The organism is Streptomyces sp. NPDC055254 (assembly GCF_053606025.1).
The window spans coordinates 112757-169730 of the sequence record NZ_JBSGQV010000008.1 but is presented as its reverse complement, the minus strand read 5'-3'; the positions used below and the strand labels follow the sequence as shown (position 1 = coordinate 169730).

Here is a 56974-nt window from a genome sequence, read left to right as displayed (position 1 = left end):
CGCGAGCAGATCGCCGTGGGCGAACGCGTGGGCGCTGCGCAGGCCGCCGCAGCCGGGGCAGAGGATGCCGGTCAGCCTCAGCAGCGGGCACACCGGGTAGTGGCCGGGCTCGTTCGGGTCCACTGCGCCCACGTACGCGAAGGCCGCGACGGCCCCCGCCAGGGTGAGCGCCGGGGCGGCCAGCCGCCGCGCCCGGGAGGCTCGGACGGCGGGCGCGTACGGCGCGGGGGCCGCCGTCGGCCCGGAATCGTACGGCGCCGGGGCCGCCGTCGGCGGCGCGGGATCAGGGGTGTGCGGGGCGTCCACCCGGCGATTGTCTCCGATCATGACAAAAGGCGCAGCCCGGCGGGGCCGCGCCTTTCGGCCGCTCGGACGTCTCAGACCTTGGCCGGGACCTTGGCCGCGGCGATGACCTCGGCGAGGTCCTTGTGGGGGGCCTTGGGCGCGCCCATGCCCGCGGCCCGCATCGCCATGCCGACGACACCGCCGAGAACGACGACGACGAGACCGGCGTAGAAGCCGAGCGGGTTCGCCAGCACCATGAAGGCGCCGGAGATGCAGAAACCGATGAAGGCGATGATGACACCGGTCCAGGCGGCCGGGGTGTGTCCGTGGCTAGTGCCCGCCATGAGTTGCTCCTCGTTTGCTCTGTCGCACGTGCTGTGTCGAACGCTCGGTGTCATTGTCCCGCACCGGGCGGGGTCCCCGCCCAGGGGGGTCGGTGCGCGGGCCGGGGCGACGATCCCGGCCCCGGGCCGTACCGCCGGGGCCCGTACCGGTGGGCTCGCCTCAGCGGGTCGGGTCCTCGCCCCGGTCCAGAGCCTTCCACAGGTCCTCGGGCCGGTCCGGGTCCACCGCCGCCGGCCTGCGCGGTCGGGGGCTGCCGTCCCGCTCGTAGCGGCCGCCCATCGAGGGCCAGCCGCGCCCGAAGCGCAACGCCAGCAGTCCGGCGATCAGGATCAGGGCCGCACCGGCCGCCGTGACGTGCGGCCACGCCGTCTGGGTCAGGCCCGCCACCCGTGCGGCGGTGTCCGCCGTGGTGCGGGCGGCCTCCGCGTCCAGGGCGCTGCGGCCGTCCGCGCCGAGCACGGCGGCGAGCCCGGCGCCCAGGCCGCTGAGCGCGAGCAGCCCGGAGACCAGCAGCCGACCCCTGCCCCGGACGGCGAAAACGGCGACCAGGGCGGCGAGCCCCACGATGGCCAGCGCGGCGGGGAGACCGGTGACGGCCCGCCCGTCCGCGGTCAGCGGCAGCGAACCGCCTCCGACGGCGGCGGTGCCCCGGGCCCAGGTCCGGCCGGAGGCGAGCAGCACGACGGTGGCACCGAGCGTGCCGAGCAGCAGGGCGACGGCCACGCTGCGGCGGCCGCCGGACGCGGGGCTCCCGGCATCGGGCGCCTCGGCCTCGGGGGGCTCCGGGGCGGAATCGTTTCGGGGCGGGGGTACGGCACTCACGTACCCCACTATCCCCTACGCCCTCAGGAGCTGTGGAGGCGGTTCGCCGCACCCACCGCGCGCAGCACCGCGGCGGCCTTGTTCCGGCATTCCGCGTCCTCCAGCTCCGGCACCGAGTCGGCGACGACCCCGGCGCCCGCCTGGACGTACGCCGTCCCGTCGCGCAGCAGCGCGGTGCGGATCGCGATGGCCGTGTCGGAGTCCCCGGCGAAGTCCAGGTAGCCCACGCAGCCCCCGTACAGGCCCCGGCGGGACGGCTCCAGCTCCTCGATGATCTGCATCGCGCGGGGCTTCGGCGCGCCGGAGAGGGTGCCGGCCGGGAAGCAGGCCGTGAGCACGTCGAAGGCCGTCCTGCCCTCGGCGACCCGGCCGGTGACGGTGGACACGATGTGCATGACGTGGGAGTACCGCTCGATGCCCATGAAGTCCACGACCTCCACGGAGCCCGGCTCGCAGACCCGGCCCAGGTCGTTGCGGCCCAGGTCGACGAGCATCAGGTGCTCGGCGCGCTCCTTCGGGTCGGCCAGCAGCTCCTCGGCGAGGTCGTTGTCCTCCTGCGGGGTCGCGCCCCGGTGGCGGGTACCGGCGATCGGGTGGACCATCGCCCGCCCGTCCTCGACCTTCACCAGCGCCTCGGGGCTGGAGCCGACCACGTCGAAGCCGTCCTCGAAGCGGAAGAGGTACATGTACGGGGACGGGTTGGTGGCCCGCAGCACCCGGTAGACGTCCAGCGCCGAGGCGTGGCAGGGGGTCTCGAACCGCTGCGAGGGCACCACCTGGAAGGCCTCGCCGGCCCGGATCCGCTCCTTGATGTCCTCGACGGCGCTGCGGTACTTCTCGCCGCCCCACAGCGCGGAGAACTCCGGCAGCTCGGAGGCCGGCAGCGGGGCCGGCACGTAGGGGGCCGGCCGCGCGAGGTCCGACTCCATGGCGTCGAGGCGGGCGACGGCGTCCGCGTACGCCTCGTCCACGCCCGAGTCGAGGTCGTTGTGGTTGATGGCGTTGGCGATGAGCTGGACGGTGCCGTCCCAGTGGTCCATGACCGCCAGGTCGGAGGTCAGCATCATCGTCAGCTCGGGCAGCCGCAGGTCGTCCGCGCCGTGCTCGCCGATGCGCTCCAGGCGGCGCACGATGTCGTAGCCGAGGTAGCCGACCATGCCCCCGGTGAAGGGCGGCATGCCGCCCGCCAGGTCACGGGGGGTGTGCAGGGCCTCGACGGTGGCGCGCAGGGCTTCGAGCGGGTCGCCGTCGACGGGTACGCCGACGGGCGGGGTGCCGATCCAGTGCGCCCGGCCGTCCCGGACGGTCAGGGTGGAGTCGCTGCGCACGCCCACGAAGGAGTAGCGGGACCAGGAGCGCCCGTTCTCCGCGGACTCCAGCAGGAAGGTGCCCGGGCGTTCGGCGGCCAGCTTGCGGTAGAGGCCGACGGGAGTGTCCCCGTCGGCCAGCAGCTTGCGGCTCACGGGGATGACGCGGCGGTCGAGCGCGAGCTTGCGGAACGTCTCAAGATCCATGGCGTGGGACCCTACCTATTTCGCGTCACTGAGCAGGACATCGGCGTCGAAGCAGGTGCGTGCGCCGGTGTGGCAGGCGGCCCCCACCTGGTCGACCTTGACGAGCACGGTGTCGGCGTCGCAGTCGAGCGCGACGGACTTCACGTGCTGGAAGTGGCCGGAAGTATCACCCTTGACCCAGTACTCCTGGCGGCTGCGGGACCAGTAGGTGCAGCGGCCGGTGGTCAGGGTGCGGTGCAGCGCCTCGTCGTCCATCCAGCCGAGCATCAGCACCTCACCGGTGTCGTACTGCTGGGCGATGGCCGGTACCAGGCCGTCCGGGGAGCGCTTGAGGCGCTCGGCGACGGCGGGGTCGAGACCGCCGGGGCGGGGGGTCGTACTCATGGGGCCATTGTGCCGGTCGGGAATGCCCGGAAAGGATCCCTGTCCGCCTGATGAGCAGCCCTACGACGGGTTCCGGCCGTAGGCTGAGCGGCATGTCTACCCATGCGAAGCGCGAACGCCTGTTGCTGGCGGACCTGTTGGAAGCGGCGGGTCCGGACGCCCCCACGCTGTGCGACGGCTGGACCTGCCGTGAACTGGCCGCGCACGTGGTGGTCCGGGAGCGTCGGCCGGACGCGGCGGGCGGGCTGCTGCTGAACGTGCTGAAGGACCGCCTGGACCGGGCGATGGCGGAGTACGGGGCCAAGCCGTACGACGAGCTCGTACGGCTGATCCGCACCGGGCCGCCGAGGATGTCGGTGTACGCGCTCAAGCAGATCGACGAGGCGGCGAACGCGGTGGAGTTCTACGTCCACGCGGAGGACGTCCGGCGGGCGCAGCCGGACTGGACGCCGAGGGAACTGGACCCGGTGTTCTCGGACGCGCTGTGGTCGCGCCTGGAGAAGCTGTCCCGCCTGACGGGGCGGCGCTCGCCGGTGGGCCTGGTCCTGCGGCGCCCGAACGGCCAGACGGCGGTGGCGCGCAAGGGCACGCCGGTGGTGACGGTGACGGGGGAGCCGGGGGAGCTGACGCTGTTCTGCTTCGGCCGCCAGGACGCTGCCGCTGTGGCCCTGGACGGCGAGAAGACGGCCGTCGCCGAATTGTCGACGGCCGCACTGGGCCTCTGACGACGCCCGAGCCGGACCCCGAGCCGAGCCGCCGGTCGGGCCGCGGGCCGGACCCCGAGCCGAGCCGCGGGTCGGACCCCGACCGGGCGCACCCCAGCCCCGCCGGCGATTGAGGCGCGGGGCCGGGCAGAGCCCGCGGCGGTCGGGGCGGAGGCCGTCAGCGGACCGGGTGGCCCGCTTCCCGCAGCGCGGACTTGACCTCGGAGATCCGCAGGTCACCGAAGTGGAACACCGACGCCGCCAGGACCGCGTCGGCGCCCGCGTCGATCGCCGGCGCGAAGTGCGCCAGCCCGCCGGCGCCGCCGGAGGCGATCACCGGCACGGTGACGTGCTTGCGCACGGCCGCGATCATCTGGGTGTCGTAGCCGTCCTTCGTGCCGTCGGCGTCCATCGAGTTCAGCAGGATCTCCCCGGCGCCCAGCTCGGCCGCCCGGTGCGCCCACTCGACGGCGTCGATGCCGGTGCCCCGGCGCCCGCCGTGCGTGGTGACCTCGAAGGAACCCGACTCGGTGCGGCGCGCGTCCACGGACAGGACGAGGACCTGGCGGCCGAAGCGCTCCGCGATCTCCCGGATGAGATCGGGGCGGGCGATGGCGGCGGTGTTCACGCCCACCTTGTCCGCGCCCGCGCGCAGCAGCTTGTCCACGTCGTCCGCGGCGCGGACGCCGCCGCCCACGGTGAGCGGGATGAAGACCTGCTCCGCGGTCCGCCGCACCACGTCGTAGGTGGTCTCGCGGTTCCCGGAGGACGCGGTGATGTCGAGGAAGGTCAGCTCGTCGGCGCCCTCGGCGTCGTACAGCTTGGCCATCTCGACCGGGTCGCCGGCGTCGCGCAGGTTCTGGAAGTTGACGCCCTTGACGACCCGGCCGTTGTCCACGTCAAGGCAGGGGATCACCCGTACGGCGAGGGTCATGCGGAGGCCTCCTGGACCGGGCCGTACGCCTCGACCTCCACCTCGACGACCATGCTCGGGTCGACGAAGCCGGAGACGATGAGCATCGTCGCGGCGGGGCGGACGGCGTCGAACAGCTCCTTGTGGGCGCGGCCCACGTCGTCCACGTCGCGGGCGTGGGTCAGGTACATGCGGGTGCGGACCACGTGCTCCGGGCCGAGACCGGCCTGGGCGAGGGCCTTGAAGGCGACGCCGAAGGCGGCGATCGCCTGGTCGTACGGGCCGCCGGCGTCGGCGGCGGTGCAGCCGGAGACGAGGACGAGGCCGTTGGGGAGCTGGACGGCCCGGGAGTACGCGATGACGTCCTCGTAGGGGCCGCCGGAGGAGATGCGGCGGATCGCGTCGGAGCTCATGCGGAGACCACCTTCAGTGCTTCTTCCAGGGTGAAGGCCTTCGCGTACAGGGCCTTGCCGACGATGGCGCCCTCGACGCCCAGCGGGACGAGCTCGGACAGCGCCCGCAGGTCGTCCAGGGAGGAGATGCCGCCGGAGGCGACGACGGGCCGGTCGGTGGCGGCGCAGACGTTGCGCAGCAGCTCCAGATTGGGGCCGGTGAGGGTGCCGTCCTTGCCGATGTCGGTGACGACGTACCGGGCGCAGCCCTCGGAGTCCAGGCGCGCGAGGGTCTCGTAGAGGTCGCCGCCCTCGCTGGTCCAGCCGCGGCCCTTGAGGGTGGTGCCGCGCACGTCCAGGCCGACCGCGATCCGGTCGCCGTGCTCGGCGATGGCCCGGGCGGCCCACTCGGGGGTCTCCAGGGCGGCGGTGCCGAGGTTGACGCGGGTGCAGCCGGTGGCGAGGGCCGCGGCGAGCGAGGCGTCGTCGCGGATGCCGCCGGACAGCTCCACCTTGATGTCCATGGCGCCGGTGATCTCCGCGACCAGGGCGCGGTTGTCGCCGGTGCCGAAGGCGGCGTCGAGGTCGACGAGGTGCAGCCATTCGGCGCCGGCGCGCTGCCAGGCGAGAGCCGCCTCCAGCGGGGAGCCGTAGGAGGTCTCGCTGCCGGACACCCCGTGCACGAGGCGGACGGCCTGCCCGTCGCGGACGTCGACCGCGGGGAGGAGCTCAAGCGTGGGTGCGGTCATCACAGGGTCTCGATCCAGTTGGTGAGGAGCTGGGCGCCGGCGTCGCCGGACTTCTCGGGGTGGAACTGGGTGGCCCACAGGGCCCCGTTCTCCACCGCCGCGACGAAGCGCTCGCCGTGGGTGGCCCAGGTGACCTTGGGGGCGCGGATCAGCGGGTTGGTGACTTCCAGGCTCCACTCGCGCGCCGCGTAGGAGTGGACGAAGTAGAACCGGGCGTCTGCGTCGAGGCCCGCGAAGGCCTGGCTGTCGGCGGGGGCGTCGACGGTGTTCCAGCCCATGTGGGGGACGACCGGGGCCCTGAGCGGGCCGACCGTGCCGGGCCACTCGTCGAGGCCCTCGGTCTCGACGCCGTGCTCGATGCCGCGCTCGAAGAGGATCTGCATGCCGACGCAGATGCCCATGACGGGGCGCCCGCCGGAGAGCCGGCGGCCGATGATCCAGTCCCCGCGCGCCTCCTTGAGTCCCTGCATGCAGGCGGAGAAGGCGCCGACGCCGGGGACGAGGAGTCCGTCCGCGTCCATGGCCTTGTCGTAGTCGCGGGTGATCTCGACGTCGGCGCCGACGTGCGCGAGGGCGCGCTCGGCGGAGCGGACGTTGCCGAAGCCGTAGTCGAAGACCACGACCTTCTTGGTGGGTGCGGCAGTGCTCATTCCCAGATTCCTCGGATGCGCAGGACTCCGGCGACGAGGCACATCACGGAGCCGATGGCGAGCAGGACGACGACCGATTTGGGCATCTGCTGCTTCTGGAAGGAGTAGACGCCTCCGGCCAGGAAGAGGCCGAGGACGATCAGGATCGTGTTGAGTCCGTTCACGATCAGAGGGCGCCCTTCGTGGACGGAAGGATGCCGGCCGCGCGCGGGTCGAACTCGGCGGCGTAGCGCAGGGCGCGCGCGAGGGCCTTGAACTGGCACTCCACGATGTGGTGGGCGTTGCGGCCGTACGGGACGTGGATGTGCAGGGCGATCTGGGCCTGCGCGACGAAGGACTCGAAGATGTGCCGGGTCATCGTCGTGTCGTAGGTGCCGATCATCGGCGCCATGTTCTCGGGCTCGGTGTGCACGAGGTACGGGCGGCCGGACAGGTCGACGGTCACCTGGGCGAGGGACTCGTCGAGCGGCACGGTGCAGTTGCCGAAGCGGTAGATGCCCACCTTGTCGCCGAGGGCCTGCCGGAAGGCGGCGCCGAGCGCGAGGGCGGTGTCCTCGATGGTGTGGTGGGTGTCGATGTGCAGGTCGCCGTCGGTCTTGACGGTGAGGTCGAAGAGGCCGTGGCGGCCGAGCTGGTCGAGCATGTGGTCGTAGAAGCCCACGCCCGTCGCGACGTCGACCTTGCCGGTGCCGTCGAGGTTTATCTCGACGACGACGGAGGTCTCCTTCGTGGTCCGTTCGACCCGTCCGATGCGGCTCATGCGTGCTGCTCCTTCTTCAGTGCGCGAACCGCTTCCAGGAACGCGTCGTTCTCGGCCGGGGTGCCCGCGGTGACCCGCAGCCAGCCCGGCACGCCGTTGTCCCGGACCAGGACGCCCTGGTCGAGGATCTTCTGCCAAGCGGTGTGCGAGTCCGTGAACTTCCCGAACTGGATGAAGTTCGCGTCGGACTCGGTGACCTCGTGGCCGAGGGCCCGGAGCTCGTCGACGAGGCGGTCCCGCTCGGCCTTGAGCTGCTCGACGTAGCCGAGCAGGGTGTCGGTGTGCTCCAGGGCGGCCAGGGCGGTCGCCTGGGTGACGGCCGACAGGTGGTACGGCAGGCGCACCAGTTGGACGGCGTCGACCACGGCCGGGTGGGCGGCCAGGTAGCCCAGGCGCAGGCCGGCCGCGCCGAAGGCCTTGGACATGGTCCGGGAGACCACCAGGTTCGGCCGGCCCTCGATGAGGGGCAGCAGCGAGTCCCGGTGGCTGAACTCCACGTAGGCCTCGTCGACGATCACCAGCGAGGGCTTGGCAGCCTGCGCGGCCTCGTACAGCGCGAGGACGGTCTCCGCCTCGACGGCGGTACCGGTGGGGTTGTTGGGCGAGGTGATGAAGACGACGTCGGGGGTGTGCTCGGCGATGGCCCGCTCCGCGGCCTCCACGTCGATGGTGAAGTCCTCGCGGCGCGGGCCGGAGATCCAGCCGGTCCCGGTGCCGCGCGCGATCAGGGCGTGCATCGAGTACGAGGGCTCGAAGCCGATCGCGGTGCGCCCGGGTCCGCCGAAGGCCTGCAGCAGCTGCTGGAGGACCTCGTTGGAGCCGTTGGCGGCCCAGACGTTCTCGCGCGCGACCGGGTGCTTGCCGGTGCGGGTGAGGTAGGCGGCCAGCTGGGTCCGCAGCTCGACCGCGTCCCGGTCCGGATAGCGGTTGAGGGTGCGGGCGGCGTCCGCGACGCGCTCGGCGATGCGCCGGACGAGCGCCTCGGGCAGCTCGTACGGGTTCTCGTTGGTGTTGAGCTGGACGGGTACGTCGAGCTGCGGGGCGCCGTACGGTGTCTTGCCGCGGAGCTCGTCGCGGATGGGGAGGTCGTCGATTCCGATGTCGGCGCTCACTGCTGGGGCACCTTCCATCCGAAGCGCGCCTTGAGCGCGGCGCCGTGCGCGGGCAGGTCCTCGGCCTCGGCGAGGGTCACCACGTGGTGGGTGACCTCGGCCAGCGCGTCGCGCGTGTAGTCGACGATGTGGATGCCGCGCAGGAAGGACTGGACGGACAGGCCGGAGGAGTGGCAGGCGCAGCCGCCGGTGGGCAGGACGTGGTTCGAGCCGGCGCAGTAGTCGCCGAGCGAGACCGGGGCCCAGGGGCCGACGAAGATCGCGCCGGCGTTGCGCACGCGGGCGGCCCAGGCGGCCGCGTCGGCCGTCTGGATCTCCAGGTGCTCGGCGCCGTACGCGTCGACGACCTTGAGGCCGTCCTCCAGGGTGTCGACCAGCACGATCGCGGACTGCTTCCCGGCGAGGGCCGGCTTGATCCGGTCCTCGACGTGCTTGGATGCGGCGACCTGCGGCTCCAGCTCCTTCTCGACGGCGTCGGCGAGCTCCGCGGAGTCGGTGACGAGGACGGCCGCGGCCAGCGGGTCGTGCTCGGCCTGGCTGATCAGGTCGGCGGCGACGTGCACCGGGTCGGCGGTGGAGTCGGCGAGGACCGCGATCTCGGTGGGGCCGGCCTCGGTGTCGATGCCGATCTTCCCGGTGAAGTAGCGCTTGGCGGCGGCGACCCAGATGTTGCCGGGGCCGGTGACCATGTTCACCGGGAGGCACCCGTCCGGTCCGGTGGTTCCGTACGCGAACATCGCGACGGCGACGGCCCCGCCGGCCGCGTACACCTCGTCCACGCCGAGCAGCGCGCACGCGGCCAGGATCGTGGGGTGCGGCAGCCCGCCGAAGTCCTTCTGCGGCGGGGAGGCCAGCGCGATGGAGCCGACGCCCGCCTCCTGCGCCGGGACGACGTTCATGACGACGGAGGAGGGGTACACCGAGCGGCCGCCCGGGGCGTACAGCCCCACGCGCTCCACCGGAACCCACTTCTCGGTCACGGTGCCGCCGGGGACCACCTGGGTGGTGTGCTCGGTGCGGCGCTGGTTGCGGTGCACGATCCGGGCGCGCCGGATCGACTCCTCCAGGGCGGCGCGGACGGCGGGGTCGAGCTGCTCCAGGGCGGCCTTGATGGCCTCCGCGGGTACCCGCACCTGCGCGAGCTCGACCCCGTCGAACTTCCGCGCGTACTCGATCAGCGCCGCCGTGCCGCGATGATGGACGTCCTCGCAGATGGGCCGCACCTTCTCCAGGGCAGCTTCTACGTCGAACTCGGCACGGGGCAGCAGGTCGCGCAGGGCGCCGCCCTCGGGGAGGGCGTCACCGCGCAGGTCGATACGAGAGATCACCCCACAATTCTCTCAGACCGCATCACGCCACCGTTCGCCCGTATCACTGGCTGATACACGCCGTGGATGTCGGGGACGGCCGTTAGCGTTCCCCTACACATAGGTGCGAGCGGAGGGGGACCGCCATGGCCGAGGCACGCGCGGGGGAGGAACCGGCGGATCTCAGCGCCGCCGAACGCCGCATGTGGGAGGCGTTCCGCACCGGCGGCATCTGTGATCTGAGCGTGCGCGCGGCCGAGCAGGACGACCCGCACTCCGAGCGTACGTGGGGGCCCGGGCGCGCCGTCCGGGCCTCGGTGGTGGCCCTGCTGTTGCTCCACGGGCCGCCGCCGGTACCGGGCCGGGTGGCGTCGCTCAAGCTGCGGGGGGCGCGGATCACCGGGCGGCTGGATCTGTCCGGCGGCACCGTCGAGCCGTACGTGGAGCTCCAGTCCTGCCGCTTCGACAGCGAGATCCAGCTGTCCGAGGCGCGCTTCGGCACGCTGCGGCTGGTCAACTGCGTGATCCCGAGGCTGGAGGCCGCGCGCCTGCACACCGAGGGTGATCTGCACCTGCCGCGCTGCCGGATCGCGCGGGGCATCCGGCTGACCGACGCGCAGATCGGCACGGACCTCCTGGTCAGCCAGGTGGTGGTGCAGCAGGACAGCAAGGGCCGGGCGATCGCCGCGGACGGGTTGTCGGTGGCGCAGGACTTCCAGGGCGAGCTGCTGGAGACGTACGGGGAGGTGAGCCTGCGGGGCGCGAAGGTGGGGGTGTCGATGAACCTGCGCGGGGCACGGCTGAGCAACCCGTACGGGCGGTACGCGCTGAACGCCCCGCAGCTGACGGTCGAGCGGACCCTGTACCTGACCTCGATCGCCCTGGCGCCCGCCCCGGGGTCGAACAGCACCACTCCCCCGTACGGGGTGCGGCTGACGCCGGGGCGCGGCGAACGGGCGCGGTTCGAGTGCCGGGGCGGGCTGCGGCTGGACGACGGCCGTTTCGGTGACGCCATCGACTTCTACGGGGCGCGGTTCCTGTTCACCGACGAGCAGGAGATGTCCCTGCGCCGGATCCAGACCCCGGAGTTCCGTTTCGTCGGCGAGCGGCCCGAGCGCGGGCGGGTGGTGGTCTCGGGGGCCAAGGTGGTGAAGCTCGTCGACACCTCCACCAGCTGGCCGGGGCCGGGGCGGGTGTCCATCGAGGGCTTCGTCTACGAGAACCTCGCGCCGCGGGGCCACTTCCCCCTGTCCCGGCGGCTGGCCTGGGTGGAGGCGGCGACTTCGGAGTACTCGCCGGAGCCGTACGAGCGGCTGGCGGCGGTCCTGCGGGCCGGTGGTGAGGACGCGGATGCGCGCGAGGTACTGCTGGCCAAGCAGCGCCGGCGGCGGCCGACCCTGCCGCCCGCGGCCCGGGCGTGGGGCCACCTGCAGGACTGGACGGTGGTCTACGGGTACCGCCCGGGGCGGGCCGCGCTGTGGATGGCGGTGCTGTGGGCGGCGGGCACGCTGCTGTTCTCGCAGCACGATCCGCCGCCGATCAAGGCCGACGAGTCCCCTCAGTGGAGCGCCCCGCTGTACGCGCTGGACCTGCTGCTCCCGGTGATCGATCTGGGGCAGGAGGGGCGGTGGAAGCTGACGGGCAGCTGGCAGTGGGGGGCGGCGTCCCTGGTCATCCTTGGCTGGATCCTGGCGACGACGGTGGCGGCGGGCGCGTCACGGGCGCTGAGGCGGGGGTGACGGGGCCGGCTCCGGGGCCATTACCCTGTGCCTCGTGACCACCGTTCGCCTGCCCCTCTTCCCGCTGAACTCGGTGCTGTTCCCGGGACTCGTCCTCCCGCTGAACATCTTCGAGGAGCGTTATCGCGCCATGATGCGCGAGCTGCTGAAGACGGGTGAGGACGAGCCGAGGCGTTTCGCGGTCGTCGCGATCCGCGACGGCCGGGAGGTGGCCCCGACGGCGCCCGGTCTGCCGGACCAGACGGCCCTGCCGGAACGCGGCCCCGCCGCGGGCTTCGGCGCCGATCCGATCCAGGCCTTCCACCGGATGGGGTGCATCGCGGACGCGGCGACCGTCCGGGAGCGGGAGGACGGCAGCTTCGAGGTCCTGGCGACGGGGACGACCCGGGTCCGGTTGCTGTCGGTGGACTCCTCGGGCCCCTTCCTGACCGCCGAGCTGGAGGAGATCCCCGAGGACTCGGGGGAGGGCGCGGGCGCGCTGGCGGAGGGGGTCCTGCGGGCCTTCCGCAGCTACCAGAAACGGCTGGCCGGGGCGCGCGAGCGGTCGCTGACGGGTGTGGAGCTCCCCGACGAGCCGTCGGTGGTCTCGTACCTGGTGGCCGCGGCGGCGGTGCTGGACATCCCGGCGAAGCAGCGGCTGCTGCAGGCGCCGGACACCGCGACCCGGTTGGCGGAGGAGTTGAAGCTGCTGCGCGCGGAGACGGCGGTGATCCGCCATCTGCCGTCCCTGCCGGCGGTGGACCTGACCCGCGCGCCGACGAGCCCGAACTGAGGGCGCGGCGGTGGCGAAGAAGTCCAAGCGCGCGGCCGGTACTCCGGCGATCGCCGCCCTGACGGCCGCGGGCGTCGCGTTCACCACGCACGCCTACGAGCACGACCCGGCCCATCCCTCCTACGGGGAGGAGGCGGCGCAGGCGCTCGGCGTCTCCCCCGAGCAGGTCTTCAAGACGCTCGTGGCGGACGTGGACGGTGCCCTGACGGTGGCGGTGGTGCCGGTGTCCGGCTCACTGGACCTCAAGGCGCTGGCGACGGCGGTGGGCGGCAAGCGGGCCGCGATGGCGGACCCGGCGCTCGCGGAGCGCACCACGGGCTACGTCCGCGGCGGCATCTCCCCGCTGGGGCAGCGCAAGCGGCTGCGCACCGTGGTGGACGCGTCCGCCTCGGCGCATGCCACGATCTGCTGTTCGGCGGGGCGCCGGGGCCTGGAGGTCGAGCTCGCGCCGGCGGATTTGGCGGCCCTGACGGGGGCCGTTGTGGCCCCCATCGCCCGCCCGTAGCCGCCGGCACGGCCGCCGCGCCCCGGACCCGTACGGCGGATTCCCCGTGCGGGCGGGCAACCGTCCGGGCGGGCCCCGGGCGGGCCCTCGTACAGACGGCCCCCGCACGGCGGCCTCTCGTACGACCGGTGCCGTGCGTCAGGAAGAGGGCTGCGGCCCCGCCGGGTCGGCTTGGAGGTGCGGGGGCGGACAGTCGGCGGCGACCCATTCGGGCAGGGGCTCCGCCTCCCGCGGCGACCACAGGGCCGTCAGCCCCAGGTGCACGGCCACGGCCACCATCGGCCAGGCCAGCAGCACCCCGTGCGCGAGCAATTGGAGCGGCGCGTCGAAGGGCACGCCCTTGCCGGCATCGAGCGCGGAGGCCGCGAGGTCGGGCGAGGGCCCGAGCCGCAGCCCGAGCCGCCACCCCACCAGCGCGGCGAAGACCGATCCGATGCCGAGTCCGAGCACCAGCGGCACACCGCCCTGGCGGCGCCACAGGAACACCGCGACGGCGCTGAGCACCCCCAGCCCCGCCCCGAGCAGGAAGAACGTCCCGTCGGCGCCGATCCGCGCCTCGCTCTCGGTGCTGCGCAGGAAGACGGCCTGCCCGTTGGACACGTACTGCGCGCGGGGGGCCAGCCATGCCCACAGCAGTCCGAGGAGCACGCCGGCCGCACCGACCAGCAGGGCGACGGCGGCCCCGTCCCGGATGTCCCGCGCGGTGACGACCGGGGCGGCGTCACCGGGCTTACCGGGCGGGAGCGACGGCGGGTCGAACGGGGACGGCGGGGTCACGGCTTCGGTCACCCCCACATCGTGCCAGGTGCGACCGGGGCCGGCGTCAGCGGACCGCCGCGCGCCGGTACGCCCAGGTCGCGAGGGCCAGTGAGAGGACTCCGACGCCGGCGCACACGCCGAGGTCGATCGCGACGGCCGCCCAGTCCGGATCGGCGGCGAAGGTGCGCGCGAACGCCTCCACCCCGTACGTCGAGGGCAGCAGGTCCCGCGCCCGCACGATCACCTCCGGCATCCGCTCCGGCGGCAGCACCCCCAGCAGCAGGGCCGCCGACATGCCGAGCTGTCCGGCCAGCGTGGCCAGCTCCTGCCGGGGCGCCAGCAGGCCCAGCGCCGCGCCGAGCCCGGCCAGCGCGGCCCCGGCCAGCGGCACCACGGCGGCGAGGATCCACAGGCCTCCCATCGGGAGTCCGAAGAGCAGGCATCCGAAGACGGCGGTGACCAGCGTTCCGGGGAGGGTGAAGGAGGCGTACGCGGCGGCCGCGCCGAGCACCACCGAGGCGGGCGGCACCGGCAGGGTCGCGTAGTGGTCGAGTCCGCCGCCGGCCCGCAGCTGACCGAAGTACTGCGCGAGCAGGTTCAGCGCCACGAAGGCGACGACGAGCACCGAGGACCCGGCGACCACGGCCCGGGCCTCCGAGCCGCCGTCCACGACCCCGCGCATCAGGATCATGATGCCGACGGACTGGAAGGTGGCCACGAAGAGCAGCGGGATCCGTGCCACCCGGGCCCGGGACAGCTGCGCCCGGTAGACGGCGGCGAGCGCGGGGAAGAACCGCGCCTTCGGTGCGAGTTCGGCGGCGGTGCGGGCGGCGTCCGCGACGGCGGCGGTCGTCACGACTTGACCAGCCCCTTCATCCGCCCGCCGAGCGCCAGGTAGACGTCCTCCAGGCTCGGCGTGGCCAGCGTGAAATCGTCGAGGGCGGCGAAGGCCGGCCCCCCGGTGACCGCGGCGACCGCGGCGCGGGCGTCCTGGGGCGCCAGCCGCAGCACCCAGCGGCGCCCCGACTCGGCGGCCAGCGGTGCGAGCGCCGCGACCTCGGGTACGTCCAGGGGTGCGGCGGAGCGCCACACCAGCTCCAGCCGGACCTCGCCGGAGACCCTGGCCTTCAGTCCGGCCGGGGTGTCGCAGGCGATGACCTTGCCCTGGTCGATGACGGCGACCCGGTCGAGGACCGTCTCGGCCTCGATGACGTTGTGGGTGACGAGCAGGACGGTGGCCCCGTGCCGGGCGCGCCGCCGGTCCACGGCCGACCACACCGCGCGGCGGGCGACGGGATCCATGCCGGTGGTGGGCTCGTCGAGGACCAGGACGGGCCGTTCGCCCACCAGGGTGGCGGCGAAGCAGGCCAGCCGGCGCTGTCCGCCGGAGAGTTTCTTCAGGGGCCGCCCGGCGATCTCGGTCAGCCCGAGTTCCTCCAGTACGTCGTCCCGTTCGGCCCGCGCCTGCCGGGCGGCCAGTCCGCGCAGCCGACCGGTGGTCTCGGCGGCCAGTGCCACCGTGAGCTCGTCCAGGGCGGTGGACTCCTGGCCCAGGTAGGCGAGGAGCCGCGCCGCGCGTTCGGGGTGGCGTACGAGGTCGTGGCCGAGGAGGGTCACGGAGCCGGCGTCGGGGCGCAGCAGCCCGGTGAGCTGGCGGACCAGGGTGGACTTGCCCGCGCCGTTGGGGCCGAGCAGGCCGAAGATCTCGCCGCGCCGGACGTCCAGGCAGATCCCGTCGGTGGCGCGGGTCTCGGGCAGGGCGGGGGCACCGCGCCGTCCGCGTACCGCCGGATAGGTCTTGACCAGGTCACGTACCGCGCAGACCACGTCGGAGGCGGCGTCGGAGGAGGCCGCGTCGCAGGAGGCCGCCTCGGAGGCCGCTCCCGCGGTCGTTGCCGCGGTGTGCTGCCCTCGCGGCGGTCCCGCCTGTGCTGTGCCCGTACTCACGAGGGAGCAGCCTACGGGGTTCCCGCCCCCACCCGGCCCCCGGGGTCGCCGGGGTCGGCCGGGTGCCCGGCGGGGGTTCCCGGCGCCGGGGCCGGTACGGCGCCCACGTGCTCGGCGGCGGCGCGGACGTCGATCTCGCGCCAGAAACCGGCCCGGATGGCGTACCGGTCGTGCTCGTCGATCTGGTCGTCCTTGTGCGCGAGCAGCCCGAAGCGGGCGGCGTAGCGCAGCAGCTCGCCGTCGATCCGGTGCGGGATGCGGGGGTACATCGTGGCGAGCTTCTGCAGGTGCGTGGTCTCGGGGAGCCGCTCCATCCAGCGCCGGGCGAACACCTGTCCCACCTCGAACGGGTCCCCGCCGACGGTGGTGATGTCCTCCTCCCGGTCCGCCCAGCGCTGCTCGGCGGAGGTGAGCTGGGCGAGGGTGGGCAGTGAGGCGGTCTCCGCGGGTTCGCCGAGCGGTCCGGCGCGGTCGATCCAGCCCTTGTCGGAGGACCAGCGCAGGGCGCTGCCGGCCGGGGGCTGGCCGGCGGCTCCCTGCGCGCCCGGCGGCGGGGGCTGGTGCCCGGGGGCGCGCAGGGAGCCGGCGAGGTCCTTGGGCGTGGGTACGGCCCGGCCCGCGCCGGCGGGCGGCGCGGGTACGGGGGGATGTTCCCGGTCGTCCTCCCCGGCGGCGGAGCCGTTGCGGGCGGCCTCGGCGAGCGCCGCCTCGGGCAGGGGGGCGGAGAGGATGGCGGCGATGTCGGGGCGCGGCGCGGGCGGCGGGGAGCAGAGTCCGGTGAGGTCCTTGGCGCGGACGGCGCGGGTGATCCAGGTCCGGTCCAGGACGCGGCGTTCGTCGGCCTCCGCGACGAGGTCCTCGGACTGGTTGTAGTCCCCGTCGGCGGCCTGTACGGCCCACAGGTGGACGGCGACCCCGTGTTCCTTGGCGGACATCAGTCCGGGCAGGAGGTCGCCGTCGCCGGTCACCAGGACCACGTCGGAGCAGGCGCGGTTGCGGGCCAGCTCGGTGAGCTCGGCGTGCATGGCGGCGTCGACGCCCTTCTGCGCCCAGCGGCCGTCGCTGCGGGTCAGGGCGCCGAGCCGGACGGTGACGCGGGGCATGACGCGCAGCCGCCGGTGTTCGGGCTGCGGGACCCGGTCGGGTGCGCCGTCGAACCAGTAGATGCGCAGCAGGGGCTGTTCGGTGTCCGCCTCCGCCCGCTCGCGCAGATTCTGGATGAGGGCGGCGTGGTCGACGGTGATGCGGGAGCGCGAGGGCTCCCCTGCGAGAAGGCTCGCGGCGGCGCCCAGCAGGTAGCCGGCGTCCACCAGGACGACGCAGCGGTCCACGCGTTCCACCCTCTTCCGTGGGGGTCCATGGGATGTTCCCCGAGTCTGCCCGACCGCACGGGTGTTGAGGTCCGGAACTCGATCATCGGCGTGGCGGATCTCACGGAGGGCGGGAAGACGCCGTCGACTACGCGCGGTAATGATCCAAAATGCGCGGTTTCTGGCGTTGTGTGAGTGTGAAGGCGGTCCTGGCCCCTAGACCCTCACGGAGGCTCCACCATGGCCAAGAACAAGAACCAGAAGCAGCCCTCGAAGCAGCAGGGCTCGTCCGCGCAGGACACCTCGCGCAGCTCCTCGGAGTCCTCGTTCGAACAGACCTCGCAGGCGCCGAGTCCGATGGACATGGCCCACAAGCGCAAGGAAAAGAAGTTCGGCCACAACTGACGCCCCGCGATCGCGGTGGAACGAACGGAAGGGACCGCCCGGGCGTACCGGGCGGTCCCTTCCGTTCGGGCGGCGGGAGCGGTGTCAGCCGGCCAGGCAGGCGGGTCCGAGCAGCACCTTGAGGTCACCGAAGAGCGCCGGGTCGGGCTGCACCCGGTGCTTGTCGAGGCGCAGCACGGTGGTGGTGCGGGGTCCCTGGAGCTTGATTCGCACCTCGGTGTTGCCCCGGTGGTGGCGCAGGATCTCCCCCAACCGGGTCACCATCGGCGGGGTGACCTTGACGGTGGGGATGGTGAGGACCACCGGGGCGTTGGTGCCTGCCGAGGAGAGGTCGGGGACCATCATCTCCATCGCGACCAGGCGGGGGACGTCCTCGCGCTTGTCGAGGCGGCCCTTGACGAAGACGACGGTGTCCTCGACCAACTGGGTGGAGACGAGCTGGTAGGTCGCGGGAAAGAACATGCACTCGATGGATCCGGCCAGGTCCTCGACGGTGGCGATGGCCCAGGCGTTGCCCTGCTTGGTCATCTTGCGCTGGAGGCCGGAGATGATGCCGCCGATGGTGACGACGGCGCCGTCGGCGTGCTCGCCGCCGGTGAGCTGGGAGATCCCGGCGTCCGTCTTGTCGGACAGGACGTGCTCCAGGCCGAAGAGCGGGTGGTCGGAGACGTAGAGGCCGAGCATCTCGCGCTCCTGCGCCAGCAGGTACGACTTCTCCCACTCGACGTCGGAGAACTCCACGTCGAGGCCGAAGCCGGGCTCGTCGCTCGCGCTCTCGTCGCCCATGCCGCCGAAGAGGTCGAACTGCCCCTCGGCCTCCTTGCGCTTGACCGCGACCACGTTGTCGATCATCGGCTCGTGGTGCGCGACCAGTCCCTTGCGGGTGTGGCCCATCTCGTCGAAGGCGCCGGCCTTGATCAGCGACTCGACGGTCCGCTTGTTGCAGACGACCGCCTCGACCTTGTCCAGGAAGTCGGGGAAGGAGGAGTACTTCCCCTTGGCCTTCCGGGTCTTGATGATCGATTCCACGACGTTCTGGCCGACGTTGCGCACGGCGGTGAGGCCGAAGAGGATCACGTCGTCGCCCTGGGCGGCGAAGTTCGGCTCCGACTCGTTCACGTTCGGCGGGAGGACCTTGATGCCCATCCGGCGGCACTCGTTCAGGTAGATCGCGGACTTGTCCTTGTCGTCCTTGACCGAGGTGAGCAGGCCGGCCATGTACTCGGCCGGGAAGTTCGCCTTGAGGTAGGCGGTCCAGTAGGAGACCAGGCCGTACGCGGCCGAGTGCGCCTTGTTGAAGGCGTAGCCGGCGAAGGGGACCAGGACGTCCCACAGGGCCTTGATCGCCTGGTCGCTGAAGCCCTTCTTCTTGGCGCCCTCCTCGAAGATGACGAAGTTCTTCGCCAGCTCCTCGGGCTTCTTCTTGCCCATCACGCGGCGCAGGATGTCGGCCTCGCCGAGCGAGTACCCGGCGATGATCTGGGCGGCCTTCTGGACCTGCTCCTGGTAGACGATCAGGCCGTAGGTGACCGCGAGCACCTCTTCGAGGGGCCCCTCCAGCTCCGGGTGGATCGGGGTGATCTCCTGCTGCTTGTTCTTGCGCAGGGCGTAGTTCGTGTGCGAGTTCATGCCCATCGGGCCCGGCCGGTACAGGGCCGAGACGGCGGAGATGTCCTCGAAGTTGTCGGGCTTCATCAGCCGCAGCAGGGACCGCATGGGGCCGCCGTCGAACTGGAAGACGCCGAGGGTGTCGCCCCGGCCGAGCAGTTCGAAGGTCTTGGGGTCGTCGAGCGGCAGGGCCAGGAGATCGATGTCGATCCCCTTGTTGGCCTTCACCATCTTGACGGCGTCGTCCATGATCGTCAGGTTGCGCAGGCCGAGGAAGTCCATCTTCAGCAGGCCGAGCGACTCGCAGCTCGGGTAGTCCCACTGGGTGATGGTGACCTGGTCCGTGTGCCGGACCCAGACCGGCACGTGGTCGGTGATCGTCTCGCTGGACATGATCACGCCGGCCGCGTGCACGCCCATCTGGCGGACCAGGCCCTCCACGCCGCGCGCGGTGTCGATGACCTTCTTGACGTCCGGCTCGTTCTCGTACATCGAGCGGATCTCGCCGGCCTCGCTGTAGCGGGGGTGCGTGGGGTCGAGGATGCCGGAGAGCGGGATGCCCTTGCCGAGGACGTCGGCGGGCATGGCCTTGGTGAGGCGGTCGCCCATGGCGTAGGGGTAGCCCAGGACGCGCGCCGAGTCCTTGATCGCGTTCTTGGCCTTGATGGTGCCGTAGGTGCCGATCATGGCCACCTTGTCCTGGCCGTACTTCTCTGTGACGTATCGGATCACCTCGACGCGCCTGCGCTCGTCGAAGTCGATGTCGACGTCGGGCATGGAGACGCGCTCGGGGTTCAGGAAGCGCTCGAAGATCAGGCCGTGGGTGATCGGGTCGAGGTCGGTGATGCCCATGGCGTACGCCACGATCGAGCCGGCCGCGGAGCCTCGGCCCGGGCCCACCGCGATGCCCTGGTTCTTGGCCCACATGATGAAGTCGGCGACCACGAGGAAGTAGCCCGGGAAGCCCATCGAGATGATCGTGTCCATCTCGTACTCGGCCTGCTTCATCCGGTCCTCCGGGATGCCCCCGGGGTAGCGGCGGTGCATGCCGCGCATGGTCTCCTCGCGGAACCAGCTGACCTCGGTGTGGCCGTCCGGGATGTCGAACTTCGGCATCAGGTTCCGGAACTGGAACATGCCCTCGGTCTCGATCTGCTCCGCGACCAGCTTCGTGTTGGCGCAGCCCTCCTGCCAGGCGTCCGAGGAGTCGATGGCGTACATCTCGTCCGTGGACTTCAGGTAGTAGCCGGTGCCGTCGAAGCGGAAGCGGTCCGGGTCGGAGAGGTTCTTGCCGGTCTGGATGCACAGCAGGGCGTCGTGGGCGCCGGCCTCGCTCGCGTACGTGTAGTGCGAGTCGTTCGTCACCAGCGGCGGGATGCCGAGCTTCTTGCCGATCTCCAGCAGCCCGTCGCGGACCCGGCGCTCGATCTCGATGCCGTGGTCCATCAGCTCCAGGAAGTATCGCTCCTTGCCGAAGATGTCCTGGTACTCGGAGGCGGCCTTGAGGGCCTCGTCGAACTGGCCGAGGCGCAGCCGGGTCTGGAGCTCGCCGGAGGGGCAGCCGGTGGAGGCGATCAGGCCCTCCGACCACTTGCTGATGGTCTCCTTGTCCATGCGCGGCCACTTGGTGAGCCAGCCCTCGGCGTAGGCGTCGGAGGACAGCCGGAAGAGGTTGTGCAGGCCGGTGGCGTTCGCCGCCCAGATCGTCTTGTGGGTGTAGCCGCCGGAACCGGAGACGTCGTCGCGCTTCTGGTGGGGCTGGCCCCACTGGATGCGCCGCTTGTTGCGCCGGGACTCGGGGGCGACGTAGGCCTCGATGCCGATGATCGGCGTGATCCCGGCCTTCTGTGCGGTGTGGAAGAAGTCGTAGGCCCCGTGCAGGTTGCCGTGGTCGGACATGGCGATGTGCGTCATGCCCATCTCGTTGCACGCGTTGAACATGTCCTTCAGCCGCGCGGCACCGTCCAGCAGCGAGTACTGGGTGTGGACGTGCAGGTGCGTGAACGGCGGCTTGGTCACGGTGGCAGACCTCCGGCGGGGAGAGAGGGGGGCGGCCTCGAAGTCTACGTCGAGCGGGTGACAGATCACGGGCACCCACGGGTACGGTCATGCGTTGCACGACCAAGGACACCGTCCGGCCCCGCACGATCGAAAAGCCGACCCACCCCGCACCCCCGCACCACCAGGAGGCACCCGCCATGGCGGTTCCCGAGACGACCGACGAGCAGCGCGCAGAGCAGATACTCGACGTGTTCGACATCGCGTTCGGCGAGCTCCTCGCCGCCGACCCCGCCGCGTTCCAGGTCAAGTTCCGGAAGATGGCGGCCTCCGCCTTCGCCTTCTACCGGGGCACCGCCTGCCTCTTCTACGCGGACCTGGAGCGGGAGCGGCACGGCGGCCCGTACCTGGACGAGCGGACGGGCCGGGTGTGGATCCACGGCGATCTGCACGCCGAGAACTTCGGCACGTACATGGACTCCCACGGCCGGCTGATCTTCAATGTGAACGACTTCGACGAGGCCTACGTCGGCCCCTTCACCTGGGACCTCAAGCGCTTCGCCGCCTCCGTCGCCCTGATCGGCTACACCAAGGCGCTCAGCGACGACCAGATAAGCGAGCTGGTCCGGATCTACGCGGACGCCTACCGCGAGCGGATCCACCGCCTGGCCGCCGGGGCCAGGTACGAGGACGTGCCCTCCTTCACCCTGGACACCGCCGAGGGCCCGCTGCTGGCGGCGCTGCGCTCGGCCCGCGCCCGCACCCGCTTCGCCCTGCTGGACTCGATGACGGAGATACGGGACTTCGAGCGCCGCTTCTCGCCCGGCGCGGGCACCGTCGAGCTCGACGCCGCCACCCGCTACAAGGTGCTGGCCGCCTTCGACGGATACCTGGAGACCCTGCCCGACGAGTCGCTGGTGCGGCCGGACTCCTACCGGGTCAAGGACGTGGTGGGCCGCCGGGGCGTCGGGATCGGCTCGGCGGGCCTTCCCTCGTACAACATCCTGCTGGAGGGGCACAGCGACGCCCTGGAGAACGATGTCGTGATCTACCTCAAGCAGGCGCAGACCCCGGCGGTCTCCCGGCACGTGACGGACCGGGCCGTGCGGGAGTACTTCCACCACGAGGGGCACCGCACGGTGATCTCCCAGCGCGCGCTCCAGGCCCACGCCGACCCCTGGCTGGGCTGGACCGAGCTGGACGGGGCGGGGCAGCTGGTGGCGGAGGTCTCCCCGTACGCCGTGGACCTGGACTGGTCCGACCTGGACGACCCGGAGGAGATCGCGGCGGTCGTCGCGGACCTGGGCCGGGCGACGGCGACGATGCACGGGGCCGCCGACGCCGACGAGAGCGGGCAGACGCTGGTCCCCTTCTCCACCGAGCGGGCCATCGACGCGGCGATCGCCGCCGACGAGAAGGGCTTCGCCGAGCTCCTGGTGGACTTCGCGCACGCGTACGGGGCCCGGGCCCGGGCGGACCACCAGATCTTCGTGGACCTGTTCCGCAACGGCCGCCTGACCCGGTAGCCCGCGTCCACAGCCAGTCGTGGCAGACTCGCGGCGATGGACATATCAGGGGTACGGCTCCGGGGGCTGCGGGCGGCGCTGTTCAGCGCGCTCGTCGTGCTGCTCTCGGCCGGCTCGCACGTCCTGATGTCCCGGGTGCCGCTGCCGCCCGCGATGATCGCCGGGGCCTTCGCCGGCGTGTTCGTGATCGCCTACGCGCTGGCGGGCCGCGAGCGGGGCTTCGGCCCCATCGCGGGGCTGCTGGTGCCGCTGGAACTGGCGGCGGACACGGTCTTCACCGCCGGTCAGCACCTGTGCTACGGACCCGCGGGCGGCCCCGTCTCGGGGCCGCTGCGCGCGATCGGCCTGGACGCGCTGTGCGGCGGCACTCCGGTCGGCGGGCCGCTCGCCGAGGTGGCCGGACCGGCCCCCGATCCGGCCGCGCTGCTGGCGGCGCCCGGTGCCTGGACGCCCTGGCTGCTGCTGGCCGCGCACGTCTCGGTCGGGCTGCTGGCGGCGGGGTGGCTGCGCCACGGCGAGCGGGCCCTGGGCCGGCTGCTGCGCGCGGTGGCCGGCTTCGCGTTCCGGCCGCTGCGGCTGGCGGCGGCCTCGACCGCCCCGGCTCCGGGGCCCGCGCGCCGGCCGCTGCGGCCGCGCGTTCCGGGCGCGGGGGCCCGTACCCGATTCCCCGCACACTCCGTGGGACGGCGGGGACCGCCCGTGCACGGCGCGCTCGCGCGCGCCTGAGGCACGTACGGCATCCCCTTTCCTTCCGCTCACCTTCCACGGAGATCGACATGAGTTCACGCAACAGCCAGGCCAACAAGGCAGCGGCCCGCGAGCGGCTGCGCGCCGAGCGCGAGGCGCAGGCCAAGAAGGCCCGCGCGCGCCGCCAGGTGCTGGTGGCGGCCGCGGTCGTCGGCGTCCTGGCCTTGGCCGGCGGCGTCGGCTACCTGGTCGTGCAGGCCAACCAGCCCGACCAGTGGGACAAGGCCGCCACGGCCGAGCTGGTCAAGCCGAAGAACACCGAGGGCGAGAACGGCACCACGGTCGTGATCGGCAAGGCCGAGGCGTCCAAGACCCTGGAGCTCTACGAGGACTCGCGCTGCCCGGCCTGCGCCTCCTTCGAGCAGGCGGTCGGCGAGCAGATCAAGAAGGACGTCGACGCCGGCAAGTTCAAGCTCCAGTACTTCGGTGCCACCTTCATCGACAACGCCGTCAAGGGCGAGGGCTCGAAGAACGCGCTGAGCGCCCTGGGCGCGGCGCTGAACGTCGGTCCGGACGCCTTCCTCGACTTCAAGGCCGCCCTGTACTCCAAGGAGCTGCACCCCGAGGAGACCGTCGACAGCTTCGCGAAGGACGACTACCTGCTGAAGGTCGCGGACACGGTCCCGGCGCTCAAGGGCAACGCCGAGTTCAAGAAGGCGGTCGAGGACGGCACCTACGACCGGTGGGCGCTGGAGATGTCGAAGGCCTTCAACAAGTCCGGGGTGACGGGTACTCCGACCCTGAAGCTGGACGGCAAGAAGATCGAGACCCCGGCGACGCCGCAGGCGTTCACCGAGGCCGTGGACAAGGCCCTCAAGGGCTGATCCCCGGCCAATCCGGGAGCTGATTTCCGGACACGGCGCGTCAACGGGCGGGCGAACTCCCAGAGTTCGCCCGCCCGTTGTGTTCCGACGACTGTTCGGGTGACCATACCCGCCAGTAATATGATCATCCGTGACCAGTCATCTCTCCTCCTCTTCGACCCAGGCGACTCCCCGTCGCCGTACGGTCGTCCTCGCCGCGGCGGCCACGGCCGCACTGGCCCCGCTCACCGCGCTGGGCGCCCCGGCGGCCCACGCGGCAACCGCCGCGCCCGCCTTCCTGCACGGCGTCGCCTCCGGCGACCCGCTGCCCGACGGAGTCCTGCTGTGGACCCGCGTCACCCCGACCGCCGACGCCCTGCCGGGCTCCGGGGCCGGACCCGCCCTCCAGGTGACCTGGGAGGTGGCCGGGGACAAGGCCTTCTCCCGGATCGTCGCCACCGGCGCCGTCACGGCGAGCGCCGCCACCGACCACACGGTCAAGGTGGACGTCCGCGGCCTGAGCCCGCAGACGCCCTACTGGTACCGGTTCACCGCCGGCGCCACCGTCTCCCCCGTCGGCCGCACCCGGACCACCCCGGCGCACGAGGCCGCCACCCCCGGCGTCCGGTTCGGCGTGGTCTCCTGCGCCAACTGGGAGTCCGGCTACTTCTCCGCCTACCGCCACCTGGCCGCCCGTACCGACCTGGACGCGGTCCTGCACCTGGGCGACTACATCTACGAGTACCAGACGGGAGGTTACCCGGAGGCCAAGTACACCGTGCGCCGGCACGAGCCGGCGCACGAGATCGTCTCGCTGGCGGACTACCGCACCCGGCACGGCACGTACAAGACCGACGCCGACCTCCAGGCGCTGCACGCGGCCCACCCGGTCATCGCCATCTGGGACGACCACGAGTTCGCCGACGACACCTGGTCCGGCGGCGCCGACAACCACACCCCCGCGTCAGAGGGCGACTGGGCGGCCCGCGCGGCCGCCGCCAAGCAGGCGTACTTCGAGTGGATGCCCGTACGCGCCTCCATCGCGGGCACCGTCTACCGGCGGCTGCGCTTCGGCACCCTCGCCGACCTGCACCTGCTCGACCTGCGCTCCTTCCGCTCGCAGCAGGTCAAGGCCGGCAGCGGCTCGGTCGACGACCCCGAGCGCACGCTCACCGGGCGGGCCCAACTGGACTGGCTCAAGTCCGGGCTGGCCGGCTCGAACGCGACCTGGAAGCTGGTCGGCACCTCGGTGATGATCTCGCCGGTGGCCTTCGGCTCGCTGCCCGCGCACCTGATGAAGCCGCTGGCCAAGCTGCTCGGCCTGCCCGAGGGCGGCATCGCGGTCAACGTGGACCAGTGGGACGGGTACACGGACGACCGCAAGGAACTGCTGGGCCACCTGAAGGACCGGGGCATCAAGAACACGGTGTTCCTCACCGGGGACATCCACATGGCCTGGGCGAACGAGGTCCCGGTGAACATGGCGACGTACCCGGGATCGGGCACGGCGGCCACCGAGTTCGTGGTGACCTCGGTGAGCTCGGACAACCTCGACGACATCCTGCACGTACCCGCCGACACGGCCTCGCTGGTCGCCGAGACGGCCGTCAAGAGCGCCAACTGGCACGTGAAGTGGCTGGACATGGACGCCCACGGGTACGGCGTCCTGGACGTGACCGCCGAGCGTTCGCAGATGGACTACTACGTCGTCTCCGACAAGGCCCGGCAGGACGCCACGGCGGCGTGGGCGCGCTCGTACCGGACCCTGAACGGGACCCAGAAGGTGGAGCGGGCCAACCAGCCGGTTCGCTGACAAACCGTCAAATCTACTGTTTCAAGGGGCGTCTGGTTCAGACCAGGCGCCCCTTCGGCATCAGAAGCAACAAATCTTTTACGTAGAGATCTTGACCTGAATATGTCATGCACACATAAGCTTCGCGCCAGCCGGAGAGATCCTTCGGCCACAACCCCCCACCGCGAGGAGCACCCGTGCGCGCCTATGCCCGCATATCCCCCCTTCTCCGCCGCCGCCTGATGGGTACGGCGGTCCTGGCCGGAACTCTCGCCTTCACCCCGCTCGCCGCCCCCGCCACCCTCGCCGCCGCCAAGACCCCCGCCGAGGTGTGCGTCGAGGAAGGCACGGCCACGGCCGCCGCGAACGCCCGCGTCGCCCGCCCCCACGACGAGCACGCGGCCGAGCCCAACGAGGTCACCGACGCCCAGGCGAAGGCCATGGACGCCGATCTCAAGGCGAAGCTGGACAAGGCCCTCAAGAACCAGCCGCAGCGCAGCCTGCGCGCCGCCGAGGCCGTCACGAACATCCCCGTGTACTTCCACGTCATCCACTCCGGCACCGCCGGAAAGCTGACGTCCACCGACATCGGCAAGCAGCTGGCGGTCCTGAACGCGGCCTACGGCGGCCAGGGCACCGGCAACGTGAACTCCAACTTCCAGTTCACCCTCGCCTCGACGGACTACACGGACAACGCCTCCTGGTACAACCTGGCCTCCGGCTCCCAGGCCGAGACGAACATGAAGAACACCCTGCGCAAGGGCGGCCCGGGCGCGCTGAACTTCTACACCGCCAAGCTCTCCGGCGGCCTGCTCGGCTGGGCGACCTTCCCGACCTCCTACGCCTCCAACCCCGCGATGGACGGCGTGGTCGTGCTCGACAGCTCGCTGCCCGGCGGCTCCTCGGCCAACTACAACGAGGGCGACACCGCGACCCACGAGGTCGGCCACTGGCTCGGCCTCTACCACACCTTCCAGGGCGGCTGCAACGGCAACGGCGACTACGTCTCCGACACGCCGGCCGAGAAGAGCGCCGCGTACGAGTGCCCGACCGGCCGCGACAGCTGCGCGAGCAAGCCGGGCGCGGACCCGATCCGCAACTTCATGGACTACACGTACGACACCTGCATGTACCAGTTCACCGCGGGTCAGGTGGCCCGGATGACGAGCAACTGGACCGCCTACCGGGCGGGCTGAACCACGGCTCCCCCGCCATGAGCAGGCGCGGGGTACGGTCCGGAGAGCGCCGGACCGTGCCCCGCGCCGACGCGTCGGCGACCCGCGGCGCCCCGGCCGCGGGCGTTCTCGCGCCTACAGGCCGTCGAGGAAGCCGATCGCGGTCTTCCAGGCCTGCTCGGCCGCCTCGGCGTCGTAGTCCTCCAGTCCCGGATCGGTGAACAGGTGGCCGGCGCCCGGGTAGCTGTGCACCTCCACGTCCGCCCCGGCCCGCTGCATCCGCAAGTACCAGGCGGTCAGCCAGTCGTGCGGCTCGAAGGGGTCCGGGTCCGCGATGTGCAGCTGCACCGGCAGCTCGTCCACCGCCGCGGTGTCCTCCAAATCGGCCGTCCCGTGCAGGAGCAGCAGCCCGCGCGCCTTCGCGTCGGCCAGCGCCAGGTGCTGGGCCAGGGAGCCGCCGAAGGAGAAGCCCGCGTAGACCAGACCCTGGTCGGAGTGGGGCGCGGAGGCCAGCACCGCGCGCTTGAGCAGCTCGTCACGGCCGATCCCGTCCCGGTGGGCCATGCCCTCCTCGACGGTGGCGAAGGTGCGCCCCTCGAAGAGGTCCGGCACCTGGACCTGGTGACCGGCCGCGCGCAGCCGGTCGGCCGCCGCGTGCACCGCGGGCCGCAGCCCGTACGTCGAATGGAAGAGCATGATGTTCATGCCTTCCATCGTGCCAGTTTCCCGGGACGGCATCCGGTTACGTTCATACCCATGGATATGGAGAACGTCCTGCGCCCCGTCGTGGTCGTCGGCGCCTGCCTGGCCGTCACCCTGCTCATCGGGTGGCTGCTCGACCTGCTGCTGTGCCGGATCGACGCCCGGCACCCCGAGACCCCCCTGTGGGGACTGGTACGCCGCTGCCGCCTGCCCTTCCAGCTCGTGCTCTGCGCGGGCCTGCTCAGAGGCTCCTACCGGCAGGCCCGCGTCCTGCCCGACCACGCGGTGGGGGTGGGGCGGGCCCTGACCCTCGTCCTGATCGCCGGGGCGGCCTGGCTGCTGGTGGGGTTCGTGACGGCGATCGTCGACTCCACGTACGCGCGCTACGCCGCAGGCGCCCAGGACGCCGCCCGGGTCCGCCGCGTCCGCACCCAGGTGACCCTGATCCAGCGGGTGGTGACGACGGTGGTGGTGATCGTCGCTCTGGCCGCGATGCTGCTGACCTTCCCGCCGATGCGCACGGTCGGTGCCTCGATGCTCGCCTCCGCCGGTGTGCTGGGCATCGTGGCCGGCATCGCGGCCCAGTCCTCGCTGTCCAACCTCTTCGCCGGGCTCCAGATCGCCTTCGGCGACACCGTCCGCATAGGCGACACGGTCGTCGTCGACAAGGAGTGGGGCACGGTGGAGGAGATCACCCTGACCTTCCTCACGGTCCGCACCTGGGACGAACGCCGGATCACGATGCCGGTCTCGTACTTCACGAGCAAGCCGTACGAGAACTGGTCGCGCGGCGGTGCGCAGATGACCGGGACGGTCTTCTGGCACCTGGACCACAGCGCGCCGGTGGACCTGATGCGCGAGCAGCTCCACCGGGTCCTCAAGGACATACCGGAATGGGACGGCCGCGGCGCCGACCTGGCGGTGACGGACACCACTGCGCACACGGTCCAGGTCCGCGCGGTGGTCACGGCGAAGGACGCGGACGACGTCTGGACGGTCCGCTGCGCGGTCCGCGAACGCCTGATCGCCTGGCTCGTCGCCCACCACCCCTACGCCCTCCCCCGCATCACCACCTCCCCGGCCCTTCCGGCCCCCCGCTCCGACTGCTCCGCATCCGATCCCGCCGCATCCAGCCCCGCCCCCTCCAGCCCCGCCAACGTGTGAAAGGCCCCCTCGGCCCCGCCGACCCGCGCGGCGGCGGGGTCCGGGGGGCGTTCAGCCGTCGCCCGCGAACGTCAGCCGGAACACCGCGCCCCCGCCCGCCGCGCCCCCGGCGACGAGCTCGGACGCGCCCTACGGGCTGCGCAGGCTGCGCACGTCCAAGTGCCGCAGCACCCGGTCCACGATCTCCGGATCGGAGCCGGGCTCGCTGCGTGCGGCCAGTACCTCGTGGCGAGCCGCCGACATCATCTCCCGCTGGATCCGCTGGATGTCACGGATGCGCTCGACCCGCTTCGCGTACGCCTCGCGACGCTCCTCGTCCACCATGTCGGGGCTGATCCGCGCCCCCACGTCGTACGCACGCCGGTAGAGCGTCTCCACCAGGTCCTCCGGCAGTTCCTCCACCTCCTGGATCTCCTTGAGCCTGCGCTTCGCCGCCTTGGCCGCGCGGATCGCCAGCTTCCGCTCGGTCTCCCTCTCCGCGCCGGGGTCGGCCTCCACCCCCAGCCGCCGCACGAGCCACGGCAGCGTGAGCCCCTGGAGCACCAGGGTCGCCATGATCACGGAGAAGGCGACGAAGACGATCTCGTCGCGCGCGGGGAAGGCCTCGCCGCTGTCCGTCCGGAAGGGGAGGGCGAGCGCCAGGGCGACCGAGGCCACGCCCCGCATCCCGGCCCACCACATCACCACGCTCTCCCGCCAGCTCAGCGGGATCTCCTCGTCGTAGTCGCGCCGCCGGTGCAGCTTCTTCGCGAGCCAACCGGCCGGCAGCAGCCACGCCAGCCGTACGCCGACGACCACCACGATCACGGCCGCCGCCGCACCGGCCAGCTCCCAGTCGCGGCCCTTCGCCGTGCCGAACACGTTGTGCAGCTCCAGCCCGATGAGGCCGAACGCCACTCCGGTCACCAGCATGTCGACGACCTCCCAGAAGGTGTGCCCGGCGAGCCGGCCCAGCACGTCGTCCGCGTCGGACGCGTACTCGGAGAGGAACAGGGCCGTCGTCAGCACGGCCAGCACCCCCGACCCCTGGAGTTCCTCGGCCATCACGTACGACACGAAGGGCACCAGGAGCGTCAGCCCGATCTGCAGGGTGGCGTCGCCGAGCCGCCCCATGAGCCGGTGGGCGAGCCAGCCCAGGGCCAGCCCGACGGCCACGGCGACGACGGCGGACAGCACGAACTCCCCGAGCGCGGCGGGCCAGGAGAAGCTCCCGCTGACGGCCGCGGCGACGGCGACGTGGTAGAGCACGATGGCCGTGACGTCGTTGAAGAGCCCCTCGCCCTCCAGGATCGACACCATGCGCCGGGGCAGGCCGAGCGATCCGGCGACCGCGGTGGCGGCGACCGGGTCGGGCGGGGCGACGAGCGCGCCGAGCGCGACGGCGGCGGCGATCGGCAGCCCGGGCACCACCGCGTGCGCGACGGCCGCGACGGCGGCGGTGGTGACGAACACCAGGGCCACGGCCAGCAGCAGGATCGGCCGTACGTTGGCGGCGAACTGCCGCCAGGAGGTGCGCTGCACCGAGGCGTACAGCAGCGGCGGCAGCACCAGCGGCAGGATGTACTCGGGCGGGACGTCGACATCGGGCACAGCGGGCACCAGCGCGAGGGCGACGCCGGCGACGGTCATCAGTACGGGCGCGGGCAGTCCGAGGCGGTCTCCGAACGGGACGCTGACCACGGCCCCGAGCAGCAGCACGAACAGGAGAGCAAGCTGATCCACTCCCCCACCCTGCCAGTCCGCCGCGCCCGGCTGTGCCGGGTGGAACCCGGCCGCCCCGTGTCGGACCCCCGGGTCAGTTCGGCGGGCTCGGGAGGGGGCGGCGCATGGAGCGGTGCGCGATGCCCGCGTCCTCGAACTCCGGGCCGTACGCCACGTACCCCAGCCGCTCGTAGAAGCCGAGCGCATGCGTCTGCGCGCCGAGGTCGACGGCCGTCAGGCCCAACCGGGCCGCCTCCGCCTCGATCGCGCGGACCAGCGCCACGCCCACGCCCAGTCCGCGCGCGGACTTGGCGACGGCCAGCCGGCCCAGCGAGCCGACCCCCCGGGAGCCGGTCTTGCCGAGCGCGGCGGTCCCGTGCAGCAGCCGTCCCGTACCCAGCGGCGCCCCGTCCGGCCCCACGGCCAGCACGTGCACCGCGTCCGCGTCGTACGCGTCGTACTCGATCGATTCCGGCACGGACTGCTCGACGACGAACACCTCGGTCCGCACCGCGAAGCAGGCCCGCAGGTCGTCCTCGGAGGCGGCGACCCGGATCTCGACCGGCGCCGGGGTCACTCGCTCTCCGCCCGGATCACGTCCAGCGCGTGTTGCAGGTCGGCCGGGTAGGTGCTCTCGAACTCGACCCACTGCCCGTCCGACGGGTGCTCGAAGCCCAGCCGCACGGCGTGCAGCCACTGGCGGGTCAGCCCCAGCCGCTTCGCGACGGTCGGGTCGGCGCCGTAGGTCAGGTCGCCGACACAGGGGTGCCGGTGCGCGGACATGTGCACGCGGATCTGGTGGGTACGCCCCGTCTCCAGCTTGATGTCCAGCAGCGAGGCCGCGCGGAAGGCCTCGATCAGGTCGTAGTGGGTGACCGAGGGCTTGCCCTCCTGGGTCACGGCCCACTTGTAGTCGGCGCTGGGGTGGCGGCCGATCGGCGCGTCGATGGTGCCGCTCATCGGGTCCGGGTGGCCCTGCACCAGCGCGTGGTAGCGCTTGTCCACGACCCGCTCGCGGAACTGGTTCTTGAGGGAGGTGTACGCGCGCTCGGACTTGGCGACGGCCATCAGGCCGGAGGTGCCGACGTCGAGGCGGTGCACGATGCCCTGGCGCTCGGCGGCGCCGGAGGTGGAGATGCGGTAGCCGGCCGCGGCGAGGCCGCCGATGACGGTGGTGCCGGTCCAACCGGGGCTCGGGTGGGCGGCGACGCCCACCGGCTTCATGATGACGACGATGTCGTCGTCGTCGTGGACGATCTCCATGCCGGGAACGGGCTCGGCCACGAGCTCGACCGGCCGCGGCGGCGCGGGCATCTCGACTTCGAGCCAGGCGCCGCCGTGCACCCGCTCGGACTTCCCGACGATGCTGCCGTCGACCGACACCTTCCCCGCGGCCGCGAGTTCGGCCGCCTTCGTCCGGGAAAACCCGAACATACGGGCGATGGCGGCGTCGACGCGCTCGCCCTCAAGGCCATCGGGAACGGGCAGGGTGCGGATCTCGGGAATCGTACTCACCCGTCGAGTATGCAGGACTCGGCAGACGGCCGGTCCCGCGCTCGTCCCGGCGATCAGTCCTTGTGGACGGTGCCGTCCGGGTCCAGGCCCTTGAAGGACAGCAGCACGATCAGGATGCCGCCGCACACGATCGCCGAGTCGGCGAGGTTGAAGACGGCGAAATGGGCCGGCGCGATGAAGTCGACGACGGCGCCCCTGAACACCCCCGGCGAACGGAAGATCCGGTCGGTCAGGTTGCCCAGCGCACCGCCCAGCAGCAGGCCGAGCGCGATCGCCCAGGGCAGGCTGTAGAGCTTGCGGGCCAGCCGGACGATCACCACGATCACGGTGGCCGCGATACAGGTGAAGATGATCGTGAACGCCTCGCCGAAACCGAACGCGGCACCCGGGTTGCGGACCGCCTCGAACCGCAGCAGGTCACCGATGATCTCGATCGGCGGCTGGTGCTCCAGTTTCGCCACGACCAGCATCTTGGTACCGAGGTCGAGCACGTAGGCGAGCATCGCCACGACGAGCAGCGCGACGATCCGCCGATGCCCCTTGGGCTCGGCGGACTCCGGCTGGGCGTCGTCCCCGACCTCCGGCGTACCGATGATGCGCTCCGCCTCTGCCACGTGAGTCCCTCGAACTAGCTCGTACCCGGTTGCCGACCACAGACGTGCCAGGCTCCTGGACCCTGACGAGACACGAGAGTACGTCAGGGCACGCGTACGCGCCTGTGCGGTACCTCACCGCCCGCCGGAGCCCGCCGCGCGCGCCTCGCCGCCGGGCTCCCCCTAGTGCCGCCGCTCCTGCTTCTGCTTGCAGTCCACGCACAGCGTCGCCCGGGGGAAGGCCTGCATCCTGGCCTTGCCGATGGGCTGCCCGCAGTTCTCGCAGAGCCCGTAGGTGCCCGCCTCCAGCCGTTCCAGGGCCCGCTCGGTCTGCTCCAGCATCGAGCTGGCGTTCGCGGCGAGGGCCAGCTCGGACTCCCGGGTGATGTTCTTGGTGCCCGTGTCGGCCTGGTCGTCGCCCGCGCCGTCGCCGGAGTCCCGCATCAGGCCCGAGATCGCCGCCTCGGAGGCGTCCAGCTCGTCGCGCAGCCGCACCACCTCGGCCGCCAGCTCCGTACGGGCCTCCTCGACCTCCTCCGGGGTCCAGGGGTCCTCCCCGGGCCGGACGGCGAGCTCGCCGGGCGCGGAGGCCGCCGCGGCGCGCGTCTTGGGCAGCCCGCTGGTGGCGGCCACCGTCTTCCTCGTCGCACCCGTGCTCTTCTTGGCAACCACTTTCCGCACTCCCGTCTTCTTCGCGGCCTGCGCCGCCCCCTCGGCGGCGGCCGGTTCGGCCGTCGCCTTCCTCGCGGTCGTCGTCTTCACGACGGTGGTCGCCTTCTTCACGGCGGCCGTCTTCCTGACGGCCGTCGTCTTCTCGGCGGCGGTCGTCGTCTTCACGGCGCTCGCCCTGCCGGCGGTGGTCGCCTTCCCGGCCGGAGCCGCGTCCTCGTCCGCCGCCGCCGCCTTCCCGGTGGCCCGTCCGACGGCCTTCCTCGCAGTACTCCCGGCGGTCTTCTTCGCCACCATGGTCGCGGCCCCTTCACAAACTGTGATCATTGCTCGCGAATCGTGCCGGAACGATAAATCGACTCCGACCCCGCGGCAACGGGACGCGCATCCGAAGAGGCGGACCTGCATCCGTTGTGCCCAGCGGGAAGCCCCGTAATCCGCCCCACGCGCCCCACCCGAACCCGTCCCGGCACGCGAGACCGTTCGGGTCCCGGCGGGGGCCCCCGCCGGGCCGTTCCCGCGCCCCCGCCACGCCGGGCCGGCGGTCCCGCCACGGCCCCCCGTAATCCGGTCTGCCGGGCGGCCCCCGGGCCCGTACACTGGGCCCAGCGAGAGGCATGGATGGGGACGAGTAGCGTCGGACGCAGCCAGGAGCGACCCGGGGACGGTGAGAGCCCGGGGGCGAGCGCGACGTGAAGGATCACCCCGGAGCCGCCGGAAGAAAGCGCGCACGGATCCCGCCCGGGTCCGTACACGCGAGTAGAACCGGCTTCGCACCCCAATGAGGGGGCCACCGGACCCGTCCGGAGGCCAAGGAGGGTGGTACCGCGGGAGCAGCACGTCCCTGATCCACAGGACGGCTCTCGTCCCTCCGACGGAAGTGACATCCCGCCGGAGGAAGAGTTCAGCCTCATGACCACACCGCCGCAGTACCGCCCGGTACCCGCCCAGGTCGACCTGCCCGCCCTTGAGCACGCAGTCCTCGACTTCTGGCGCGAGAGCAAGACCTTCGCCAAGACCCTGGAGCAGTCCGAGGGCCGCCCCGAGTGGGTCTTCTACGAGGGCCCGCCCACCGCGAACGGCATGCCCGGCGCGCACCACATCGAGGCCCGCGTCTTCAAGGACGTCTTCCCCCGCTTCCGCACCATGCGCGGCTACCACGTGGCCCGCAAGGCCGGCTGGGACTGCCACGGCCTGCCCGTCGAGCTCGCCGTCGAGAAGGAGCTCGGTTTCAACGGCAAGCAGGACATCGAGGCCTACGGCATCGCCGAGTTCAACGCCAAGTGCCGCGAGTCCGTGACCCGCCACACGGACGCGTTCGCCGACCTCACGACCCGGATGGGCTACTGGGTCGACCTGGACGACGCGTACCGGACGATGGACCCCGAGTACGTCGAGTCCGTGTGGTGGTCGCTGAAGGAGATCTTCAACAAGGGCCTGCTCACCCAGGACCACCGCGTGGCCCCCTGGTGTCCGCGCTGCGGCACCGGCCTCTCCGACCACGAGCTGGCGCAGGGCTACGAGACGGTCGTGGACCCGTCCGTGTACGTCCGCTTCCCGCTGACCTCCGGTCCGCTGGCCGGGCAGGCCGCCCTGCTCGTCTGGACGACCACCCCGTGGACCCTGGTCTCCAACACCGCCGTCGCCGCGCACCCGGACGTCACGTACGTGGTGGCGACCAACGGCGAGGAGAAGCTGGTCGTCGCCCGGCCGCTGCTGGAGAAGTCCCTGGGCGAGGGCTGGGAGGCCACCGGCGAGTCCTTCACGGGCAAGGAGATGGAGCGCTGGACCTACCAGCGCCCCTTCGAGCTCGTCGAGTTCCCGAGCGTCGGCGAGGGACCCGGCGCGGGAAGCCCGCAGCCGGCCCACTACGTCGTGAACGCCGAGTACGTCACAACCGAGGACGGCACCGGTCTCGTCCACCAGTCGCCCGCCTTCGGCGCCGACGACCTCGCGGTCTGCCGCGCGTACGGTCTGCCCGTCGTGAACCCGGTCCGCCCCGACGGCACCTTCGAGGAGGAGGTCCCGCTGGTCGGCGGCGTCTTCTTCAAGAAGGCCGACGAGAAGCTGACCGCCGACCTCGACGCGCGCGGCCTGCTGTTCAAGCACATCGCCTACGAGCACAGCTACCCGCACTGCTGGCGCTGCCACACCGCGCTGCTGTACTACGCGCAGCCGTCCTGGTACATCCGCACCACCGCCGTCAAGGACGCGATGCTGCGGGAGAACGAGAAGACCAACTGGTTCCCGGACTCGGTCAAGCAGGGCCGCTTCGGCGACTGGTTGAACAACAACATCGACTGGGCGCTGTCCCGCAACCGCTACTGGGGCACCCCGCTGCCGATCTGGCGCTGCGAGGAGAACCACCTCACCTGCGTCGGCTCGCGCGCCGAGCTGAGCGAGCTGTCGGGCCGCGACCACAGTGCGCTGGACCCGCACCGCCCGTACATCGACGAGGTCACCTTCCCCTGCACGCACGAGGGCTGCACCCTGACCGCCGTCCGCGTGCCCGAGGTCATCGACGCCTGGTACGACTCGGGTTCGATGCCGTTCGCGCAGTGGGGCTACCCGTACAAGAACAAGGAGATCTTCGAGAAGCGCTACCCGGCGCAGTTCATCTCGGAGGCGATCGACCAGACCCGCGGCTGGTTCTACACGCTGATGGCGGTCGGGACGCTGGTCTTCGACAAGTCCTCGTACGAGAACGTGGTCTGCCTGGGCCACATCCTCGCCGAGGACGGCCGCAAGATGTCCAAGCACCTGGGCAACATCCTCCAGCCGATCCCGCTGATGGACCAGCACGGCGCGGACGCGGTCCGCTGGTTCATGGCGGCCGGCGGCTCCCCGTGGGCGGCCCGCCGCGTCGGCCACGGCACGATCCAGGAGGTCGTGCGCAAGACTCTGCTGACCTACTGGAACACGGTCGCCTTCCAGGCGCTGTACGCCCGTACCGCGAACTGGGCGCCGTCCGCCTCGGATCCGGCCCCGGCCGACCGGACCGTCCTCGACAGGTGGCTGCTCTCCGAGCTGCACGCCCTCGTCACGGAGGTCACCGAGGCAATGGAGGCGTACGACACCCAGCGCGCCGGCAAGCTGCTGTCCGCGTTCGTGGACGACCTGTCCAACTGGTACGTCCGCCGCTCGCGCCGCCGCTTCTGGCAGGGCGACGCCGCCGCGCTGCGCACCCTGCACGACGTGGTGGAGACGGTCACCCGGCTGATGGCGCCGCTGACCCCCTTCATCACGGAGCGGGTCTGGCAGGACATGATCGTCCCGGTCACCCCGGACGCCCCCGAGTCGGTCCACCTGTCGGCCTGGCCGGTCGCGGACCCCTCGGCGATCGACCCCGCCCTCTCGCAGCAGATGCAGCTGGTCCGCCGCCTGGTGGAGCTGGGCCGGGCCACGCGCGCCGAGTCGGGAGTCAAGACCCGCCAGCCGCTGTCGCGCGCGCTGGTCGGCGCGGTGGGCTTCGACGCGCTCTCCCCGGAGCTCCAGGCGCAGATCACCGAGGAGCTGAACGTCTCCTCCCTCGCCTCCCTCTCCGAGGTCGGGGGGTCCCTGGTGGACACCACGGCGAAGGCGAACTTCCGGGCCCTGGGCAAGCGCTTCGGCAAGGGCGTGCAGGACGTGGCGAAGGCGGTGGCCGCGGCCGACGCGGCGGCCCTGTCCCTGGCCCTGCGCGCCGGCGCCGCCGAGGTCGAGGTGAACGGCGAGTCCGTGTCCCTCTCCCCGGAGGAGGTCATCATCACGGAGACCCCGCGCGAGGGCTGGTCGGTGGCCTCGGACTCCGGTGCGACGGTCGCCCTGGACCTGGAGATCACCCCGGAGCTGCGGCTGGCGGGCCTGGCGCGTGACGCGATCCGCCTGATCCAGGAGGCCCGCAAGAACTCGGGCCTGGACGTCGCGGACCGGATCGCACTGCGGTGGTCCTCCGACGAGCCGGAGGTCGTGGCGGCCCTGACCGACCACGCGTCGCTGATCGCGGACGAGGTCCTCGCGACCGACTTCGCCGTGTCCGCGTCGGCCTCCGGCGAGGTGGACGGGGCGTACGGCGAGCCGTTCACGGACGAGTCCCTGGCCCTGACGTTCCGCCTCCGCAAGGCGTAGCCCCTACCGGCCCCGAGCGGCCCGCGCTCCCTCTTTCCGGGGGCGCGGGCCGCGTCTTTTTGCCCGGCGAGCGCGGGCCGCCACCTTTCCCGGGGGACGCGGGCCGCCTCTCTTCCGGGTGCGCGATCCGCCTCCTCTTCCCGGCTCCGCCCGCACCCGCGGCGCGACCCCGGCGCGTCCCCGGCGAGGGGGGCGGGAACGGGAACGGGCCGGGCCCGGTGCCCCCGAAGGGGAACCGGGCCCGGCCCGTGGAGCGAGCGCCTGGCGCTACGCCTAGTTGTCGTCCTCGTCGATCAGGAAGCCTCGCATCGGCGACGGCGCCTGCATCGGCTGCGGAGCAGCCGGCCGGACCGGAGCCATCGGCTGGGTCATCGCCGGGGACATCTGCTGCTGGTTGCCGCCGTAGGACGGGGCTCCCATCGAGGAGGGACCGCCCATGGGGGACGGGCCGCCCATCGAGGGACCACCCATGGAGTGGCCCATGGCACCGGCCGGGGCCATGGAGGGCGACGGCGGCAGAGAAGGCGCACCCGGGTTCCGCGGCGGCGCCAGCGAGTCGTCGGCCTGGGTCTCCAACTGACGCAGCTGGGACTCCAGGTACGACTTCAGGCGCGTGCGGTACTCGCGCTCGAAGCCCCGCAGGTCCTCGACCTTGCGCTCCAGCGTGGCGCGGGCGGACTCCAGGGAGCCCATCGCGACGCGGTGCTTCTCCTGCGCGTCCCGCTCCAGCGCGTCGGCCTTGGCACGGGCGTCCCGCTCCAGGCCCTCGGCGCGCGACCGGGCCTCGCCAACGATCTTGTTGGCCTCGGAGCGGGCCTCCGCGATCGCCTGGTCGGCGGTCTGCTGTGCCAGCGACAGGACACGGGCGGCGCTGTCGCCGCCGGGACCCTGCTGGGGGAGCTGCGGCTGCTGCTGGTGCTGGTGCATCTGCTGACCCATGGGCTGCATCTGCTGACCCATCGGCTGCATCTGCTGACCCATGGGCTGGCCGAGCGGGTTCTGGCCGCCCATCGACTGCTGCTGGCCCATGCCCTGCTGGCCCATCTGCTGCTGGCCCATCTGCTGCTGGCCCATGCCCTGCTGGCCCATGCCCTGCTGGCCCATGCCCTGGGGTCCGCCCATGGGGTGCTGCTGCATGGGACCGCCCATGGGGCCCGGACCCTGCGGCCCGTGCCCACCGGGACCGGCCGGCAGCTGCGGCTGGCCGCCGGGCAGCTGCGGCGGGCCCATCTGCTGCTGCTGCTGCGGCGGGCCGGATATGGCCGCGGGCACGGGGGCGCCGGGGCCTCGCTGGTCCTGGGGTTCCGGCTTGCGCATGCCCTGCTGCTGCTGGTTCTGCGCGGCGGCACGCGTGGCGGCCGCCAGCTTGGCGCGCAGGTCCTCGTTCTCGCGCAGCAGGCGCGTCAGCTCGGACTCGACCTCGTCGAGGAACGCGTCGACCTCGTCCTCGTCATAGCCTTCTCGCAGGCGGACGGTCGTGAACTGCTTGTTCCGCACGTCCTCGGGAGTCAGCGGCATGTCTTCTTCACCTCTACGTAGTCGTCGGCAGTCGGCAAGCCCGTATCGGGACTGTCCCCGCGCCTGCGGGGAAGCTCATCGTTCACACGCTTCTCGCAGCGGTGCTCACGAAACTGATGAGGATGTAAACGATGATCATCAGAACGAAAAAGGACAGGTCGAGTGCCACGCCCCCGAGACGCAACGGCGGGATGAAGCGCCGGAGAAGCTTGAGCGGTGGATCGGTGACAGTGTAGGTGGCCTCCAGAACGACCACCATCGCCTTGCCGGGTTGCCATGAACGTGCGAACTGGAACACGTAGTCCATGACCAGTCGGAAGATCAGCACGATGAGGAAGCACATCAGCGCGATGTAGACCACTTGCAGTGCGACGCCCATCCCGCGCTTCCCTCTCCCCTGCTCCCGCTCTGTTCCCGGTCCCGTATCTGACGGATCGGTCTAGCTTTGGTTGAAGAACCCGCCCTCCGCGATGCGGGCCTTGTCCTCCGCCGTGACATCGACGTTAGCAGGCGACAGCAGGAACACCTTCTGTGTCACCCGTTCAATGCTGCCGTGCAGACCGAAGACGAGGCCGGCAGCGAAGTCCACGAGACGCTTCGCGTCCGTGTCGTCCATCTCCGTGAGATTCATGATCACCGGAGTGCCCTCACGGAAGTGTTCCCCGATGGTACGGGCCTCGTTGTAGGTCCGGGGGTGCAGCGTCGTGATGCGGTACGGCTCCCGCTCGGAGACGACCTTGGGCATGATCACGGGGGCGTTCTTCTCCAGGTTGGTGCGGTCAGGTGTGATGGATGCCACGGGGGCAATTCGCGCAGGACGTCCGTTTTCAACCGGAATTGGGATAGCTTCCCGCTGTGTCGGAGGCTGTGCGATTCGTACTGGTTCGTCCGTTACGGGCGCTTGGTGCACGGACTGCGGGCGACGGTCCCGGTCGCGGGTCCGCTCCGGCTCCGGCTCGGGCTCGAACTCGTCGTCGGGGTCGTACCCCGGGTTGTCGTACCGGTCGTCCTCCACGAGGCCGAGGTAGACCGCCATCTTGCGCATCGCGCCGGCCATTCTCTGAGTCCTCCGCTCTGTGGTGGATCGCCCTGTCGCAGGTGCCGCCGTGTCACGAATGTCACCAACTGCCCGCGATCCACGTGGTCTGTCCGCTCATCAGCGAAATGACCATATTTTCTGCTGTGGTCCGACTTTCTTCGCGACGTTACCCGAGCCGGGGTCTCGCGCCGAGTACCGCAGTGCCGACGCGTACATGTGTCGCACCGGCCGCCACGGCCTGTTCCAGGTCTGCGCTCATCCCGGCCGAGACCATCGTGGCAGCAGGATGGTCCGCGCGCAGGCGGGATGACAATTCCATCAGCTGCTCGAACGCCGCTTGTTCGCGTCCCGCGTAGGGACCGGACAGCGGGGCGACGGTCATCAGACCGTCGATCCGCAGTCCGGGCGCCGCGGCGACGAGGTCCGCCAACTCCGCGAGCTGCTCCGGCGCGGCACCGCCGCGGGCACCCCGCTCCCCCGACTCGGCGTCGAGGGCGATCTGCACGAGGCAGCCGAGCTCGCGCCCGGCGTTCGAAGCGGCCGCCGAGAGGGCGGTGACGAGCCGGGGCCGGTCGACCGACTGCACCACGTGCGCGTATCCCGCCACGGAACGGACTTTGTTCGTCTGCAACTGGCCCACGAAATGCCAGCCGAGCGGCAGATCCGCGCAGGCCGCGGCCTTGGGGGCGGCGTCCTGGTCCCGATTCTCCGCAACATGGCGGACACCCAGGTCCGCCAGCAGTCGTACGTCGCTCGCCGGGTAGGTCTTGGTGACCACGATCAGGGTCACCTCCTCCCGCTCGCGTCCCGCCGCCGCACAGGCGGACGAGATACGTTCCTCCAGCCGTGCCAGGTTCTCGGCGAGTTCCGACTTACGGTCCGTCATTTTTCAAACCAACCAGACATATCCGGCAAGCCGCCCGGTCACCCGGTCGCGGCGGTACGAGAAGTGGTCCCGCGACTCCAGTGTGCAGACCCCGGACCGGCGGGCGTCCACCACCCCCGCCGCCGCGAGCTGGGCGTGCACCCCGGCGACCACGTCGACGGCCGGTGTGCCCCAGCTGGTCTCGGCCCGCGCGGCCGGCACCGCTTCGGCGACCGCGTCCCGCATCGCGGCGGGCACCTCGTAACAACGCCCGCAGATCGCGGGGCCGGTCCGGGCGACGATCCGTCCGGGCTCGGCCCCGAGGGCGACCATCGCCTCGACCGCGGCGGGCACCACGCCGGCGACCAGTCCGGGCCGTCCGGCGTGGGCGGCGCCCGCGACCCCGGCGACCGGGTCGGCCAGCAGGACCGGCGTGCAGTCGGCGGTGAGCACCGCGAGGGCGAGCCCCCGACGGGCGGTCACCACGGCGTCCACGGCGGGCACGTCCGCGCTTCCATCGGCGCCGGCGCCCCACGGGCCGTCGACCACGGCGACGTCCCGCCCGTGCACCTGGTTCATCCAGACCACCCGCGCCGGGTCCAGACCCAGGGACCGCGCCGCGAGCGCCCGGTTCGCGGAAACGGCGGCCGGGTCGTCTCCGACCGCGCCGCCGAGGTTGAGCTCTTCGTACGGAACGGCGCTCACTCCGCCCCACCGGTCGGTGAAGGCGAAGTGGGCGCCGCCCACGTGGTGCTGCTCCGGTGTCACTTCAAGAAGTCCGGGACATCCAGTTCCTCGGCCGGGCTGTCCTGGTACGGACGGGCCGTCGGGACCTGCGGCGCGGGGGCCTGGGCCTCGACCGGGGCCGGCTCGACCGGGGCCGGGGGGTCCTCGCGCGGGGTGACCGAGCCGAGGCCGCCGAAGGCCGGGCGGACCGGCTCGACCGCACGGACCGGGGTCGGGGCCGGCTCCTCGCGCTTCGTGGACGCCGCGCCGATGACGTTGTCCCGGCGGGCCGGGGGCTGTCCGCCGTCGAAGCCGGCCGCGATGACGGTGACCCGGACCTCGTCGCCGAGCGCGTCGTCGATGACGGCGCCGAAGATGATGTTCGCCTCCGGGTGGGCCGCCTCGCTCACCAGCTGCGCGGCCTCGTTGATCTCGAAGAGACCGAGGTCCGAGCCGCCGGAGATGGAGAGCAGGACGCCCCGGGCGCCGTCGATGGACGCCTCCAGCAGCGGCGAGGAGATGGCCATCTCCGCCGCGGCCACCGCGCGGTCGTCGCCGCGGGCCGAGCCGATGCCCATCAGGGCCGAGCCGGCTTCGGACATGACGGACTTGACGTCGGCGAAGTCGAGGTTGATCAGACCCGGGGTGGTGATGAGATCGGTGATGCCCTGGACGCCCGAGAGCAGGACCTGGTCGGCCGACTTGAACGCGTCGAGCACGCTGACCTGGCGGTCCGAGATGGACAGCAGCCGGTCGTTGGGGATGACGATGAGGGTGTCGACCTCTTCGCGGAGCTCGGCGATGCCGTCCTCCGCCTGGTTCGCGCGGCGCCGGCCCTCGAAGGTGAACGGCCGGGTGACCACACCGATCGTCAGGGCTCCCAGCGAGCGCGCGATGTTGGCGACGACGGGTGCGCCGCCGGTGCCGGTGCCGCCGCCCTCGCCGGCGGTGACGAAGACCATGTCGGCCCCCTTGAGGACCTCCTCGATCTCCTCGCGGTGGTCCTCTGCCGCCTTGCGACCGACGGCCGGATTGGCGCCGGCGCCGAGGCCCCGGGTGAGTTCGCGGCCGACGTCGAGCTTGACGTCGGCGTCGCTCATCAACAGCGCCTGGGCGTCCGTGTTGATGGCGATGAACTCGACGCCCTTGAGACCGACCTCGATCATTCGGTTGATGGCATTGACACCACCGCCGCCGACACCGATGACCTTGATGACTGCGAGGTAGTTCTGCGGTGCTGCCACGTCGAAGGCCTCTCGCCTCGAGTTACGTGTCGCCGCCTCGCGGGCCTGCGTTGCGACGACTGATGCCGAAATAGGGACGGTCCGAACGCGCCGACCCGAACCCTCACCCTGAAGTTTAGGGTTAGGGGTATGTCTGTTCTTTGGACTCTTCCGAACAGGACACTAAGTCGACAAGTAGCGCGTGTTCAACGAACACGCCGAACCTCCCGTTTTTCTTTTCACCCTATGTGATCACCCGTATCGCTGGCCAACCAGGGTGCGCCGCTGTTCGACCCGACGTCAACTCCCGGACACGGCAGGGGCGGTGGGGACGCTCACGTCGAAGTGGTCGGCCCCTGGCGCGGCTTTCAGGAGCGCCGTCAGCGCGCGGCCCTTCGCCTCGCTCTGTTCGCCGCTCCCCCAGGCCACCGTCCGGCCGCCGGAGAGCTCCAGCACCACCGAATCGTAGGACCCCACCTTGACCTGCAAGGTCTCCGCCGCGATCGGGTCCGGAAGGGTCCCGGCGACGCGCACGGCCTCCCGCAGCAGCCGCTCCTCGTCGAAGCGGCGGGCGCTCGGCGACCGTTCCGCGTTCAATTCGAGGACCGGAACACCGGCGGGTGCTTTCGGAACCGTGTCGAATCGCACACCCGAAGCGTCCACTTCGACGAAGTCGGCGCCCTTTTTGATGAGCAGGACGGGTTTGCGTTCCGTCACCTTCACCCCGATTCCGCGCGGCCAGGCCCGCACCACATCGACCGAATCGACACGGGGCAGCTTGTCTCGGACGCGGTTCTCGATCTCGTCCGTGTCGACGCCCACCAGGGGTGCGCCGACCGGGACGGCCGCGGCGGCGAGGACCTGCTCGACCGTGAGCACCTCGGTGCCGGTGGCGGCGACCTTCTCCACGCGGAGCCAGGAGGAGCCGTAGAGCGCCCAGGCGGCGCCCCCGGCGAGGAGCGCCGAAGCGGCGAGAACGGCCAGTGCGCGCCCCCGGCGCAGCCGGCCCCCGGAGGCCTGCTGACCGGGCCTCTTGGGCGGCCCCGGGGGCTTGGGAGAGCCGGAGCCCTTGCGGGCAGGCCGGTCAGAGCCTGGTGTGCCGCGCTGTGCGGTCGTCGCTCCGGCCACTCCGGTGCCTCCTGCGTCTGTGCTTTCCCGCCTCAGCGGGCCCGATGGGCCGCGATCGCCTCGTACACCATGCCGACCAGCAGCTCGTCGGCGTCCCGGCGGCCGAACTCGCCGGCGGCGCGGGACATCTCGTACAGCCGGTGCGGATCGGACAGCACCGGAAGGACCTGGCCGAGCACCCAGTCGGGCGTCAGTTCCGCGTCGTCCACGAGCAGGCCGCCCCCGGCCTTGACCACCGGCTGGGCGTTGAGCCGCTGTTCGCCGTTGCCGATCGGCAACGGGACGTAGGCGGCCGGGAGCCCGACGGCGGACAGTTCGGCGACGGTCATGGCGCCCGCGCGGCACAGCATCATGTCCGCGGCGGCGTACGCGAGATCCATCCGGTCCACGTACGGTACCGGCACATAGGGTGGCATCCCGGGCATGTTGTCGACACGCGGCAGTTCGTTCTTCGGACCGACCGCGTGCAGGATCTGGATCCCGGAGCGCTGGAGGGTCGCGGCGACCGCCTGGATCGTCTCGTTGAGGCGGCGGGCGCCCTGCGAGCCGCCCGAGACCAGCAGGGTCGGAAGGTTGGGGTCGAGCCCGAAGGCGGCGCGCGCCTCGGGGCGTACGGCGGCCCGGTCGAGGGTGGAGATCGAGCGCCGCAGCGGGATGCCCACGTAGCGGGCGCCGCGCAGCTTGCTGTCGGGGGTGGAGACCGCGACGGCGTGCGCGTACCGGGAGCCGATCTTGTTGGCCAGTCCGGGGCGCGCGTTGGCCTCGTGGACGATGATCGGCACCCCGAGCCGCTTGGCCGCGAGATAGCCGGGCAGGGCCACGTAGCCGCCGAAGCCGACGACGCAGTCGGCCTTGGTGCGCAGCAGGATCTCCTCCGCGGCCTTGATCGTGCCGCGCAGCCGCCCGGGGACGGTGATCAGCTCCGGGGTGGGCTTGCGGGGCAGCGGTACGGCGGGGATCAGCCCGAGTTCGTAGCCGCGCTCCGGCACCAGGCGGGTCTCAAGTCCGCGCTCCGTGCCGAGGGCGGTGATGCCCACTGAAGGGTCCTGCCTGCGCAGGGCGTCCGCGAGGGCGAGCGCCGGCTCGATGTGGCCGGCGGTCCCCCCACCGGCGAGTACGACATGCACCGAAATTCACCGCTCTCCGGACGGACGCTTCTTGACGCGCCGTCTCATCGATTTCCATCTCACCCCGGTCCGCCTCCAGCCGGTCTTCGGCTGTCGCATCGCGAGGGCCGCGCGCGCCGCCGGCTCCTCCCGCGCGAAGGCGATGAGCAGTCCGACCGCGAACATGGTCGGCAGCAGGGCCGACCCCCCGTAGGAGAACAGCGGGAGCGGGACTCCGGCGATCGGCAGCAGGCCGAGCACCGCACCGATGTTGATCACGGCCTGGGCCGTGATCCAGGTGGTCACGCCTCCCGCGGCAAACCGTACGAAGGAGTCCTCCGTGCGTCCGGCCACGCGGATACCCGCATAGCCTAGGGCCGCGAACAGGGCGAGCACCGACAGCGTCCCCGCCAGGCCGAGTTCCTCCCCGGTAATGGCAAAGATGAAGTCGGTGTGGGCTTCGGGTAGTTGCCCCCATTTTTCCACACTCGCACCCAGGCCGGAACCGAACCATCCGCCCGATGCGAGGGCGTAGATTCCGTGCACGGCCTGCCAGCAGAGGTCGTTCTTGCCCGGTTCCGTCGCGCCGAGGCACTCCAGCCGGTCCATGCGGTGCGGGCTGGTCTTGATGAGCAGTGCGACGATCACACCCGCGAAGGCCAGGACGCCCACGAACAGGCGCGTCGGGGCGCCCGCCAGCCAGAGCAGGCCGAACAGGATCGCCCCGAGGATCATCGCGGTGCCCATGTCCCCGCCCAGCATGATCAGGCCGAGCAGCAGGAACGCCACCGGGACCAGCGGCACCAGCAGGTGCTTCCACTGGCTCAGCAGCCCTTTGTCGCCCTTGCGCGCCAGCAGGTCGGCGCCCCACAGGATCAGCGCCAGCTTGCCGAACTCACTTGGCTGGAGCATGAACGGACCGCCAAGGGAGATCCAATTCTGGTTGCCGTTGATCGAGACCCCTATCCCGGGGACCTGGACCAGGGCCATCAGGAAGAGCGTGCCCGCGAGGACCGGGTACGACAGCGCCCGGTGCAGTTTGACCGGCATCCGGGAGGCGACCAGCAGGAGCACGGCGCCGATCAGGGCCGCCAGGAACTGCTTCTTGAAGAAGTAGGCGTCACCGAGGCCCAGCTGGAGCGCCTTGATCATGGAGGCCGAGTACACCATCACGAGGCCGAGCACCGTGATGAGCATCGAGCTGCCGAAGATCAGGTAGTACGCGGTGAGCGGACGGTCCCAGGCCTTGCGCAACTGCTGGTGCGTACGCCGCAGCCGGGCCAGCGGCCCGCGCCCGGCGGGCCGCCTCACACGCACCACCGGGCGCCTGCGGCCCTGCGCCTTCACGGCGGACGGCCGCCGCCCCGGCAGCATTTGCTTGGCTGGCATCTGTGATCTTCCCCTCCACTCGTACGGGGCGAGTCGCCGGCCGGAGGGATCCTCTCCCGGAGCCTTCGGCCTAGGCGTCCTCGGCGGCCAGTTCGCGCACCGCCTCGGCGAACGCGTCCCCACGCTTGTTGTAGTTCGCGAACATGTCCATCGAGGCACAGGCAGGCGCCAGCAGGACCGTGTCGCCGGGCCGGGCGAGCCGGGCCGCTTCCCGGACCGCCGCGAGCATCGCCCCAGTGTCGGTCCGGTCGAGGTCGACGACCGGGACCTCGGGGGCGTGTCGCGCCAGCGCCTCGGCGATCAGCGCCCGGTCGGCGCCCATGAGCACCGCGCCGCGCAGCCGCTTCGCCGACTTCTGGACCAGCTCGTCGAAGGTCGCGCCCTTGGCGAGGCCGCCGGCGATCCAGACGACCGGCTCGAAGGCCGCCAGGGAGGCCTCGGCCGCGTGGGTGTTGGTGGCCTTGGAGTCGTCGACGTAACTGACCGAGGCGACGACGTCCACGTGGGCTACCCGGTGGGCGTCCGGACGGAAGTCGCGCAGCCCGTCGCGAACGGCGCGCGGCTCCACGCCGAAGGCGCGGGCCAGGGCCGCGGCGGCGAGGGCGTTGGCGATGTTGTGCGGGGCGGGCGGGTTGACGTCCTCGACCTGCGCGAGTTCCTGGGCGTTCTTCTGCCGGTTCTCCACGAAGGCGCGGTCGACGAGGATGCCGTCGACGACGCCGAGCATGGACGGGCCCGGGGCGCCGAGGGTGAAGCCGATCGCCCGGCAGCCCTCCTCGACATCGGCCGCCACGACCAGGTCCTCGGTGGCCCGGTCGGACGCGTTGTAGACGCAGGCCACGGTGTTGCCCTCGTAGATCCGGCCCTTGTCGGCGGCGTACGCCTCCATCGAGCCGTGCCAGTCGAGGTGGTCCGGGGCCAGGTTGAGCACGGCGGCCGAGTGGGCGCGTACCGAGGGCGCCCAGTGCAGCTGGTAGCTGGAGAGCTCGACGGCGAGTACGTCGTACTCCTGCTCGCCGAGCACCACGTCGATGATGGGGGTGCCGATGTTGCCGACGGCGGCGGTCCGCAGTCCGGCGGCCTTCAGGATCGAGGCCAGCATCTGGGTGGTGGTGGTCTTGCCGTTGGTCCCGGTGATGGCCAGCCACGGCGCCGGCTCCCGGCGGGGCGCGCCGGCGGGCTCGCCGGACCGCTCCGCGCGCAGCTCCTGGCCGGTCTCGCGCAGCAGCCAGGCGATCTCCACGTCGCCGACGACCTCGACCCCGGCCGCGGCGGCCGCGGCGAACAGCGGGCTGTCGGGCTTCCAGCCCGGGGAGGTGACGACGAGCTCGGTGCCCTCGGGCAGGACGTCGCCCGCGCGGGCTCCGCCGTCCCGCGTGCCGAGGCGGACCTCGATGCCCTGTGCGGCGAGCTCGGCGGCCCGCGCGCGCTGCGCGTCGCCGTCGCCGTTGTCGACGACGGTCACGACGGCGCCGAGGCCGGCCAGGGCGCGGGCGGCGCTGACGCCGCTCACGCCCAGACCGGCGACGGTGATGTTCTTGCCGTGCCAGGGGGTCACTTGGCGGCTGCCCATCCCGCGTAGAAGAGGCCGAGGCCCACGATCACGCACATGCCCTGGATGATCCAGAAGCGGACCACGACAAGGACTTCGGACCACCCCTTGAGTTCGAAGTGGTGTTGTAGCGGGGCCATCCGGAAGACGCGCTTCCCGGTCATCTTGAAGGAGCCGACCTGGATGACGACCGACATGGTGATGAGGACGAAGAGGCCGCCGAGGAGTGCCATCAGGAACTCCGTGCGGGAGCAGATCGCGAGGCCGGCGAGCGCGCCGCCGAGGGCCAGCGAACCGGTGTCGCCCATGAAGATCTTGGCGGGCGAGGTGTTCCACCACAGGAAGCCGAAGCAGGCGCCCATGAGGGCGGAGGCGACGACGGCCAGGTCGAGCGGGTCGCGCACCTCGAAGCAGGCGTTCGGGTAGGGCAGGGTCTGCGCGTTGGCGCAGGACTCCTGGTACTGCCAGACGCCGATGAAGGTGTACGCGCCGAAGACCATCACCGCGGCGCCGGTGGCCAGGCCGTCCAGGCCGTCGGTCAGGTTCACGCCGTTGGACATCGCCAGGATCATGAACAGGGCCCAGACCACGAACAGCACCGGTCCGATGGACCAGCCGAAGTCCGTGACGAACGACAGCTTGTCGGAGGCCGGGGTGAGCCCGCGGGCGTCCTTGAACTGGAGCGCGAGCACCGCGAAGGCGATGCCGACGATCAGCTGGCCGGACATCTTGGCCTTGGCCCGCAGACCGAGCGAGCGGCGCTTGACGATCTTGATGTAGTCGTCCAGGTAGCCGACCACGCCCATGCCCGCCATCAGGAACAGCACGAGCAGACCCGAGAAGGTCGGTTCGCTGCCGGTGATGACCTTCGTCAGGGCGTACGCGATGAGCGTGGCCAGGATGAAGGAGATACCGCCCATGGTGGGCGTGCCCTTCTTCCCGGCGTGGCCGCGCGGGCCGTCGTCGCGGATGAACTGGCCGTAGCCCTTGCGGGCCAGGAGCTTGATCAGCAGCGGGGTGCCGATGAGCGTCAGGAACAGGCCGATGACTCCGGCGAACAGGATCTGCCTCATCGGTCGGCGTCCCCGCCCTCGCGCTCCAGCAATGCCAGCGCGACCCGCTCCAGACCGACAGACCGAGATGCCTTCACCAGCACGACGTCACCCGGGCGCAGCTCACTGCGCAACAGGTCGACCGCCGCTTGCGCGTCGGACACGACCACCGACTCCTCACCCCACGAACCCTCGTTATATGCGCCCAGTTGCAGCCAGGACGCTTCCCTGCCCCCGACTGCGACGAGCTTGCTCACGTTGAGCCGGACGGCGAGCCGTCCCACCGCGTCGTGCTCTGCCAGCGATGCGTCACCGAGTTCGGCCATGGGACCGAGCACCGCCCACGTGCGTCCCCCGTTCGCCCTGGCCGTGCCGCCCATCGCGGCGAGCGCGCGCAGAGCGGCCCGCATGGACTCCGGGTTCGCGTTGTAGGCGTCGTTGACGATCGTCACGCCGTCGGCCCGCTCGGTGACCTCCATCCGCCACCGGGACAAGGTGCCCGCTCCGGAGAGCGCGGTGGCGATCTCCTCGACGGACATGCCCAGTACATGGGCCACGGCGGCCGCGGCGAGCGCGTTCGACACGTGGTGCTCACCGTACAGCCGCAAGGTCACATCACTGCACCCGGTCGGTGTGTGGAGTGTGAAGGAGGGCTGTCCCGCGGGCGTCAGCCGGACCTCGGTGGCGCGGACCTCGGCGTCCTCGGCCTCGCCGAACAGGACCGTACGGGCCTTCGTGCGGGCGGACATGGCGCGCACCAGCGGGTCGTCGGCGTTGAGGACGGCGATGCCGCCCTCCGCCTCGGCCGGCAGGGCCTCGACCAACTCGCCCTTGGCCCGGGCGATCTGCTCCCGGCCGCCGAACTCGCCGATGTGGGCCGTACCGACGTTGAGGACGACTCCGATGCGCGGCGGGGTCAGGCCGGTGAGGTAGGCGATGTGGCCGACGCCGCGGGCCCCCATCTCCAGGACCAGGTGGCGGGTCTCCGCGGTGGCCCTGAGGGCGGTGAGCGGCAGGCCGATCTCGTTGTTGAGGGAGCCCGGGGTCCACACGGTCGGGGCGTGGGTCTGGAGCACCTGCGCGATGAGGTCCTTGGTGGAGGTCTTCCCGGCCGAGCCGGTCAGGGCCACCACGTCGGTGCCGAGCCGGCCGACGACGGCCCGTGCGAGGGCGCCGAGCGCCTTCTCGACGTCCGGGACGACGATGGCGGGCACGCCGACGGGCCGGGCCGCGAGGACGGCCGCCGCTCCGGCGGCGACCGCGCGTCCGGCGTAGTCGTGGCCGTCGACGTGTTCCCCGTCGAAGGCGGCGAACAGGCTGCCGGCCTCCACCTGGCGGGAATCGATCACGACGGGGCCGCTGATCCGCACCGACGGATCCGGTATGTCGTGGGGCCGCCCGCCGGTGATGTCGGCGATCTCGGCGAGGGAGAGGGCGATCACTGGTTCACCTCGGCCTGTCGGGCATTGCGCTGCTGGGTCTCGATGGCCTCGCGGAGCACCGAGCGGTCGTCGAAGGGCCGTACGGTGCCGGCGGTGTCCTGGCCCTGCTCGTGGCCCTTGCCCGCGACGAGCACGGTGTCGCCGGGCCGGGCGCGGGCGACGGCGGCCGCGATGGCCGCCGCCCGGTCCGCGTCGACGAGGACGCTGCCCCGTTCGGCGGGCGGGACGGACACGGCGCCCTCGAACATCGCGGCGAGGATCGCGAGCGGGTCCTCCGAGCGCGGGTTGTCGGAGGTCAGGACGGCCACGTCGGCGTACCGGGCGGCCGCGGCCCCCATGGGGGCGCGCTTGGTGGTGTCGCGGTCGCCGCCGCAGCCGAGCACGATGTGCAGCCGGCCCTCGGTGACCTCGCGCAGCGCGCGCAGCACCGATTCGACGGCGTCCGTCTTGTGCGCGTAGTCGACGACGGCGAGGTACGGCTGGCCCGCGTCCACCCGCTCCAGTCGGCCCGGGACCCCGGGGACCGCGGCGACGCCGTCGGCGGCGGTCTGCGGGTCGAGGCCCGCGGCGGCGAGGGTGACGATCGCGGCGACGGTGTTGGCGACGTTGAACGGTCCGGGCAGCGGGGCGGCGGCCCGTACGCGCTGCCCCTGGGGGCCGAGCAGGGTCAGGGTGGAACCGGTCGGCCCGAAGACCACGTCCGCGGCGCGCCAGTCGGCGGCGGGGTCGCCCGCGGCGGAGAAGGTGACGACCGGGACGGTGGCCTCCTTGGTCAGCCGGCGGCCGTACTCGTCGTCGAGGTTGACCACGCCGAGGCGGGCGCGGCGTCCGGTGAAGAGCTGCGCCTTGGCCTGGAAGTAGTCCTCCATGCCGGAGTGGAACTCCATGTGCTCGGGGCTCAGGTTGTTGAAGACGGCGACGTCGAAGACGCAGCCGTCGACCCGACCGAGCACCAGGGCGTGGCTGGAGACCTCCATGGCGACGGCCTCGACCCCGCGTTCGCGCATGACGGCGAACAGGGCCTGGAGGTCGGTGGCCTCGGGGGTGGTCCGCTCGGACTTGATGCGCTCGTCGCCGATGCGCATCTCGACCGTGCCGACGAGTCCGGTGGCGCGGTCCGCCGCGCGCAGTCCGCCCTCCACGAGGTACGCCGTGGTGGTCTTGCCGGAGGTGCCGGTGATGCCGATCTGGAGCAGGCCCTCGCCGGGCCGGCCGTAGATCGTGGCGGCGAGCTCGCCCATCCGGCCGCGCGGGTCGGCGACGGTGAGGACGGGCAGGCCGGTCGCGGCGGCGCGCTCCGCCCCGGCGGGGTCGGTCAGTACGGCGGCGGCGCCGAGGCCGGCCGCCTGCGCGGCGAAGTCGGCGCCGTGCGTCCGGGCTCCGGGCAGGGCCGCGTACAGGTCACCGGGGCGCACCGCACGGGAGTCGTGCGTGATGCCGGTGATCCGGGCCTCGCCCGGTACTCGGATGCCCAGCAGGGTGGCCAGCTCGCCCAGCGGGGTCGGGCGGACGGACACGGGCCTGGGCGCTCCCGGCGGCACTGCCGGGGCGTCTTTCTGGGCGGTTCTGGGCTGATCAGCGTGGGACACGGCGGTGAGCGTACCGGGCGCGGCGGGGCGCCCGCGAAGCGAGGGCCCGGGCCCGGTGCCGGCGGCCGACTGGTTCCCGGGTTTCGGGGTGATCGTTGTCACTGGTGGTGCCTCACGCTTTTCTGGCGGGCCGGTCGGGCGGGGGGTCACTGACCGGGCTGCGGGCTGGGCTGCGGGGCGGGCTGCGGGCCGGGTTCGAAGGTGACCGGAAGCCCGGCGGGGGCGGTTCCGGTGGGGGCGACCTGAAGTGTCTTGAGGGCGAACTCCATGACCTTCTTGTAGATCGGGCCGCAGATCTGCCCGCCGAAGTAACTGCCCTTCGTCGGGTTCTGGATGGCGCAGTAGACGGTGATGCGGGGGTTGTCGGCGGGCGCGAACCCGGCGAAGGATGCGGTGTAGCCCTTGTAGCGGCCGGTGGCCGGATCCACCCGGTTGGACGTGCCGGTCTTGCCGCCGACCCGGTAGCCGGGGATGCGGGCCTTGGTGCCCGTGCCCTCCTGGTCGTCGACCACGGATTCGAGCATCTCCGCGAGGGTCTTGGCCGTTTCGGGGCTGACCACGCGGGTCTGCTCCGGGGCCGGGGCCGGGGTGAAGCGGCCGTCGGGTCCCTTGCTGCCGCGGACCAGGGTCGGCTCGATCCGGACCCCGCCGTTGGCGATGGTCGAGTACACGGAGGCCGCCTGCATGGCGTTGAGGGACATGCCCTGGCCGAAGGGGATCGTGTACTGCTGAGAGGTCGACCAGTCCTGGGGTTCGGCGAGGAGGCCGCGGGATTCGCCCGGGTAGTCGAGGCCGGTGGGCTGCCCCATGCCGAACTTGGTCAGGTAGGAGTGCAGCACCTTGTTGGCCTCGGGCTGGGTGGGTCCGAGCTGGCCGGTGGCCAGGATGGTGCCGATGTTGGAGGACTTGGCGAGCACCCCGTTGAGGGTCAGGTACCAGGTCGGGTGGTCGACGTCGTCCTTGAACAGCCGGTCGCCGCGGTGCAGCCGGTTGGGTACCTCGACCCGGGTGTCGGGGGTGGCCTTCTTCTCCTCCAGCACGGCGGCCATGGACATCACCTTGGCGGTGGAGCCGGGCTCGTAGACGTCCTGGAGGGCGGCGTTGCCCATGGCGGCCGAGCGGGCCCGGGTGAGGTCGTTGGGGTCGAAGCCCGGCGCGTTGGCCATCGCCAGCACCTCGCCGGTGCGGGTGTCCTGGACGATCACGTAGCCCCGGTCGGCCTCGGACTTCTGGACCTGCTCTGCGATGGCGCTCTGGGCCGCCCACTGGATGTCGCGGTCGATGGTCAGCTCGATGTCCTCGCCGGGCACGGCGGGCTTCCCGCTGGATCCGGCCGTGGGGACCCGGCGGCCGCCGGACTGGGCGTAGGTGACCTCGCCGTCCTTGCCGGACAGCTTCTTGTCGAGGGAGGACTCCAGCCCGCCGCCGCCCTTGCCATCGGCATTGACGTAGCCCAGTATCCCGGCGGCCAGGTCGCCGCCCGGGTACACGCGCTTGCTGCTGTCGGCGTTGAACACGCCGGCGAGGACGTTGGCGCCGGGGCCGTTGTTCTTCTTGTCGGCCGCCGCCTTGTCCGCGAAGACCCGCTTGAGGTCCTTGATCTGGTTCCAGACCTGGGGGGTCTGGCGGTGGGCGAGGACGACGTAGCGGGTGTTCTTCGTCCGCAGGCGCTCGGTGAGCTCCTTGGCGTCCTTGCCGAGGATGGGCGCGAGGAGGGCTGCGGCCTGCTCGGGGGCGTCGGGTGCCTTGCTGTCCTGCGGGGTGAACATCTTCGGGTCGGCGGTGATGTCGTACGCGTCGACGCTCGTGGCGAGGGCGACGCCCTTGCGGTCGGTGATCTCCCCGCGCTCGGCGGCCAGTTTCACGCTGGTGTAGCGGTTCTTGGAGGCCTCGGCGGAGAACGCCTTGGCGTCGACGGCCTGGACCTGGAGCAGCCGGACCACGAAGGCGAGCATGACGAGGGTCAGGCCGAAGCCGACGAGCCGCAGCCGGGGTCGGGGGCTGCCGAGCCGGATGGTGTGCGTGCGCCGGGCCGGGGCCGGGCGGCGGGTCGCGGGGCGGGACGCCGGCCGGGCGGTGCCCGCGGCCCGGGCGCGCTCGCCGGGCCGGGGCCGGCCGGGGCCGGGCACCCGCTTGCGCGGCTCCTGCGGGCTCACCGGGCCACCGCCGCGCGGTGGGCTCCGCCCCGCACCGGCGCGGGTCCGGGCCTGGCCCGCTCACGGTCACGGGAGGGGCCGGGGGCGGGGTGGGGGAAGGGCTCCCCAGGGCTGCGCCCCGGCACCGCGGAACCGTCTGCCGTCAGGGTCACGACGTCACCTGCCTGGGTTGGGGGTGGGCTGCTGCGCCGGCGAGGACGCGGGTGGGGAGGCCGCGCCCCCCGGCGGGGCCTGGCCCGGCGGGACGGCGGCGGACGGCGCGGCCGCGGGGGCGGCGGGCTGTACGGCGTCGGACGGCTGCGCGCCCGTGGACGGCTGCGCGGCGGCGGACGGCGGCGGGGACGGCGGCGGCGGGGGCTCGGCCACCGACGCGGAGCCGGCCACCTTGCCGTCCGGGCCGATGAAGACCGGGCTGCCGCCGGGGACGAGGCCCAGTTCGTGCGCCCGCCGCTGGAGCGCGTCGGGGGCCGAGTAGGCGTCCACATCGCGCTGCAGCGCCTGCTCCTCGTCCGTGAGGGCGGTGGTCTCCTTCTTCAGCTCGCTCAGCTTGAAGGAGCCCTCGTTCAACGCCGAGTTCAGCAGCAGGAGGCTGATCAGGCCGCCACCGAGCAGGGCCACCACCAGCAGGACGAACGGCATCCGCGCCGCCTGCCCGGCCGAGGCGCGGCCGCTGCCGCCGCCGCCCGATCCCGCGGGGCGGCCCGGGCGGCCGCCGATCGCCCGGCCGAGGCGGGCCGCCCGCCCGCGCGTCAGGGTGGCGACCTTTCCGGCCCGGCCCGCACCGCCGCCCGCCGCCGGGGTCACAGCCGCGCCTCCCGGATGCGTTCGACGCCGCGGAACCGGGCCGGGGCGGCCCTGCGGTTCTCGGCGATCTCCTCCTCGGTGGGCAGCTCCGCGCCGCGCGTCAGCAGCTTGAGCTTCGGCTGGTACTTCTCCGGGACCACGGGCAGGCCGGGCGGGGCCGTGGAGGTCGCGCCCGCCGCGAAGACCTGCTTGACCAGCCGGTCCTCCAGCGAGTGGTACGAGAGCACGGCGATCCGGCCGCCGACCGCGATCCGGTCGACCGCCGCCGGAATGGCCCGCTCCAGCCCGGACAGCTCGCCGTTGACCTCGATGCGCAGCGCCTGGAAGGTCCGCTTGGCCGGGTTGCCCCCGGTCCGCTTGGCCGCCTGCGGCAGGGCGTCGCGGATCAGCTCCACCAGCCGGGCGCTGTTGCTGAAGGGTTCCTTCTCCCGCTCTTTGACGACCGCGGACACGATCCGCTTGGCCTGCTTCTCCTCGCCGTACTGGCGCAGGATCCGCACCAGCTCGCCCGGCGCGTAGGTGTTCAGGACCTCGGCGGCGCTGATGCCCGTCGTCTGGTCCATCCGCATGTCCAGCGGCGCGTCCTGGGCGTACGCGAACCCGCGCTCGGCCTCGTCGAGCTGCATGGAGGAGACGCCGAGGTCGAAGAGGACGCCCTGGACGGCGGGGATGCGCAGCCCGTCCAGTACCTCGGCCAGGTCGGCGTAGATGGCGTGGACCAAGGTGGCCCGGTCACCGAACGGAGCAAGCCGCTCGCCGGAGAGCCGCAGGGCCTCCTTGTCGCGGTCGAGGCCGATCAGGCGCACCTCGGGGAACCGGGTCAGCAGGGCCTCGCTGTGGCCGCCGAGGCCGAGGGTGCAGTCGACGACGACGGCCCCGGGCCTCTCCAGCGCCGGGGCCAACAGGTCCAGGCACCGCTGGAGCATCACCGGGACATGTCGGGACTCGCTAGTCAAAGCGCCCTCTCAGATAACGGCGCGGCAGGCGTACGCACCGCCGGGTCCCCGCCCTCACCGGCTGAGCCGTGAGGCGCCCCGGGAAGGGGACCTGACCGCCGGCGCCGGGGAAGCCGGCGCCGGCCGGCCGGTGAGCGGAAGGGGCCGGGCCGTACGTACGCGCCGCGCACGCGGAGTGTTCGTCGGGGGCCGGGCGGCCGGTCAGGGCCGGGCTCCGGCCGGTTCGCGTCACTTTAGTGCAACGGTCGCCGGGGTCAACGAACCGCCTCGCGCGCCGTGCGCCCTCCTCGCCCCGAACCCGCGAATGCCGCGAATCACCCGCTCGGTCGCCTCCGCCTCACCCCTGTGGGTTAGCTCACAACCGCACTGGTTGGCCTTCTTTGTCCCCCCTCACCCGCTGCCTCCCCCGGCGGTGACCATTACCGTCGTACCCATGACGACTTCCGCATCCCTGCCTGCCGAGTCCGCACCAGAGGCATCCGGCGGCGGCTCCGTCACCGATCGTCTGGTCTCGGCGAACCGCGTCTACGCGTCGAAGTTCAGCGATCCCGGCATGGACGCCCGTCCCGTCCTGCGCGTGGCCGTGGTGGCCTGCATGGACGCCCGCCTCGACCTGCACGCCGCCCTGGGCCTGGAGCTCGGCGACTGTCACACGATCCGCAACGCCGGCGGCGTGGTCACGGACGACACCATCCGCTCCCTCACCATCAGCCAGCGGGCCCTCGGCACGCGCTCGGTGATACTCATCCACCACACCGGCTGCGGTCTCGAAAGCCTGACCGAGGACTTCCGGCACGAGCTGGAGGACGAGGTCGGCCAGCGTCCCGCCTGGGCCGTCGAGGCCTTCCGGGACGTGGACCAGGACGTCCGCCAGTCGATGCAGCGGGTCCGCACCAACCCCTTCCTGCCCCACACGGACGATGTGCGAGGCTTCGTCTTCGACGTGCACACCGGA

General features: G+C 72.1%; 53 protein-coding genes (2 of these 53 cut by a window edge). 13 read left to right on the top strand and 40 right to left on the bottom strand.

The window, feature by feature from the left end; translation table 11 throughout:
• From ACWFQ8_RS11660 to hisI, 5 genes are all read right to left on the bottom strand, one after another.
• Positions 1 to 327, bottom strand: partial view of a DUF2752 domain-containing protein gene (locus tag ACWFQ8_RS11660; RefSeq protein WP_453785998.1) — the 5' portion only. The gene continues 201 nt to the left of window position 1, outside the view; 327 of the gene's 528 nt are visible here — the first part of the coding sequence; the start codon lies at positions 325 to 327; its stop codon lies off the left edge, out of view.
• 50 nt (positions 328 to 377) lie between these two features.
• Positions 378 to 629, bottom strand: coding sequence for an HGxxPAAW family protein (locus ACWFQ8_RS11655; RefSeq protein WP_453785997.1), 252 nt, complete (start codon positions 627 to 629; stop codon positions 378 to 380).
• Positions 630 to 789: 160 nt separating this feature from the next.
• Positions 790 to 1461, bottom strand: a complete 672-nt coding sequence (locus ACWFQ8_RS11650; protein ID WP_453785996.1) for a TIGR02234 family membrane protein — start codon at positions 1459 to 1461, stop codon at positions 790 to 792.
• Positions 1462 to 1475: 14 nt separating this feature from the next.
• Positions 1476 to 2966, bottom strand: a complete 1491-nt coding sequence (locus ACWFQ8_RS11645; protein ID WP_453785995.1) for an anthranilate synthase component I — start codon at positions 2964 to 2966, stop codon at positions 1476 to 1478.
• Positions 2967 to 2981: 15 nt separating this feature from the next.
• Positions 2982 to 3350 carry a phosphoribosyl-AMP cyclohydrolase gene (hisI, locus tag ACWFQ8_RS11640; protein ID WP_453785994.1) on the bottom strand — a complete coding sequence of 123 codons (369 nt, stop codon included), beginning with the start codon at positions 3348 to 3350 and terminating at the stop codon, positions 2982 to 2984.
• A 92-nt stretch (positions 3351 to 3442) separates the two neighbouring features.
• Here hisI and ACWFQ8_RS11635 point away from each other — a divergent pair, with 92 nt between their 5' ends.
• Positions 3443 to 4075, top strand: coding sequence for a TIGR03085 family metal-binding protein (locus tag ACWFQ8_RS11635; RefSeq protein WP_453785993.1), 633 nt, complete (start codon positions 3443 to 3445; stop codon positions 4073 to 4075).
• Between the two features lie 157 nt (positions 4076 to 4232).
• Here the strand turns inward: ACWFQ8_RS11635 and hisF are convergent, their stop codons facing one another.
• From hisF to hisD, 8 genes are read right to left on the bottom strand one after another with little or no spacing between them, the layout of a single operon-like run.
• The gene (hisF, locus tag ACWFQ8_RS11630; RefSeq protein WP_453785992.1) at positions 4233 to 4988 is read right to left on the bottom strand and encodes an imidazole glycerol phosphate synthase subunit HisF; all 756 of its coding nucleotides are present in this window, start codon (positions 4986 to 4988) and stop codon (positions 4233 to 4235) included.
• On the bottom strand, positions 4985 to 5380 hold the full coding sequence (locus ACWFQ8_RS11625) for a RidA family protein (protein WP_453785991.1): 396 nt from the start codon (positions 5378 to 5380) through the stop codon (positions 4985 to 4987). The genes hisF and ACWFQ8_RS11625 overlap by 4 nt, the downstream gene beginning before the upstream one ends.
• A complete protein-coding gene (priA, locus tag ACWFQ8_RS11620; RefSeq protein WP_453785990.1) occupies positions 5377 to 6108 on the bottom strand; it encodes a bifunctional 1-(5-phosphoribosyl)-5-((5-phosphoribosylamino)methylideneamino)imidazole-4-carboxamide isomerase/phosphoribosylanthranilate isomerase PriA in 732 nt (243 codons plus the stop codon). Before priA ends, ACWFQ8_RS11625 begins: the two co-directional genes overlap by 4 nt.
• Positions 6108 to 6758, bottom strand: a complete 651-nt coding sequence (gene hisH / locus ACWFQ8_RS11615; RefSeq protein ID WP_453785989.1) for an imidazole glycerol phosphate synthase subunit HisH — start codon at positions 6756 to 6758, stop codon at positions 6108 to 6110. Before hisH ends, priA begins: the two co-directional genes overlap by 1 nt.
• Positions 6755 to 6922, bottom strand: coding sequence for a hypothetical protein (locus ACWFQ8_RS11610; protein ID WP_453785988.1), 168 nt, complete (start codon positions 6920 to 6922; stop codon positions 6755 to 6757). The genes hisH and ACWFQ8_RS11610 overlap by 4 nt, the downstream gene beginning before the upstream one ends.
• Before the next feature lie 2 nt (positions 6923 to 6924).
• Positions 6925 to 7518 carry an imidazoleglycerol-phosphate dehydratase HisB gene (gene hisB / locus ACWFQ8_RS11605; protein WP_384539379.1) on the bottom strand — a complete coding sequence of 198 codons (594 nt, stop codon included), beginning with the start codon at positions 7516 to 7518 and terminating at the stop codon, positions 6925 to 6927.
• Entirely contained in the window at positions 7515 to 8648 is a 1134-nt protein-coding gene (locus ACWFQ8_RS11600) for a histidinol-phosphate transaminase (RefSeq protein WP_453785987.1), read from the bottom strand. Before ACWFQ8_RS11600 ends, hisB begins: the two co-directional genes overlap by 4 nt.
• Positions 8627 to 9958 (bottom strand): histidinol dehydrogenase, encoded by a 1332-nt coding sequence (gene hisD, locus ACWFQ8_RS11595; RefSeq protein ID WP_453785986.1) that lies wholly within the window; start codon positions 9956 to 9958, stop codon positions 8627 to 8629. Before hisD ends, ACWFQ8_RS11600 begins: the two co-directional genes overlap by 22 nt.
• Positions 9959 to 10083: 125 nt before the next feature.
• On the opposite strand from hisD, the gene ACWFQ8_RS11590 reads away from it, so the two are divergent.
• The 3 genes from ACWFQ8_RS11590 to ybaK are packed head-to-tail and all read left to right on the top strand — an operon-like array spanning position 10084 to position 12953.
• A complete protein-coding gene (locus tag ACWFQ8_RS11590) occupies positions 10084 to 11676 on the top strand; it encodes an oxidoreductase (protein WP_453785985.1) in 1593 nt (530 codons plus the stop codon).
• 34 nt (positions 11677 to 11710) lie between these two features.
• A complete protein-coding gene (locus tag ACWFQ8_RS11585; protein ID WP_453785984.1) occupies positions 11711 to 12448 on the top strand; it encodes an LON peptidase substrate-binding domain-containing protein in 738 nt (245 codons plus the stop codon).
• Between the two features lie 10 nt (positions 12449 to 12458).
• Positions 12459 to 12953 (top strand): Cys-tRNA(Pro) deacylase, encoded by a 495-nt coding sequence (gene ybaK / locus ACWFQ8_RS11580; RefSeq protein ID WP_453785983.1) that lies wholly within the window; start codon positions 12459 to 12461, stop codon positions 12951 to 12953.
• A gap of 138 nt (positions 12954 to 13091) precedes the next feature.
• Here the strand turns inward: ybaK and ACWFQ8_RS11575 are convergent, their stop codons facing one another.
• The 4 genes from ACWFQ8_RS11575 to ACWFQ8_RS11560 all read right to left on the bottom strand — a co-directional run bounded on the left by ACWFQ8_RS11575 (position 13092) and on the right by ACWFQ8_RS11560 (position 16999).
• On the bottom strand, positions 13092 to 13742 hold the full coding sequence (locus tag ACWFQ8_RS11575) for a hypothetical protein (RefSeq protein ID WP_453785982.1): 651 nt from the start codon (positions 13740 to 13742) through the stop codon (positions 13092 to 13094).
• Between the two features lie 34 nt (positions 13743 to 13776).
• Complete coding sequence (locus ACWFQ8_RS11570) at positions 13777 to 14568, bottom strand: ABC transporter permease (RefSeq protein WP_453785981.1); 792 nt, start codon at positions 14566 to 14568, stop codon at positions 13777 to 13779.
• Positions 14565 to 15539: an ABC transporter ATP-binding protein gene (locus ACWFQ8_RS11565; protein WP_453786053.1), complete on the bottom strand. Its 975-nt coding sequence runs from the start codon at positions 15537 to 15539 to the stop codon at positions 14565 to 14567. Before ACWFQ8_RS11565 ends, ACWFQ8_RS11570 begins: the two co-directional genes overlap by 4 nt.
• 131 nt (positions 15540 to 15670) lie before the next feature.
• Positions 15671 to 16999, bottom strand: coding sequence for an NYN domain-containing protein (locus ACWFQ8_RS11560; RefSeq protein WP_453785980.1), 1329 nt, complete (start codon positions 16997 to 16999; stop codon positions 15671 to 15673).
• A 210-nt stretch (positions 17000 to 17209) separates the two neighbouring features.
• Between ACWFQ8_RS11560 and ACWFQ8_RS11555 the strand changes: the two genes are divergently transcribed.
• On the top strand, positions 17210 to 17374 hold the full coding sequence (locus ACWFQ8_RS11555) for a hypothetical protein (RefSeq protein ID WP_453785979.1): 165 nt from the start codon (positions 17210 to 17212) through the stop codon (positions 17372 to 17374).
• 84 nt (positions 17375 to 17458) lie between these two features.
• Here ACWFQ8_RS11555 and dnaE read toward each other — a convergent pair whose 3' ends face one another.
• Positions 17459 to 21001 carry a DNA polymerase III subunit alpha gene (dnaE, locus tag ACWFQ8_RS11550; RefSeq protein WP_453785978.1) on the bottom strand — a complete coding sequence of 1181 codons (3543 nt, stop codon included), beginning with the start codon at positions 20999 to 21001 and terminating at the stop codon, positions 17459 to 17461.
• 179 nt (positions 21002 to 21180) lie between these two features.
• Between dnaE and ACWFQ8_RS11545 the strand changes: the two genes are divergently transcribed.
• The 5 genes from ACWFQ8_RS11545 (at position 21181) to ACWFQ8_RS11525 (ending at position 27044) form a co-directional block, all read left to right on the top strand.
• Positions 21181 to 22506: a DUF2252 domain-containing protein gene (locus tag ACWFQ8_RS11545; RefSeq protein WP_453786052.1), complete on the top strand. Its 1326-nt coding sequence runs from the start codon at positions 21181 to 21183 to the stop codon at positions 22504 to 22506.
• Positions 22507 to 22542: 36 nt separating this feature from the next.
• Positions 22543 to 23232, top strand: a complete 690-nt coding sequence (locus ACWFQ8_RS11540) for a hypothetical protein (protein WP_453785977.1) — start codon at positions 22543 to 22545, stop codon at positions 23230 to 23232.
• Positions 23233 to 23282: 50 nt separating this feature from the next.
• Positions 23283 to 24077 (top strand): thioredoxin domain-containing protein, encoded by a 795-nt coding sequence (locus tag ACWFQ8_RS11535; protein WP_453785976.1) that lies wholly within the window; start codon positions 23283 to 23285, stop codon positions 24075 to 24077.
• Positions 24078 to 24207: 130 nt separating this feature from the next.
• Positions 24208 to 25869 (top strand): alkaline phosphatase D family protein, encoded by a 1662-nt coding sequence (locus tag ACWFQ8_RS11530; protein ID WP_453785975.1) that lies wholly within the window; start codon positions 24208 to 24210, stop codon positions 25867 to 25869.
• 221 nt (positions 25870 to 26090) lie between these two features.
• Positions 26091 to 27044, top strand: coding sequence for a zinc metalloprotease (locus tag ACWFQ8_RS11525; RefSeq protein ID WP_453786051.1), 954 nt, complete (start codon positions 26091 to 26093; stop codon positions 27042 to 27044).
• A gap of 114 nt (positions 27045 to 27158) precedes the next feature.
• Here the strand turns inward: ACWFQ8_RS11525 and ACWFQ8_RS11520 are convergent, their stop codons facing one another.
• On the bottom strand, positions 27159 to 27728 hold the full coding sequence (locus ACWFQ8_RS11520) for a dienelactone hydrolase family protein (RefSeq protein WP_453785974.1): 570 nt from the start codon (positions 27726 to 27728) through the stop codon (positions 27159 to 27161).
• Positions 27729 to 27785: 57 nt separating this feature from the next.
• Here ACWFQ8_RS11520 and ACWFQ8_RS11515 point away from each other — a divergent pair, with 57 nt between their 5' ends.
• On the top strand, positions 27786 to 28889 hold the full coding sequence (locus ACWFQ8_RS11515; RefSeq protein WP_453786050.1) for a mechanosensitive ion channel family protein: 1104 nt from the start codon (positions 27786 to 27788) through the stop codon (positions 28887 to 28889).
• A 129-nt stretch (positions 28890 to 29018) separates the two neighbouring features.
• Here ACWFQ8_RS11515 and ACWFQ8_RS11510 read toward each other — a convergent pair whose 3' ends face one another.
• From ACWFQ8_RS11510 to ACWFQ8_RS11490, 5 genes are all read right to left on the bottom strand, one after another.
• The gene (locus ACWFQ8_RS11510; RefSeq protein ID WP_453785973.1) at positions 29019 to 30611 is read right to left on the bottom strand and encodes a Na+/H+ antiporter; all 1593 of its coding nucleotides are present in this window, start codon (positions 30609 to 30611) and stop codon (positions 29019 to 29021) included.
• Positions 30612 to 30684: 73 nt separating this feature from the next.
• Complete coding sequence (locus tag ACWFQ8_RS11505; RefSeq protein ID WP_453785972.1) at positions 30685 to 31167, bottom strand: GNAT family N-acetyltransferase; 483 nt, start codon at positions 31165 to 31167, stop codon at positions 30685 to 30687.
• A complete protein-coding gene (locus tag ACWFQ8_RS11500; RefSeq protein ID WP_453785971.1) occupies positions 31164 to 32105 on the bottom strand; it encodes an RluA family pseudouridine synthase in 942 nt (313 codons plus the stop codon). Before ACWFQ8_RS11500 ends, ACWFQ8_RS11505 begins: the two co-directional genes overlap by 4 nt.
• Positions 32106 to 32158: 53 nt before the next feature.
• Positions 32159 to 32719 carry a signal peptidase II gene (gene lspA / locus ACWFQ8_RS11495; protein WP_453785970.1) on the bottom strand — a complete coding sequence of 187 codons (561 nt, stop codon included), beginning with the start codon at positions 32717 to 32719 and terminating at the stop codon, positions 32159 to 32161.
• Positions 32720 to 32881: 162 nt separating this feature from the next.
• Complete coding sequence (locus ACWFQ8_RS11490; protein ID WP_453785969.1) at positions 32882 to 33664, bottom strand: TraR/DksA family transcriptional regulator; 783 nt, start codon at positions 33662 to 33664, stop codon at positions 32882 to 32884.
• Positions 33665 to 34279: 615 nt separating this feature from the next.
• Here ACWFQ8_RS11490 and ileS point away from each other — a divergent pair.
• Complete coding sequence (ileS, locus tag ACWFQ8_RS11485; RefSeq protein ID WP_453785968.1) at positions 34280 to 37474, top strand: isoleucine--tRNA ligase; 3195 nt, start codon at positions 34280 to 34282, stop codon at positions 37472 to 37474.
• A 273-nt stretch (positions 37475 to 37747) separates the two neighbouring features.
• Here ileS and ACWFQ8_RS11480 read toward each other — a convergent pair whose 3' ends face one another.
• The 16 genes from ACWFQ8_RS11480 to rsmH form a co-directional block, all read right to left on the bottom strand.
• Complete coding sequence (locus tag ACWFQ8_RS11480; RefSeq protein WP_453785967.1) at positions 37748 to 38992, bottom strand: DivIVA domain-containing protein; 1245 nt, start codon at positions 38990 to 38992, stop codon at positions 37748 to 37750.
• A gap of 82 nt (positions 38993 to 39074) precedes the next feature.
• Entirely contained in the window at positions 39075 to 39371 is a 297-nt protein-coding gene (locus tag ACWFQ8_RS11475; protein ID WP_384543623.1) for a YggT family protein, read from the bottom strand.
• A 60-nt stretch (positions 39372 to 39431) separates the two neighbouring features.
• Positions 39432 to 40049, bottom strand: coding sequence for a cell division protein SepF (locus tag ACWFQ8_RS11470; protein WP_453785966.1), 618 nt, complete (start codon positions 40047 to 40049; stop codon positions 39432 to 39434).
• A 148-nt stretch (positions 40050 to 40197) separates the two neighbouring features.
• Positions 40198 to 40917 carry a YggS family pyridoxal phosphate-dependent enzyme gene (locus ACWFQ8_RS11465; RefSeq protein ID WP_453785965.1) on the bottom strand — a complete coding sequence of 240 codons (720 nt, stop codon included), beginning with the start codon at positions 40915 to 40917 and terminating at the stop codon, positions 40198 to 40200.
• Positions 40918 to 40920: 3 nt separating this feature from the next.
• Complete coding sequence (pgeF, locus tag ACWFQ8_RS11460; protein WP_453785964.1) at positions 40921 to 41664, bottom strand: peptidoglycan editing factor PgeF; 744 nt, start codon at positions 41662 to 41664, stop codon at positions 40921 to 40923.
• Positions 41661 to 42866: a cell division protein FtsZ gene (gene ftsZ / locus ACWFQ8_RS11455; protein ID WP_453785963.1), complete on the bottom strand. Its 1206-nt coding sequence runs from the start codon at positions 42864 to 42866 to the stop codon at positions 41661 to 41663. Before ftsZ ends, pgeF begins: the two co-directional genes overlap by 4 nt.
• Before the next feature lie 279 nt (positions 42867 to 43145).
• The gene (locus ACWFQ8_RS11450; protein ID WP_453785962.1) at positions 43146 to 43973 is read right to left on the bottom strand and encodes a cell division protein FtsQ/DivIB; all 828 of its coding nucleotides are present in this window, start codon (positions 43971 to 43973) and stop codon (positions 43146 to 43148) included.
• A gap of 32 nt (positions 43974 to 44005) precedes the next feature.
• Entirely contained in the window at positions 44006 to 45100 is a 1095-nt protein-coding gene (gene murG, locus ACWFQ8_RS11445) for an undecaprenyldiphospho-muramoylpentapeptide beta-N-acetylglucosaminyltransferase (protein ID WP_453785961.1), read from the bottom strand.
• Between the two features lie 6 nt (positions 45101 to 45106).
• Positions 45107 to 46468 carry a putative lipid II flippase FtsW gene (ftsW, locus tag ACWFQ8_RS11440; protein WP_453785960.1) on the bottom strand — a complete coding sequence of 454 codons (1362 nt, stop codon included), beginning with the start codon at positions 46466 to 46468 and terminating at the stop codon, positions 45107 to 45109.
• A gap of 70 nt (positions 46469 to 46538) precedes the next feature.
• Entirely contained in the window at positions 46539 to 48041 is a 1503-nt protein-coding gene (gene murD, locus ACWFQ8_RS11435) for a UDP-N-acetylmuramoyl-L-alanine--D-glutamate ligase (protein WP_453785959.1), read from the bottom strand.
• Complete coding sequence (gene mraY, locus ACWFQ8_RS11430) at positions 48023 to 49093, bottom strand: phospho-N-acetylmuramoyl-pentapeptide-transferase (RefSeq protein ID WP_453785958.1); 1071 nt, start codon at positions 49091 to 49093, stop codon at positions 48023 to 48025. Before mraY ends, murD begins: the two co-directional genes overlap by 19 nt.
• The gene (locus ACWFQ8_RS11425; protein ID WP_453785957.1) at positions 49090 to 50514 is read right to left on the bottom strand and encodes a UDP-N-acetylmuramoyl-tripeptide--D-alanyl-D-alanine ligase; all 1425 of its coding nucleotides are present in this window, start codon (positions 50512 to 50514) and stop codon (positions 49090 to 49092) included. Before ACWFQ8_RS11425 ends, mraY begins: the two co-directional genes overlap by 4 nt.
• Positions 50511 to 52205, bottom strand: coding sequence for a UDP-N-acetylmuramoyl-L-alanyl-D-glutamate--2,6-diaminopimelate ligase (locus ACWFQ8_RS11420; protein ID WP_453785956.1), 1695 nt, complete (start codon positions 52203 to 52205; stop codon positions 50511 to 50513). Before ACWFQ8_RS11420 ends, ACWFQ8_RS11425 begins: the two co-directional genes overlap by 4 nt.
• 44 nt (positions 52206 to 52249) lie before the next feature.
• Positions 52250 to 54259 (bottom strand): peptidoglycan D,D-transpeptidase FtsI family protein, encoded by a 2010-nt coding sequence (locus ACWFQ8_RS11415; RefSeq protein ID WP_453785955.1) that lies wholly within the window; start codon positions 54257 to 54259, stop codon positions 52250 to 52252.
• A 156-nt stretch (positions 54260 to 54415) separates the two neighbouring features.
• On the bottom strand, positions 54416 to 55063 hold the full coding sequence (locus tag ACWFQ8_RS11410; RefSeq protein ID WP_453785954.1) for a hypothetical protein: 648 nt from the start codon (positions 55061 to 55063) through the stop codon (positions 54416 to 54418).
• Positions 55060 to 56019 (bottom strand): 16S rRNA (cytosine(1402)-N(4))-methyltransferase RsmH, encoded by a 960-nt coding sequence (gene rsmH, locus ACWFQ8_RS11405; RefSeq protein ID WP_453785953.1) that lies wholly within the window; start codon positions 56017 to 56019, stop codon positions 55060 to 55062. The genes ACWFQ8_RS11410 and rsmH overlap by 4 nt, the downstream gene beginning before the upstream one ends.
• A gap of 433 nt (positions 56020 to 56452) precedes the next feature.
• On the opposite strand from rsmH, the gene ACWFQ8_RS11400 reads away from it, so the two are divergent.
• On the top strand, positions 56453 to 56974 hold the 5' portion of the coding sequence (locus ACWFQ8_RS11400) for a beta-class carbonic anhydrase (RefSeq protein ID WP_453785952.1). Its footprint extends 30 nt past the window's final position; 522 of the gene's 552 nt are visible here — the first part of the coding sequence; the start codon lies at positions 56453 to 56455; its stop codon lies off the right edge, out of view.

Bases quoted from the DNA above. Each gene is read 5' to 3' on its own strand.
- ACWFQ8_RS11655 (WP_453785997.1), bottom strand. From the start codon at position 629: ATGGCGGGCACTAGCCACGGACACACCCCGGCCGCCTGGACCGGTGTC.
- ACWFQ8_RS11645 (WP_453785995.1), bottom strand. From the start codon at position 2,966: ATGGATCTTGAGACGTTCCGCAAGCTCGCGCTCGACCGCCGCGTCATC.
- hisI (WP_453785994.1), bottom strand. From the start codon at position 3,350: ATGAGTACGACCCCCCGCCCCGGCGGTCTCGACCCCGCCGTCGCCGAG.
- ACWFQ8_RS11635 (WP_453785993.1), top strand. From the start codon at position 3,443: ATGTCTACCCATGCGAAGCGCGAACGCCTGTTGCTGGCGGACCTGTTG.
- hisF (WP_453785992.1), bottom strand. From the start codon at position 4,988: ATGACCCTCGCCGTACGGGTGATCCCCTGCCTTGACGTGGACAACGGC.
- ACWFQ8_RS11625 (WP_453785991.1), bottom strand. From the start codon at position 5,380: ATGAGCTCCGACGCGATCCGCCGCATCTCCTCCGGCGGCCCCTACGAG.
- priA (WP_453785990.1), bottom strand. From the start codon at position 6,108: ATGACCGCACCCACGCTTGAGCTCCTCCCCGCGGTCGACGTCCGCGAC.
- hisH (WP_453785989.1), bottom strand. From the start codon at position 6,758: ATGAGCACTGCCGCACCCACCAAGAAGGTCGTGGTCTTCGACTACGGC.
- hisB (WP_384539379.1), bottom strand. From the start codon at position 7,518: ATGAGCCGCATCGGACGGGTCGAACGGACCACGAAGGAGACCTCCGTC.
- ACWFQ8_RS11600 (WP_453785987.1), bottom strand. From the start codon at position 8,648: ATGGAAGGTGCCCCAGCAGTGAGCGCCGACATCGGAATCGACGACCTC.
- ACWFQ8_RS11590 (WP_453785985.1), top strand. From the start codon at position 10,084: ATGGCCGAGGCACGCGCGGGGGAGGAACCGGCGGATCTCAGCGCCGCC.
- ACWFQ8_RS11555 (WP_453785979.1), top strand. From the start codon at position 17,210: ATGGCCAAGAACAAGAACCAGAAGCAGCCCTCGAAGCAGCAGGGCTCG.
- ACWFQ8_RS11545 (WP_453786052.1), top strand. From the start codon at position 21,181: ATGGCGGTTCCCGAGACGACCGACGAGCAGCGCGCAGAGCAGATACTC.
- ACWFQ8_RS11540 (WP_453785977.1), top strand. From the start codon at position 22,543: ATGGACATATCAGGGGTACGGCTCCGGGGGCTGCGGGCGGCGCTGTTC.
- ACWFQ8_RS11535 (WP_453785976.1), top strand. From the start codon at position 23,283: ATGAGTTCACGCAACAGCCAGGCCAACAAGGCAGCGGCCCGCGAGCGG.
- ACWFQ8_RS11525 (WP_453786051.1), top strand. From the start codon at position 26,091: ATGGGTACGGCGGTCCTGGCCGGAACTCTCGCCTTCACCCCGCTCGCC.
- ACWFQ8_RS11520 (WP_453785974.1), bottom strand. From the start codon at position 27,728: ATGAACATCATGCTCTTCCATTCGACGTACGGGCTGCGGCCCGCGGTG.
- ACWFQ8_RS11515 (WP_453786050.1), top strand. From the start codon at position 27,786: ATGGAGAACGTCCTGCGCCCCGTCGTGGTCGTCGGCGCCTGCCTGGCC.
- ACWFQ8_RS11490 (WP_453785969.1), bottom strand. From the start codon at position 33,664: ATGGTGGCGAAGAAGACCGCCGGGAGTACTGCGAGGAAGGCCGTCGGA.
- ileS (WP_453785968.1), top strand. From the start codon at position 34,280: ATGACCACACCGCCGCAGTACCGCCCGGTACCCGCCCAGGTCGACCTG.
- ACWFQ8_RS11480 (WP_453785967.1), bottom strand. From the start codon at position 38,992: ATGCCGCTGACTCCCGAGGACGTGCGGAACAAGCAGTTCACGACCGTC.
- ACWFQ8_RS11475 (WP_384543623.1), bottom strand. From the start codon at position 39,371: ATGGGCGTCGCACTGCAAGTGGTCTACATCGCGCTGATGTGCTTCCTC.
- ACWFQ8_RS11470 (WP_453785966.1), bottom strand. From the start codon at position 40,049: ATGGCCGGCGCGATGCGCAAGATGGCGGTCTACCTCGGCCTCGTGGAG.
- ACWFQ8_RS11465 (WP_453785965.1), bottom strand. From the start codon at position 40,917: ATGACGGACCGTAAGTCGGAACTCGCCGAGAACCTGGCACGGCTGGAG.
- ftsW (WP_453785960.1), bottom strand. From the start codon at position 46,468: ATGCCAGCCAAGCAAATGCTGCCGGGGCGGCGGCCGTCCGCCGTGAAG.
- murD (WP_453785959.1), bottom strand. From the start codon at position 48,041: ATGGGCAGCCGCCAAGTGACCCCCTGGCACGGCAAGAACATCACCGTC.
- mraY (WP_453785958.1), bottom strand. From the start codon at position 49,093: ATGAGGCAGATCCTGTTCGCCGGAGTCATCGGCCTGTTCCTGACGCTC.